Source organism: Lysinibacillus sp. NPDC047702, assembly GCF_050272555.1.
Classification (GTDB): Bacteria; Bacillota; Bacilli; order Bacillales_A; family Planococcaceae; genus Lysinibacillus.
Genome location: NZ_JBNNMG010000046.1, coordinates 1 through 43,767, shown reverse-complemented (window position 1 = coordinate 43,767; position 43,767 = coordinate 1). Strand labels below are relative to the sequence as shown.

42 protein-coding genes, 16 tRNA genes and 1 rRNA gene are annotated in these 43,767 nt (G+C 36.4%); 41 read left to right on the top strand and 18 right to left on the bottom strand.

Annotated elements, in window-relative coordinates:
* The 17 genes from rrf to ACQKIM_RS19260 form a co-directional block, all read left to right on the top strand.
* Positions 1 to 105, top strand: a 5S ribosomal RNA gene (rrf, locus tag ACQKIM_RS19340); the annotation flags it as partial.
* Between the two features lie 16 nt (positions 106 to 121).
* Positions 122 to 198 (top strand) — tRNA-Asn (locus ACQKIM_RS19335).
* Positions 199 to 203: 5 nt separating this feature from the next.
* A tRNA-Ser gene (locus tag ACQKIM_RS19330) sits at positions 204 to 295 on the top strand.
* Between the two features lie 27 nt (positions 296 to 322).
* Positions 323 to 397: transfer RNA gene (locus tag ACQKIM_RS19325), tRNA-Glu, on the top strand.
* A gap of 15 nt (positions 398 to 412) precedes the next feature.
* Positions 413 to 488 (top strand) — tRNA-Val (locus tag ACQKIM_RS19320).
* Between the two features lie 34 nt (positions 489 to 522).
* Positions 523 to 597, top strand: a tRNA-Met gene (locus ACQKIM_RS19315).
* 4 nt (positions 598 to 601) lie between these two features.
* A tRNA-Asp gene (locus ACQKIM_RS19310) sits at positions 602 to 677 on the top strand.
* 15 nt (positions 678 to 692) lie between these two features.
* Positions 693 to 765 (top strand) — tRNA-Phe (locus tag ACQKIM_RS19305).
* A gap of 12 nt (positions 766 to 777) precedes the next feature.
* Positions 778 to 853: transfer RNA gene (locus ACQKIM_RS19300), tRNA-Thr, on the top strand.
* Positions 854 to 862: 9 nt separating this feature from the next.
* Positions 863 to 946: transfer RNA gene (locus tag ACQKIM_RS19295), tRNA-Tyr, on the top strand.
* 13 nt (positions 947 to 959) lie between these two features.
* Positions 960 to 1,033 (top strand) — tRNA-Trp (locus tag ACQKIM_RS19290).
* 13 nt (positions 1,034 to 1,046) lie between these two features.
* Positions 1,047 to 1,122, top strand: a tRNA-His gene (locus ACQKIM_RS19285).
* 39 nt (positions 1,123 to 1,161) lie between these two features.
* Positions 1,162 to 1,237 (top strand) — tRNA-His (locus ACQKIM_RS19280).
* Positions 1,238 to 1,256: 19 nt separating this feature from the next.
* Positions 1,257 to 1,331 (top strand) — tRNA-Gln (locus ACQKIM_RS19275).
* A gap of 6 nt (positions 1,332 to 1,337) precedes the next feature.
* Positions 1,338 to 1,412 (top strand) — tRNA-Gly (locus ACQKIM_RS19270).
* Between the two features lie 13 nt (positions 1,413 to 1,425).
* Positions 1,426 to 1,499, top strand: a tRNA-Cys gene (locus ACQKIM_RS19265).
* A gap of 47 nt (positions 1,500 to 1,546) precedes the next feature.
* Positions 1,547 to 1,627, top strand: a tRNA-Leu gene (locus tag ACQKIM_RS19260).
* A 357-nt stretch (positions 1,628 to 1,984) separates the two neighbouring features.
* Here the strand turns inward: ACQKIM_RS19260 and ACQKIM_RS19255 are convergent.
* A complete protein-coding gene (locus tag ACQKIM_RS19255) occupies positions 1,985 to 3,073 on the bottom strand; it encodes a serine hydrolase domain-containing protein (RefSeq protein ID WP_427547010.1) in 1,089 nt (362 codons plus the stop codon).
* Between the two features lie 398 nt (positions 3,074 to 3,471).
* Between ACQKIM_RS19255 and ACQKIM_RS19250 the strand changes: the two genes are divergently transcribed.
* The 9 genes from ACQKIM_RS19250 (at position 3,472) to ACQKIM_RS19210 (ending at position 11,045) form a co-directional block, all read left to right on the top strand.
* Positions 3,472 to 4,455 carry an S-layer homology domain-containing protein gene (locus tag ACQKIM_RS19250; protein WP_427547008.1) on the top strand — a complete coding sequence of 328 codons (984 nt, stop codon included), beginning with the start codon at positions 3,472 to 3,474 and terminating at the stop codon, positions 4,453 to 4,455.
* A 344-nt stretch (positions 4,456 to 4,799) separates the two neighbouring features.
* Positions 4,800 to 5,402, top strand: a complete 603-nt coding sequence (locus ACQKIM_RS19245) for a TetR/AcrR family transcriptional regulator (RefSeq protein WP_427547005.1) — start codon at positions 4,800 to 4,802, stop codon at positions 5,400 to 5,402.
* Positions 5,403 to 5,461: 59 nt separating this feature from the next.
* Positions 5,462 to 6,334, top strand: coding sequence for an alpha/beta hydrolase (locus ACQKIM_RS19240; RefSeq protein ID WP_427547002.1), 873 nt, complete (start codon positions 5,462 to 5,464; stop codon positions 6,332 to 6,334).
* Entirely contained in the window at positions 6,321 to 7,715 is a 1,395-nt protein-coding gene (gene lpdA, locus ACQKIM_RS19235; RefSeq protein WP_427546999.1) for a dihydrolipoyl dehydrogenase, read from the top strand. Before ACQKIM_RS19240 ends, lpdA begins: the two co-directional genes overlap by 14 nt.
* A 206-nt stretch (positions 7,716 to 7,921) precedes the next feature.
* Positions 7,922 to 8,074, top strand: coding sequence for a hypothetical protein (locus tag ACQKIM_RS19230; RefSeq protein ID WP_427546996.1), 153 nt, complete (start codon positions 7,922 to 7,924; stop codon positions 8,072 to 8,074).
* A gap of 92 nt (positions 8,075 to 8,166) precedes the next feature.
* Positions 8,167 to 8,733 (top strand): RNA 2',3'-cyclic phosphodiesterase, encoded by a 567-nt coding sequence (gene thpR, locus ACQKIM_RS19225; RefSeq protein ID WP_427546994.1) that lies wholly within the window; start codon positions 8,167 to 8,169, stop codon positions 8,731 to 8,733.
* 127 nt (positions 8,734 to 8,860) lie between these two features.
* Positions 8,861 to 9,895, top strand: coding sequence for an ABC transporter permease (locus tag ACQKIM_RS19220; RefSeq protein ID WP_427546991.1), 1,035 nt, complete (start codon positions 8,861 to 8,863; stop codon positions 9,893 to 9,895).
* Position 9,896: 1 nt separating this feature from the next.
* The gene (locus ACQKIM_RS19215) at positions 9,897 to 10,583 is read left to right on the top strand and encodes an ABC transporter ATP-binding protein (protein WP_427546988.1); all 687 of its coding nucleotides are present in this window, start codon (positions 9,897 to 9,899) and stop codon (positions 10,581 to 10,583) included.
* 177 nt (positions 10,584 to 10,760) lie between these two features.
* A complete protein-coding gene (locus tag ACQKIM_RS19210; protein WP_427546986.1) occupies positions 10,761 to 11,045 on the top strand; it encodes a hypothetical protein in 285 nt (94 codons plus the stop codon).
* Between the two features lie 193 nt (positions 11,046 to 11,238).
* Here the strand turns inward: ACQKIM_RS19210 and ACQKIM_RS19205 are convergent, their stop codons facing one another.
* From ACQKIM_RS19205 to ACQKIM_RS19190, 4 genes are all read right to left on the bottom strand, one after another.
* Positions 11,239 to 12,054 (bottom strand): SDR family NAD(P)-dependent oxidoreductase, encoded by an 816-nt coding sequence (locus ACQKIM_RS19205; protein ID WP_427546984.1) that lies wholly within the window; start codon positions 12,052 to 12,054, stop codon positions 11,239 to 11,241.
* Positions 12,055 to 12,072: 18 nt separating this feature from the next.
* The gene (locus tag ACQKIM_RS19200; RefSeq protein WP_427546981.1) at positions 12,073 to 12,768 is read right to left on the bottom strand and encodes an SGNH/GDSL hydrolase family protein; all 696 of its coding nucleotides are present in this window, start codon (positions 12,766 to 12,768) and stop codon (positions 12,073 to 12,075) included.
* Complete coding sequence (locus tag ACQKIM_RS19195) at positions 12,769 to 13,365, bottom strand: TetR family transcriptional regulator C-terminal domain-containing protein (protein ID WP_427546978.1); 597 nt, start codon at positions 13,363 to 13,365, stop codon at positions 12,769 to 12,771.
* 418 nt (positions 13,366 to 13,783) lie between these two features.
* Positions 13,784 to 14,530 carry an arylamine N-acetyltransferase family protein gene (locus ACQKIM_RS19190; protein WP_427546975.1) on the bottom strand — a complete coding sequence of 249 codons (747 nt, stop codon included), beginning with the start codon at positions 14,528 to 14,530 and terminating at the stop codon, positions 13,784 to 13,786.
* A gap of 197 nt (positions 14,531 to 14,727) precedes the next feature.
* Here ACQKIM_RS19190 and nagB point away from each other — a divergent pair, with 197 nt between their 5' ends.
* On the top strand, positions 14,728 to 15,441 hold the full coding sequence (gene nagB, locus ACQKIM_RS19185) for a glucosamine-6-phosphate deaminase (protein ID WP_427547013.1): 714 nt from the start codon (positions 14,728 to 14,730) through the stop codon (positions 15,439 to 15,441).
* A gap of 186 nt (positions 15,442 to 15,627) precedes the next feature.
* Here nagB and ACQKIM_RS19180 read toward each other — a convergent pair whose 3' ends face one another.
* Positions 15,628 to 16,512 carry a DMT family transporter gene (locus ACQKIM_RS19180; RefSeq protein WP_427546972.1) on the bottom strand — a complete coding sequence of 295 codons (885 nt, stop codon included), beginning with the start codon at positions 16,510 to 16,512 and terminating at the stop codon, positions 15,628 to 15,630.
* 121 nt (positions 16,513 to 16,633) lie between these two features.
* On the opposite strand from ACQKIM_RS19180, the gene ACQKIM_RS19175 reads away from it, so the two are divergent.
* Entirely contained in the window at positions 16,634 to 17,536 is a 903-nt protein-coding gene (locus tag ACQKIM_RS19175) for a S66 peptidase family protein (protein ID WP_427546969.1), read from the top strand.
* A gap of 53 nt (positions 17,537 to 17,589) precedes the next feature.
* Here the strand turns inward: ACQKIM_RS19175 and ACQKIM_RS19170 are convergent, their stop codons facing one another.
* Positions 17,590 to 19,176, bottom strand: a complete 1,587-nt coding sequence (locus ACQKIM_RS19170) for a catalase (RefSeq protein ID WP_427546966.1) — start codon at positions 19,174 to 19,176, stop codon at positions 17,590 to 17,592.
* A gap of 364 nt (positions 19,177 to 19,540) precedes the next feature.
* On the opposite strand from ACQKIM_RS19170, the gene ACQKIM_RS19165 reads away from it, so the two are divergent.
* Complete coding sequence (locus tag ACQKIM_RS19165; protein ID WP_427546963.1) at positions 19,541 to 20,305, top strand: hypothetical protein; 765 nt, start codon at positions 19,541 to 19,543, stop codon at positions 20,303 to 20,305.
* Between the two features lie 69 nt (positions 20,306 to 20,374).
* Here ACQKIM_RS19165 and ACQKIM_RS19160 read toward each other — a convergent pair whose 3' ends face one another.
* The gene (locus tag ACQKIM_RS19160; protein ID WP_427546960.1) at positions 20,375 to 20,884 is read right to left on the bottom strand and encodes a hypothetical protein; all 510 of its coding nucleotides are present in this window, start codon (positions 20,882 to 20,884) and stop codon (positions 20,375 to 20,377) included.
* Between the two features lie 15 nt (positions 20,885 to 20,899).
* Positions 20,900 to 21,589: a B3/B4 domain-containing protein gene (locus ACQKIM_RS19155; protein WP_427546957.1), complete on the bottom strand. Its 690-nt coding sequence runs from the start codon at positions 21,587 to 21,589 to the stop codon at positions 20,900 to 20,902.
* 59 nt (positions 21,590 to 21,648) lie between these two features.
* On the opposite strand from ACQKIM_RS19155, the gene queG reads away from it, so the two are divergent.
* Complete coding sequence (gene queG / locus ACQKIM_RS19150; RefSeq protein WP_427546954.1) at positions 21,649 to 22,779, top strand: tRNA epoxyqueuosine(34) reductase QueG; 1,131 nt, start codon at positions 21,649 to 21,651, stop codon at positions 22,777 to 22,779.
* Positions 22,780 to 22,971: 192 nt separating this feature from the next.
* The gene (trmL, locus tag ACQKIM_RS19145) at positions 22,972 to 23,445 is read left to right on the top strand and encodes a tRNA (uridine(34)/cytosine(34)/5-carboxymethylaminomethyluridine(34)-2'-O)-methyltransferase TrmL (RefSeq protein ID WP_427546951.1); all 474 of its coding nucleotides are present in this window, start codon (positions 22,972 to 22,974) and stop codon (positions 23,443 to 23,445) included.
* A 146-nt stretch (positions 23,446 to 23,591) separates the two neighbouring features.
* On the opposite strand, the gene ACQKIM_RS19140 is transcribed toward trmL, so the two are convergent.
* Entirely contained in the window at positions 23,592 to 24,437 is an 846-nt protein-coding gene (locus ACQKIM_RS19140) for a VOC family protein (protein WP_427546948.1), read from the bottom strand.
* A gap of 1,236 nt (positions 24,438 to 25,673) precedes the next feature.
* Between ACQKIM_RS19140 and ACQKIM_RS19135 the strand changes: the two genes are divergently transcribed.
* On the top strand, positions 25,674 to 25,847 hold the full coding sequence (locus ACQKIM_RS19135) for a hypothetical protein (protein ID WP_427546944.1): 174 nt from the start codon (positions 25,674 to 25,676) through the stop codon (positions 25,845 to 25,847).
* 103 nt (positions 25,848 to 25,950) lie between these two features.
* Positions 25,951 to 26,781, top strand: a complete 831-nt coding sequence (locus tag ACQKIM_RS19130; protein ID WP_427546941.1) for an aldo/keto reductase — start codon at positions 25,951 to 25,953, stop codon at positions 26,779 to 26,781.
* A 76-nt stretch (positions 26,782 to 26,857) separates the two neighbouring features.
* Here the strand turns inward: ACQKIM_RS19130 and ACQKIM_RS19125 are convergent, their stop codons facing one another.
* The 3 genes from ACQKIM_RS19125 to ACQKIM_RS19115 all read right to left on the bottom strand — a co-directional run bounded on the left by ACQKIM_RS19125 (position 26,858) and on the right by ACQKIM_RS19115 (position 30,623).
* Positions 26,858 to 29,032, bottom strand: coding sequence for a 5'-nucleotidase C-terminal domain-containing protein (locus tag ACQKIM_RS19125; protein ID WP_427546938.1), 2,175 nt, complete (start codon positions 29,030 to 29,032; stop codon positions 26,858 to 26,860).
* A 270-nt stretch (positions 29,033 to 29,302) separates the two neighbouring features.
* A complete protein-coding gene (locus ACQKIM_RS19120; protein ID WP_427546935.1) occupies positions 29,303 to 30,142 on the bottom strand; it encodes an RluA family pseudouridine synthase in 840 nt (279 codons plus the stop codon).
* A 55-nt stretch (positions 30,143 to 30,197) separates the two neighbouring features.
* A complete protein-coding gene (locus ACQKIM_RS19115) occupies positions 30,198 to 30,623 on the bottom strand; it encodes a disulfide oxidoreductase (RefSeq protein ID WP_427546932.1) in 426 nt (141 codons plus the stop codon).
* 197 nt (positions 30,624 to 30,820) lie between these two features.
* On the opposite strand from ACQKIM_RS19115, the gene ACQKIM_RS19110 reads away from it, so the two are divergent.
* A complete protein-coding gene (locus tag ACQKIM_RS19110) occupies positions 30,821 to 31,936 on the top strand; it encodes a GAF domain-containing sensor histidine kinase (RefSeq protein ID WP_427546929.1) in 1,116 nt (371 codons plus the stop codon).
* An 11-nt stretch (positions 31,937 to 31,947) separates the two neighbouring features.
* Positions 31,948 to 32,595 (top strand): response regulator, encoded by a 648-nt coding sequence (locus ACQKIM_RS19105; protein ID WP_427546926.1) that lies wholly within the window; start codon positions 31,948 to 31,950, stop codon positions 32,593 to 32,595.
* A gap of 58 nt (positions 32,596 to 32,653) precedes the next feature.
* Here the strand turns inward: ACQKIM_RS19105 and ACQKIM_RS19100 are convergent, their stop codons facing one another.
* Positions 32,654 to 33,772: a response regulator gene (locus ACQKIM_RS19100; RefSeq protein WP_427546923.1), complete on the bottom strand. Its 1,119-nt coding sequence runs from the start codon at positions 33,770 to 33,772 to the stop codon at positions 32,654 to 32,656.
* Between the two features lie 815 nt (positions 33,773 to 34,587).
* On the opposite strand from ACQKIM_RS19100, the gene ACQKIM_RS19095 reads away from it, so the two are divergent.
* Both ACQKIM_RS19095 and ACQKIM_RS19090 read left to right on the top strand, forming a co-directional pair.
* On the top strand, positions 34,588 to 35,508 hold the full coding sequence (locus ACQKIM_RS19095) for a helix-turn-helix transcriptional regulator (RefSeq protein ID WP_427546920.1): 921 nt from the start codon (positions 34,588 to 34,590) through the stop codon (positions 35,506 to 35,508).
* An 82-nt stretch (positions 35,509 to 35,590) separates the two neighbouring features.
* Positions 35,591 to 36,331, top strand: a complete 741-nt coding sequence (locus tag ACQKIM_RS19090; protein ID WP_427546917.1) for a zinc ribbon domain-containing protein — start codon at positions 35,591 to 35,593, stop codon at positions 36,329 to 36,331.
* Positions 36,332 to 36,349: 18 nt separating this feature from the next.
* Here the strand turns inward: ACQKIM_RS19090 and ACQKIM_RS19085 are convergent, their stop codons facing one another.
* The 4 genes from ACQKIM_RS19085 to ACQKIM_RS19070 all read right to left on the bottom strand — a co-directional run bounded on the left by ACQKIM_RS19085 (position 36,350) and on the right by ACQKIM_RS19070 (position 39,982).
* Positions 36,350 to 37,258, bottom strand: a complete 909-nt coding sequence (locus tag ACQKIM_RS19085) for a cation diffusion facilitator family transporter (protein WP_427546914.1) — start codon at positions 37,256 to 37,258, stop codon at positions 36,350 to 36,352.
* A 198-nt stretch (positions 37,259 to 37,456) separates the two neighbouring features.
* Positions 37,457 to 38,776, bottom strand: coding sequence for a hemolysin family protein (locus ACQKIM_RS19080; RefSeq protein WP_427546911.1), 1,320 nt, complete (start codon positions 38,774 to 38,776; stop codon positions 37,457 to 37,459).
* A gap of 413 nt (positions 38,777 to 39,189) precedes the next feature.
* Positions 39,190 to 39,606, bottom strand: a complete 417-nt coding sequence (locus ACQKIM_RS19075; protein WP_427546908.1) for a hypothetical protein — start codon at positions 39,604 to 39,606, stop codon at positions 39,190 to 39,192.
* A gap of 172 nt (positions 39,607 to 39,778) precedes the next feature.
* Entirely contained in the window at positions 39,779 to 39,982 is a 204-nt protein-coding gene (locus ACQKIM_RS19070; RefSeq protein ID WP_427546905.1) for a YheE family protein, read from the bottom strand.
* Positions 39,983 to 40,187: 205 nt separating this feature from the next.
* Between ACQKIM_RS19070 and ACQKIM_RS19065 the strand changes: the two genes are divergently transcribed.
* The 4 genes from ACQKIM_RS19065 (at position 40,188) to ACQKIM_RS19050 (ending at position 43,623) form a co-directional block, all read left to right on the top strand.
* Positions 40,188 to 41,330 carry a DUF445 domain-containing protein gene (locus tag ACQKIM_RS19065; RefSeq protein WP_427546902.1) on the top strand — a complete coding sequence of 381 codons (1,143 nt, stop codon included), beginning with the start codon at positions 40,188 to 40,190 and terminating at the stop codon, positions 41,328 to 41,330.
* A 17-nt stretch (positions 41,331 to 41,347) separates the two neighbouring features.
* A complete protein-coding gene (locus ACQKIM_RS19060) occupies positions 41,348 to 41,692 on the top strand; it encodes a YlbF family regulator (RefSeq protein WP_427546899.1) in 345 nt (114 codons plus the stop codon).
* Between the two features lie 132 nt (positions 41,693 to 41,824).
* A complete protein-coding gene (locus ACQKIM_RS19055; protein WP_427546896.1) occupies positions 41,825 to 42,490 on the top strand; it encodes a ribonuclease H family protein in 666 nt (221 codons plus the stop codon).
* Between the two features lie 224 nt (positions 42,491 to 42,714).
* Complete coding sequence (locus tag ACQKIM_RS19050) at positions 42,715 to 43,623, top strand: stalk domain-containing protein (protein WP_427546893.1); 909 nt, start codon at positions 42,715 to 42,717, stop codon at positions 43,621 to 43,623.
* Positions 43,624 to 43,767 lie beyond the last annotated feature (144 nt).

Sequence of the window (43,767 nt, the reverse complement as noted above, 5' to 3'; positions counted from 1 at the left end):
TGGCAAAGAGGTCACACCCGTTCCCATACCGAACACGGAAGTTAAGCTCTTTAGCGCCGATGGTAGTTGGGGGCTTCCCCCTGTGAGAGTAGGACGTTGCTAGGCTATATACTAAAATTATTCCGAAGTAGCTCAGTTGGTAGTAGCACCTGACTGTTAATCAGGTTGTCGCAGGTTCGAGTCCTGCCTTCGGAGCCATTCTTGGAGAGTTGTCCGAGTGGCCGAAGGAGCACGATTGGAAATCGTGTAGGCGGTTAACACTGTCTCAAGGGTTCAAATCCCTTACTCTCCGCCAGCACTTTATTATTTTATTCCAAACGAAGGCCCCTTGGTCAAGTGGTTAAGACACCGCCCTTTCACGGCGGTAACACGGGTTCGAATCCCGTAGGGGTCACCATGTATATACCCAGATGGAGGATTAGCTCAGCTGGGAGAGCATCTGCCTTACAAGCAGAGGGTCGGCGGTTCGAGCCCGTCATCCTCCACCATTATACTTATTAACAATTAACAACATATCATTATCGCGGGGTGGAGCAGTGGTAGCTCGTCGGGCTCATAACCCGAAGGTCGTTGGTTCAAATCCGGCCCCCGCAACCAAAATGGTCCCGTGGTGTAGCGGTTAACATGCCTGCCTGTCACGCAGGAGATCGCCGGTTCGATCCCGGTCGGGACCGCCATTTATTTTAAAATTTGGGTCAGTAGCTCAGTTGGTAGAGCATTAGATTGAAGCTCTAAGTGTCGGCGGTTCGATTCCGTCCTGACCCATAATGTTTTTTTGCCGGTGTAGCTCAGTTGGTAGAGCAACTGACTTGTAATCAGTAGGTCGTGGGTTCGACTCCTATCGCCGGCACCATGTATTTCCGGAGGGGTAGCGAAGTGGCTAAACGCGGCGGACTGTAAATCCGCTCCTTAGGGTTCGGCGGTTCGAATCCGTCCCCCTCCACCAGTTTTAATATAATAGGGGCATAGTTTAACGGTAGAATAGAGGTCTCCAAAACCTTTGATGTGGGTTCGATTCCTACTGCCCCTGCCAATTTAATTTTATGGCGGTTGTGGCGAAGTGGTTAACGCACCTGATTGTGGTTCAGGCATTCGTGGGTTCGATTCCCATCAGTCGCCCCATTTAACTTTAAATTAGAATAATACAAAATAGTAATTATGGCGGTTGTGGCGAAGTGGTTAACGCACCTGATTGTGGTTCAGGCATTCGTGGGTTCGATTCCCATCAGTCGCCCCATTTTTATATAATTATCTTTTGGGGTATAGCCAAGCGGTAAGGCAACGGATTTTGATTCCGTCATGCCCTGGTTCGAATCCAGGTACCCCAGCCATTTTTTGCGGAAGTAGTTCAGTGGTAGAACACCACCTTGCCAAGGTGGGGGTCGCGAGTTCGAACCTCGTCTTCCGCTCCATTTAACTATTTATGGCGGCATAGCCAAGTGGTAAGGCACAGGTCTGCAACACCTTTACCACCGGTTCAAATCCGGTTGCCGCCTCCATAATTTATTTTTCAATCGGATTATCCGGTTTTTTTTATCTATATTATGCCGGTGTGGCGGAATTGGCAGACGCGCACGACTCAAAATCGTGTTCCTTTGGAGTGTCGGTTCGACCCCGACCACCGGTATCAATTTTTAACAGGGATTGTGAGTTCAGTCATAAAGACTGAACACGCAATCCTTTTTGTTTTGGTCGTTTCTTATAACCATGAACGTAAAAAATATTGTACTACAATCTTTATTAACCTTAAGGAATGTAGAGAAATGGCAAAAAGAAGAACCATTATGAGGAGTTTTATGAGGAAGAATAAACATTATTAGTTGATTGCGGTGAGGACTTTCAAAAAATATGGCAATGAGAAACCTTGCTTACTATACTAAATTATCTAGGCTAATTGGAAAATGGATTAATTAAAGCCCTCTCAGGGGAGAAGGGCTTGAGTTTCCTATATTGTTTTATCAAACTAGAGAAATGGCTTTAATAATTAAAGTTTTTCTTCCCATATCCAAATTGGCTTCTGAAGAATGATGGATGTAAGATTACGGTTGATTCTTTTTGAATTCACCGTCATCTCATTGCTAAGAACAATTACTGTTACATCCTCGTCATTTAGCCGTGTAACATAATGACGGAAACCACTTGGATATCCTCCTGAATGCCCGACTGCTTTTTTCCCCAGAACATCTTGAGTATACCATCCATATCCATATTGATACGGAAATTTTTTAGCATGGGTCATACTCATTAGTTCAGATGTTTCTTTGCTTACCAACACATTATCACGCAGGGCCCTGTCAAACAGTTCTAAATCTTCAACTGTAGAGATGATATCCCCAGCTGCATACGCTGCAGAATTATGCATTAAAGGTCCGGGTTTCCCTTCTACATGTCCTTCCGCTTTTGGTATACCAGCCGCAACCGTAAACATAGAATTAAACATGTTGCTTGGCTCAAAAATATGCTCTTCTATATAATTGGCATATGGCTGTCCGCTGACTTTTTCAATAATAAGTCCTAACATCACATAACCAGTATTACTATAACTAAAGCTTTTACCTGGGGTAAACTCTAATTCAGAATCGCTAACGGTATTTACAATATCATTTGGATTCCATTCTTTGCTGTAGTCAAATTCGAAATTTGCCTTTAGATAATCCGGAATTCCCGAGCTATGACTTAGTAGATGGCTTATTGTAATAGTCTCTCCATTCGGAAAATCAGGAAAGTATTGCGAAATTGGATCATCTAAGTTTAAAAGTTCCTTTTCTACTAGTTGCATGACTGCTACTGCAGTGAATGTTTTGGATAATGAAGCAATCTGATAGAGCGTGCTTGGGCTATTTGGTAAATCAGAGGCTGCCAATCCGAAACCTTTTGTATATAAAACTTCACCTTCCTTTGCAATGAGGACGGTTCCCTGGAATTTTTCATTTGTCAAATATTGATCGATTTTTTCAGAAACGCTTCCAGATAAATCACTATGGTTGTTACGTCCAAATAATAGCAAACCTACTATAGATACGATTACAATAACAAGAATCGTAATAGAGAAAAATTTAAAGAATTTTTTCATAGTATACCTCTCAATCTATTTCATAATAGCTTATTAAACACCTCCTATTATAAGACGAAATCTGACATAAAACACGGAATAAATGGAAATATTACCAGTTTACTTATGATCCTAAATTCATTTTTAGAGTTACTAAATAGATCTGTACTAATTAAATGTTCATTTCCCTTTAGCGGAGACAGATACGACACAATATCGTGTTCTTTTGAAATATCGATTCGCCCCCGACACGGGTATCAAAATTGTTATAACTTATCTTTTTAGCGTTGAAACTATTAATAACTTAATAGACAATTTGTTTCAATAATTTAAACTTTCTTATAATATAGTCTTAATTTAATAGAACTATTTGTGGTATGATTGAACTAAATCATGTTTAATTAAAGGGGTAATATGAAATGAAAAAAGTATTGTATTCATTATTCTTTGCTTTGATTTTGTCTATTTTTTCATTCAATGCATTTGAAGCGAAAGCATCAGACAAATTATCAAATCGTGCAGAGGCGATTGTTGAAATTGGAAAATTACTTGGTTTAGATGGGACACAAAGAGATACACAATTCAATGATGTTCCGAAAAGTCACAATGCGAGTGGTTATATACAGTCGGCTGTTGACAAAGGGATTATAACTGGATATCCAGATGGCACTTTCAAGCCTTCGCAAGAATTAACTAGAGCTCATGTTGCTATTTTTATTTCAAGAGCATTCGGATCAAAGTTACCTACAGGAAATGAGGCATTCAAAGATGTAAAGAAAGGTGATAGTGCCTATAGTGCGATTCAACAATTAGTGGCGGCAGGAATTACGGCTGGTTATCCAGATGGCACGTTTAAACCTAATGATAAATTAACACAAGCTCATTTAAAAACATTTATCAGTAGAACAGACAGCTATTTAAAGACAGGTAAAAAACCTACGACAAATAATACAAGCAAGGGAAATGGTACTTTAAAAGGTACAGTTATTTGGAAATATAACGATTTTATTGGTAATAAAGGAGATACTGGTGCTGTAATTTATCTATTCCCTACGAATGCAACATATCCAAATTATACAAAGCAACAATTATTTGATTGGATAGATAGAAAAAATGAGTTAAAGGATGTATATAGAACTTTAGTTGATACAAATGGTAATTATACTTTTAATAATCTACCTGCTGGTAAATATATTGCGGTTATTTCATCTAAAAATGCACATAGAGCCCTTTTAGAAACTTTAAATTCGCACAATCAATTGAAAACTTTATTTGGTGATTTTAATTATTCAATTTTTGAAGCAAATGCTATGACAATTTTTAAGCATCAAATTAGAGAAATTGAAATAAGTGATAAATCAACAGTTGATTTTAGTGCTGATTTTGGATACTCAGCATGGTAATGATTAAACAATTTAAGCATTAAGCGATAATAAAAGGATTACAGCGTAAGTTTTTGCCGTAATCCTTTTTACTTTTATTTGAAGATCATAGTATCATACTACTATTTTGGATGAAACGCCTTACCTTTTTTTCGACTTTTTGCATCCTCATCTAAAAATAATTTAATTCGATTTAAGACCCTTATTTGAATTAATCTATCACGTTTTACAAATGAGTTCAATGTTGGTGAAGTATCTTTCGGCAAATAAATCCAACTTAAATTATTTTGTTAAATAATTATTGAAATTGAATCAGAATTCCTTTATATTAAAAGAGACTAAATGGTATCTTTTTGGAGGCTGAAATGAAAAAAGGTGAAATAACAAGGCATAATATTATTCGAAAATCAGCTATGATGTTTAATAAAAAAGGGTATATGACAACAACAATGAATGACATAATTCAGGAAACGAATATTCAAAAAGGGGGGATATATCGACACTTTAAGGATAAGGAACAACTTATGGTAGAATCTTTTCGTTACTCCATTGAAATAATGCAGAACCATCTAAAGGAAAGTGTTTCACAGCACAACAATGCAAGCGACAAATTAATTGCATTTATAGAGGCATTTTTACAATTAAGTGAAGGAAAACCAATAGTAGGGGGATGCCCAATTTATAACGCAGCGATAGAAATGGATGATTTGGAAGGGAATGCGTTACTGCCACATATTAATGAAGCGATAGATATGATGATAATATGGTTGATGAAAATTATAGAGGATGGGATGAAGCGACAGGAGTTGAAACAGTCAATACAGCCATATGACACTGCGCTTTACCTTGTGTCAATACTTGAAGGCGGACTTGTATTAGATCGATTAAAGAAAGATAGTCAAATAACGAAAATCATTATAAATAATACAAGGCAATACATTTCAATGATTGCTACTGAGCGGCAGTAAAGCCGTCTTTTTTAAAAAATAAAAGAGACTAAAAGGTATCTTTTTGAGGAGGTGTTATGATGAAGTATTTTTTATGTGTTGCTATTATAGTAGCTATTATGTTCTTAAGGAGCTATATAATTTTGCGTATTTTTACACCTAAAATAAAAGAGGATAAAAAATATCCGAATTCGACTTATGAAAACATTGATATAGAACTGGATACTGGATCAATTCGGGGATGGCTTATTAATAGTGAGCAGGCAAGAGGTTGTTTTCTATTAATACATGGATGGGGCTCTAATAAATCAGACATGTTACGATATGTCGATCCCCTATTAGCCAGCGGTTATGACGTGATTATTGTGGATGTTCTTGGTCATGGGCAAAGTGCAGCAATACAGAAACAAGTGAGTATCGCATCATTTGTCCAAAGTATAACGGCAACGATTAATTATGTAGAAGGAAGACCGGATATTAATAGTAATGCAATCTATGTTTTAGGACATTCAATGGGAGGGATAGCTGCAAGTATTGTCAATGCCACAGATTTAAGGCTACAGGCTCTTATTACTGATTCAATGCCTACTTCATTAAAAAGTATTAGTCAATCAATGGCTGAAAAGGTGAAAATCCCTTATATCCCCTTTGGTTGGTTATTTGTTAGTTGGTTTTTATTACGAGGAGGCGTTTTTTTAAAGGCTAGAAAAGAATGGTGCCTAGAGAAAATATTAAAAAATCAACAGTCTCCAGCTCTAGCCATACATTCAATTCATGATAAAAAAGTGTCGATTTCTAACGTGGATGTCCTAATAAATGATAGCAATTTTAAACAAGTAATTAAAGTTACAACAAAGGGTCACCATCATTGTGTAAAAGATAAATCTTTTTGGGATAATGTTTTTTATTTTATAGCAAGCCATAAGGAGGAAATAGTAGATGAAACATATTGATACACTTGTAATTGGTGCAGGTCCAGGAGGATATGTAGCCGCTATTCGCGCAACTCAAATGGGGCAAAAAGTAACAATTGTAGAAAGAGAGTATATAGGGGGAGTTTGTTCAAATGTTGGGTGTATTCCATCAAAAGTGCTGATTTCAGTAGGTCATCGTTTTGAGAAGGCAAAGCATTCAGAGGATATGGGAGTTGTTGCACATGAAGTAAAACTTGACTGGGAGAAAGTACAAGAATTCAAGAATGGCATAGTCTCTAAATTAGTAGGAGGTGTTGAAAGTCTATTAAAAGGTAACAAAATCGATATCGTGTATGGAGAAGCTTACTTTGTAGATGCAAACACTGTACGAGTAAACAATGGAGGCAACGTACAAACTTACACTTTCAAAAATGCAATTCTTGCAACAGGTTCTCGCCCGGTTGAAATTCCAACACTTAAATTCACTAAACGTGTAATTAATTCAACAGGTGCACTTTCTTTACCAGAGGTACCAGAAAAACTAGTTGTTATTGGTGGTGGATATATTGGTACGGAGCTGGGCTCTGCTTACGCTAACTTAGGCTCTCAAGTAACAATCATTGAAGGCAGCAAAGATATTTTATCTGGTTTCGAAAAGCAAATGACACAAGTCGTAAAAAAAAGTTTAAAGAAAAAAGGCGTAGAAGTTGTAGTTGGCGCATCGGCTAGAGGTATTGAAGAAAATGAAAATGGCGTAGTTGTAACGTACGAGGTGGGCGGAGAAGAAAAAACAGTTGAGGCTAGCTATGCATTAGTCACTGTAGGTCGTCGTCCAAATACAGATAATTTAGGTCTTGAGTCACTTAAGATTGAATTCTCAGAACGGGGTTTATTAAAAGTAGATAAACAAGGTCGAACTTCCATGCCAAATATTTATGCTATTGGTGATATCGTATCCGGTCCACAACTTGCACATAAAGCATCATATGAAGGTAAAGTAGCTGCAGAAGCCATCGCTGGTGAAAATTCAATTGTAGATTACTTGGTAATTCCAGCTGTATGTTTCACAGATCCTGAATTGGCAACTGTTGGCTACAATGAGGAACAAGCAAAATCAGCAGGTATTGAGGTGAAAGTAGCGAAGCTTCCTTTTGCTGTAAACGGTCGAGCACTTGCATTAAATCAACCTGAAGGCTTTGTGAAGCTCGTTGCTCGGAAAGAGGATGATTTATTAATCGGTGCTCAAATCGTAGGTGCTGGGGCATCCGATATGATTGCTGAAATGAGTTTAGCAATTGAGGGGGGAATGACTGCAAAAGATCTCGCATTAACAATTCATGCGCACCCAACATTAGGTGAGATTATAATGGAAGCCGCTGAATTCATTATGGGGCAGCCCATTCATGTTGTAAAAGTATAGTGGTGACTATACTTATGCAATTACAATGCCCCTTATGTAAATATTATAAAAGATCATGGGTTGTGAGGTAGAATAGAAGGAAGTACGTGGCGTATTGAAGTAAAACTGTCAGAGGGTGTCACATATCAGACAGGCGATCGTTTAGGCATCTTTCTGCGAAATCGACAGGCGTTTGTGAGCAACCGAAGGAATATGTGGAACATGTGATGGGGCAGACTGAAGGTGCACAGGAGCTCATTAAAATACTAGCTCAAGATGGGCATTTCTATATATGTGGAGATGGTGGTAAAATGGCTCCAGATGTTGAATGCACATTGTTAATGGCATACCTGGCAATCCATGATGTAATGAGTCTGTAGCGAGCTAGTCTTAAAGAACAAGATCGTTACGCAATGGATGTATGGGCAGGTAGACCAATAGCTGCTGATAGTAAAAGATGAGAGGTAAAAATATGAACAGACATTTTTTTATTGCTGTTCCACTTCCGTTACCTATTAAAAATGCTCTTAATGAGAAATGTGAAACCATAAAAACAAGTATGCATTTTAAACGGTGGGTTCATCTGGAGGATTATCACATTACATTAGCTTTTTTAGGGAATGCGGATATGGATCAATTACAACTGGTATTGAAGGAGATAAAGGAAAGCCTAATGAAGGTTCCTCCATTCGAGTTAAGCATTCAAGGATTGAATACTTTCGGAAGAAAAGAATATCCAAGAATTTTATGGGCTAGTATTTATGAATCTCAGCCATTAAATAATGTGAGGGACATTGTATACAAGGAATGTATAAAGGCAGGATTTGATTTAGATAAAAAACCTTTTGTCCCACATATAACAGTAGCAAGAAAATGGGATGAAACACATGGTAAAATGCCTTTTGATGTAGTGATGAGTGAAGAAATGGAGCTTCCAACGTTTTTAGTAGAAGAAGTGGTGCTATATGAAACAAAATTTGAAGAAATTCCAAAATATCATCAAAAGGCTGTAATTCGTTTAGAGGAATTGTCTAAGTAATAAATTATCAATACCCATAGCTCATAACCTTAATTTAGGGTTTATGAGCTTTTTTAATATTTAGTTCACCCTCCGTTCATTTAAGAATTTTAAGCTTAGAGTATTAAAAAGAACGGAGGCATTTAATATGAATCTTGCTTGGAAAGAAATTAAGAAAAATAAAGGAAGGTTTTTAATATTAGGCTCAATTGTTTTTCTTGTTAGTTTATTAACTTTTATTATTTCTGGTTTGGCCAATGGATTATCACAAGATAATGCCGCTTTAATTAAAGATTTACCACAGGGGCAATTTTATTTAAGTAAGGACGCGGATCAAACATATAATCTTTCAAAGATTGATCGTAGCACTCAAAATGAAATATTGAGCAATGAAAAGAATGCAGTAGCTTTCTCGATACAAATGGGCTTTTTAAATGATATGGACAATAAGCAGCAGAGCGTTGCATTTACTACTGCAACTGCTTCAACGCTATTTGCAAATGTGAAACATGAGGAAGTTATTTTAGATAGTTCTTTAAAAGAAAAAGGAATTAAAGTAGGAGATACATTAACAAATAATCAATTTAGTGGAAAGTTTATAGTTAAAGGATTCGTAGAGCAAAAAAAATATAGTCATGCGCCAGTCGCTTATATAAATAAAAAAGATTATCAAGAAATATATCGTGTTGATGAAATGCAGCTGATTTTTGTACCAAATAGAGATTCTTCAAAAGAATTTGCTGGGTTACAATCATTTTCAAATAAAGAATTTCTTCAGACAATCCCAAGCTATAATGCGGAGCAAATGTCTTTAAATATGATTGTATGGTTTTTAATAGTCATTAGCGGAATGCTGTTTGCTATCTTTTTCTATATGATGAATGTCCAAAAAATTGGCTTATACGGAATTTTAAAGGCCATTGGTTTGAAAACAAGCAAACTATTCAAAATGATATGGGCACAGATGGCCATCATTACAGTTATTTCTCTCGTTTTATCTGTAGGCTTAAGTCAGGCATTTAATTTAATTACCCCAAAAGGAATGCCGTTTGTTTTAACAATCGCAACTACCGTTCAATTATCGATTGTGTTTTTAATTATTGGCTTTATCGGTGCTACAATTTCAGGAATGCAAATAAAAAAAATTGAACCATTACAAGCGATACAGCAAGGAGAGGCTTAATATGACTTTATTTAAAATCAATGGAATTAGAAAAACATTTACAAATGGAGAGATAGAGGAAGAGATTCTTAAGGGAATAAATCTTTCTCTAAAAGATGGAGAAGTAACAGCAATGGTTGGTGCGTCTGGATCTGGTAAGAGTACGCTTCTAACAATAGCTGCTGGACTTCAGCCTACATCAGATGGGCAAGTTATCTTTGAGGGGAAAAATATGTCCATCATGAGCTCTGAAGAGGTTCGAAAAGTACGAGCAAGTAAATTTGGATTTGTCTTTCAGTTTGCACATCTTGTACCTTTTCTTACAGTTGAGGAGCAGCTACTATTAATGCTAGATGTTTCTGAATCAAAATTAAAGAAGCAGGAACAAAAAAATGAAGTTAGCCGAATACTTGAACTAGTAGGGATGGACCATCGAAAAATGGCTTATCCTTCATCATTGTCAGGAGGTGAGAAGCAACGTGTTGCTATTGCCCGGGCAATCATTCATAAACCAAGAGTCCTGTTTGCAGATGAACCAACTGCAAGTTTAGATTCACAGAAATCAAAAGAGGTCATGTTACTTATTAGAGATTTGACTAAAACATTAAATATTACTACTTTAATGGTGACACACGATGAAGAAATGCTAGCTTATACGGATCGTATTATTAAAATGAGTGACGGTGTTATTTTGCAAGATGTTATTTAGATAAAATGCTACAACCATGTTTTAATGGTTGTGGCGTTTTTTTGATTAAACAGGTTTTCACAATAATGTGGAGCTGATTTCAGTCAATTATAGTTTTTTTAATATGCCTAGTGTTAAGTTACCAAATCACTAAACAAATGAAGCATATTGTAGAAGGAAAGAAGGAGGTGATTTGACATGGCATTTGTTATTGCCTTGTTGATTGTATTAGCAGGTTTAATAGCGGTATTCCAAATAAGTGAGGATAGGTCAGAAAAAGGGAAATATGTAGTTTGGGGTATTATTACAATGATTGTGTTTGCACCATTTTTATCTTTTTTAATTGGCGTAACGTATGGAATGCTGGTTAGAAATGGTTGGGCAGCGTCAATTATGATGCTTCTATCTCCTATTATTTTTGTTATAGGACTAATTATATTACTCTTAGGCATTTATAAAAACGATGAGGAAGAGCATAAATAACTAGCTGCTTGTCTCTTAAAAGGGGTTAAATATCAAGGTAAAAAACCGCGAGACTCCTACGAATTGTTTTGTAATAAAATGTAAAAATAAGTATAACGAAGGAGACATATTCCTTTGTACCGAACAGCCTATTTTTGATGTGTTTCATCTCTTGATGGCTGAAAACATAGCGGTTTTTTACCATTTAGAATGTTTATGTTAATCGTGCATTTCGACTTACTTTACAGACCATTCTCATTAATGCTCGGTGTAACGAAGGAAAGATTGTAAAGACAATATCCATTGTTTTACGCATTGGCATTGGACAAATAATTGGCTTATTTTTGTGTACGCCTGCAATAGCGATTTTTGCTAATTGCTGTGGAGACATCATTTTCTGCTTTTTCAATTGCTTAGACATCGCCGTTTTATCGATATTAATAGCTGTTGCTTTATCAAAAATAGGTGTATCAACAAAAGTCGGGCATAAGGTGCTTACATTGATACCATATTCCTCAGCCTCATAGTGGAGTGATGTTGTTAATCCTACAACAGCATGCTTTGTTGTTGAGTATGCTGCAGAAATAGGAGATGGTCCCAATCCTGCTGCTGATGACGTATTGATGATATGTCCAAATCCTTGCTTTTTCATGATTTGATAGCCAACTTGTGTTCCATAAACAACACCCCATAAGTTAATATCCACAATGTCTTGCCATTCGTCTATCGACATATCGTAAATTTCACCATACATAGCTATTCCAGCATTGTTGAATAAATAATCTATTCTTTGAAATTCCTCATATACATTTGTAATGACATGTTCAACGCTTTTGTAATCGGTTACATTCAATTCAACAAATTTAGCATTTGGGGCATCTTTATTTAGTTCTGCCTCTAAAAGAAACCCATCATGTTTGTTGATATCTGCAATAAATACAAAAACATGATGATCTATTAACTCTTTACAAATAGCCTTTCCTATCCCAGATACACCACCAGTAACAATCGCAACTTTTCTCATATTCATTACCTCCTGTATGAATTCCTAATGGACAGTGGCTTCCTGTAATTGAAGCTGTTCAATTACAGATGAGTATTCTTCCATGACAAGTTCTGCTCCTTTACTATTTAAATGAACACCATCTAAAGTAAAATGCAGCCCTCTTTTTTGGGATAATCGATCAATACGCAAAGGATTTTTATAAAACAGTACATCTTTCATCACTTGCAGAACTTTGGTGTTAATATAATCCGAGCTATCAACTTGTTGCAAATGACTTTCAAAAACCTTTTGCATATTTAAAAAGCTAACATTTGCATATTTAGAAGAGATGGAATGAATAATGGAGGAAAGCTCTTTTAATTCCGTATTTGATGCATTTTTTATCTCCTCTCCTATTAAAGCTGGTGTTACTAAAACGACATGTTTAGAGGAAGTTAGAATCATTTCTAAAACATTTACATAGTATCCTTTAAACTCTTGATGATCTTCTGTAACTGGCTGTGCTTGCACTTTCAAAAGCTTAGCATAGACATCATTAACACCAATCCAAAGAAAGCTGAGGTCATAATAACTGCCTAACGTCGATCTCTCTAATCGAGTGTGTAAGCTTTTCACTGTCTCACCTGGCTTACCAAGATTATCAAATTTTATATGTGGATGTTTTGCTGTTAATTGTTTAAAAAATGAAACCCCTGGTCGCCCTTCTGTTAAACTGTCTCCTATACATGCAATTTTCATTTAAATCCCACCTTTTTTGATTTCCTTCAAAAAAATGGTTATTGCTTGTTGAAAAAGTGGCTCTAACTTCTTAAGCTCCTGAGTATTTGTAAGCTGACATAATCCGCCTAGCCAAGTTCCTAGTAGAATTGTCCATTCATCAATATTTCCATTAACAAATTCTCCTCTATCAATACCTTCTTGAAGGATTGCTTGATAAGCACCCATCGGCACAATCGCTAAATTGAATAATTGCTGCACGGATTCAGAGCTGGATTTGGGATTGGCAGCTAGTTCTTGCCCTGATCTTAGTAAAGGTGTTTGGTAATGATAGAGAACATGCATAGCCATACCATATAATTTTTCTGTTGCCGTGGAGTAGGTAATTTCTTTTTGCAGCCATTTGTTGTGCCAATCTTGCATTGTTTGTTGTGCTAAAAGAACAAAAAGCTTTTCTTTGTTTTCAAAATGGTAATAAATATGTCCCTTACTGTAGCCTGAAGCGGTTGAAATATCTCCAACTGATGTTTGATTATAGCCCTTTTGAGAAAACAAACTAACCGCATGTTCCATAATTTCGATTTTTGCTTTCTCGCTATCATAACGTCTTTTGCTCAAGAATTTTCTCCTTTTTAAAATTTGAACGGTCGTTCTAATCTGATTATACAATATTTTTTTAATTAATAAATAGGTAAATACCTAATTCTTTATGTTGTCACAATTGCTTACTAGATAAAGCATTTGTTTATAATTAACTCGTTTTAATGGTTTAATTTTGGATTGTCACTGTAATAACAGAGTATTATGTTGGGGATTATTGGAAATGGTGTGTGAAAAGTCATTGTTATAGAGGAAAAATCTGTTTACAGTGATAATGTGTGGACATATTACTTTGTAGATGGTATCGGTTTAGTTAAAGAGCTTTACAATTATGACGTTATTTACGAGCTTCTTAATCGTACAGAAAATTAACTCTTCGTGACAGAAAAAGCAAGTCTCCTATTAATAAGAAAGCTTGCTTTTTGTTATGGAGCATCTAATCCAATGAAATATGAAAAAAACGATGAAGGGCTTGTAGCCATTCCTTTTCATTCTGAGTTGTATAGGTTGTTAGGGATTGTCCCTCGTATATTCGGAATTCATTGTTAAGCATTGTATGTCGACCACGAGGAGTACGGATCATAGCGATTTTATTTTTTTGTTTAGAAAGTCTTGGGGCGAACTTTGCATCATTTGCGTCATCAAAAAAACTATAGAGTAAACGCCAATTCTGTTTTGTTTGTTCATACAGCATCCATCCATTTGTATCATCTTGTTCAATTTTATAAAGTTCGTTGCCTTCACGATGTTGATGGCCTGCTATTAGTGGAACTGGTTTACAAGGAGCTAATGCACCTACGCCAACATCAGAAATATATGATTGACCAGCATAATTGACAAGCAATAGCTGATGCATTGGTACATCTTCGATAGGTGTATCTACTTCAAGATTACGCCAAAACTGTGCATATCGATTTGTCACTGAAAAACCAAGCTCACGGAGTAGCCAGCTAAATAAAATATTTAGCTCAAAGCAATTGCCTCCACGCTTATGAATAATTATTTTTTGAAAAATATCAGGAATAGAGAAGGAGATGCCTTGTTCCAAAACAACATCTAAGTTTTCATACGGGATAGAATTTAAATGACTTGTTTGCAGTTGTCCAAGTAGTTTAATGGTTGGCTCAGTTAAAGGACCTTGAAAATGAATATGTTTCAAATATTGCAATATTTGCGAATTCATACGATACTATCGCCTCACTTCCTTATTTATTAACATAACCGAAATGGCTTGAGATTACACGTACAATCTTTTTAAAAGAAAATAATAGAAAAGTAGATAGATAACTAGTAAAATTTAAGTGTTAGCTACTATTTAGTAAACTATTTTCCAATTAAGTCCACAATAAATCTTGTAAGGTAGGTATATAAATGACAACGATGAAATGGGTAGAAGTCAATTCGTATGATGAAATGAGCGAAGTGGCAGCGAATATTTTTACTAAGCAATTAAAGGAAAAGCCTGTAAGCATTTTAGGACTAGCAACTGGTGGTTCACCTGTAGGAATGTATGAGGAATTAGTGAGACGTCAACAAGCTGAACAGGTCTCGTTTAAAGATGTTATCACGTTTAACCTAGACGAATATGTAGGTTTGGATCAAAATAGCCCAGCTAGTTATTGGACGTTTATGCATGATCAATTATTTAATCATGTAGATATAAAACAAGAAAATATACATTTACCTAACGGCAAGGCAGAGGATTTAGCTGCGGAGTGTGCAGCGTATGATGCTCGAATTAAGGAAGCAGGAGGCATTGATTTACAGCTTCTTGGTATTGGTGTTAATGGACATATTGGCTTTAACGAACCTGGCACACCCTTTGAATCACTCACTAACATTGTAGAGCTTACTGAATCTACGCGTACTGAAAATGCGATTTATTTTGATGATCCTAAGGATGTTCCGACACATGCTATTACCATGGGTATTCAATCGATTATGAATGCCAAGGAAATCGTGTTGATTGCATTTGGTGAAAAAAAGCTAGAGGCAATTGAACGATTAAAAAGTGGAATCGTAAATGAAGATTTCCCAGCAAGTCAATTACTAAATCATCCAAATGTAACGGTTATTTACGGAGGAACAAAATAATGAATAAGCGTAGACTTCAAAACTAATTGGAGCCTACGCTTATTTATATAGAACCCTTAAACTGATGGATAGAAACAATGAACTGCTGAATAGCACTCTTGAACTGATGGATAGAAACAATGAACTGCTGAATAGAACTCTTGAACCAATGGATAGACTCACCAAATCAATGGATAGGATTTAAATTCAGCTCACTTTTCTACCCGATACGATGACCCCTGCAACAACAGCAAGTCCCCCGACAATTTGAAAGGCATGAAGCTTTTCATCAAGAAACAGTACTGCAAAGATGGATGCAAATACAGGGATGAAGTTTAAATAAATACTTGCCTTATTTGCACCTAACTGTACAACACCACTATTCCAGCTTAAAAAGGCAACAACGGATGCGAAAATCCCAACATAGAGAATGGCGGCAATTGTTGACCACTGCCAATGAATAGAATTTGTAAGCGTTGCGGTTTCATAGATATAAAACGGTAATAGCATAATGGCTCCAATAAAAATTGTTACTAGGAATGTTGATCGTCCTGGTAAGCGATGGGCGTAATGTTTTATGAGTAGTGAATAAATACTCCAACAGAAGACTGCGACGAGTACAATTAAGTCACCTTTATTAAAAGTAAAATCAACTAGGCTTGCAATGGAGCCTCCTGAAATAATAAAAATGACACCACTAAGTGATAAAGCAGTTCCAAGCAGCTGATATTTTGATAGTTTTTCCCGTAAAAAAATAAAGGATAATATGTATATCATAATTGGTGTTGATGAGTTCATTAAAGATGCATTAATAGACGTTGTATAATGTAGACCGATATACACTAGGGTATTAAATGCTGCAACACCTGTTAGAGATAAAATAATTACGATTGACCAATTTTCCTTGAGCTTACGCCACTCATGCTTTAAACTCCGATAAGCAATGGGGAAAAATACGATAAAGGCGACGCACCATCTTAGAAAGGCTAGTGTAAGAGGAGGGATATCCCCACTAACTGCACGACCAATAACAAAATTACCACCCCATAAAAGAGTCGCGAGCAATAATAATATGTATGGTGGGATTTTCATGATGCAATAGCTCCTTTAAGGTTAGAATATTATGGATAATTATAGCCACTAATGCTATGAATAATCAATGCCTCCTTATAATCAGTATGCTAGAATAAGGAAAAAGGGAGGAGAAAATCTGATGAAAAGCACAGTACCACATTTACAAAAGGGAGATACAGTCGGCATAGTGGCTTTATCGAGTCTAGTGGAACCTGAAAAGTTAGGAGAGGCAGTATCCTTTCTTGATGATTTAGGTCTTCACTATATTATTGGAGATACGATCCAAGCAAAGCATGCTTATTTAGCAGGTAGTGATGAGATGCGACTAGCTGACTTTCATGAGATGGTTAGAAATCCAGAGATCAAGGCCATTTTCTGTGTTAAAGGGGGCTATGGCTCCGCACGTATTGCTGAGAAAATTGATTATACTCTATTAGAAGAACATCCAAAAATCTTCTGGGGCTTCTCTGATCTTACATATTTACATTGTGCAATTAATGAATATGCTAATTTAGTAACGTTTCATGGTCCTCTACTAATGTCTGTTGGAAAAATTGATGAGCTATCGAAAAGGATGTTTTTACAGTTATTTTCTCCAATTGAAATACAATATACTGAAGAAATTTCACCATTAACAACAATTGCAAATGGTGTAGCTCGCGGTCAAATTATTGGAGGAAATTTACGTCGTCTTGTGAGCTCAATAGGGACAAAATTTGAAGTCAGGACAGAAGGCAGAATTTTACTGATTGAGGAGATTGCAGAGCCTATTCCACGAATAGATTCGATGCTGCAGCAATTAAGGCAGGCAAGAAAGCTTGAGCAGTTAACAGGAATTATAATTGGCTCCTTTACACAGACAGGGGCGGATGAAGCAGCACTTCTTACGTTAATGGAGGAGTATTTTGGAGAGTTAGGAATTCCTGTTGTAGCAGGCTTTAAAATCGGCCATGAAGCAACAAATATTGCCATTCCATTAGGGGTAGATGCCATTTTGGATGCACAGGAAAAGGTGCTGAAAATTTTACCTGGTGTGCATTAAAAAAGCACTCTACATTTGGGCATCCGTCCCTTGTGTAGAGTGCTTTTTTTATTTTAGTAAGGCTCTGCATCATGCCCTTTATTGATTGCATCTTTAGGAGCATCGTCACCATCAATATTGCCGAGAGGCTTTGATGTAGATGAGTTTTTTTCAGCCTTTTGCAATCCTTCTTTTAGCAAGCGGCCGTATTCTTTATCGGCTTCCTCTGCTAAAGCAATCATGGCCTCTTGAATTGCCATATTACATACTGACAAATCACGAATTAAGTTTTCAAGAAGCTCATCTCGCTCCCATTGCTCAAAATTCCGGTACGTTTCTCCTGCCTGTTTAGTATTGCTTTGACGATCAATAGACTCACGTACTAGATTACCTTCTATATACGGTGTATATTCTTTGTCGATTTGAGTTGCTTCCTTTAATCCATTTAGCATGGAAGGATCATAATTAATATGTGGATTTTGTCCAGGAGCTAAATCACGTTTGTACATCATTTGACCGCCATTTTGATTGGTTGCTACTCGTTTTTTAGGAGCATTGATTGGTAACTGTAGATAATTTGCACCTACACGATGACGCTGAGTATCAGAATATGAGAATGTGCGTCCTTGTAGCATTTTATCATCTGAGAAATCCAATCCGTCTACCAGTACACCTGTACCGAAAGTTGCCTGCTCAACCTCAGCAAAATAATCTTCAGGATTTTTATTTAACACCATTTTCCCCACTGGATGCCATGGAAATTGATCATTCGGCCAAAGCTTTGTATCATCTAATGGATCAAAATCTAGCTCTAGATGTGGTCCGTCCTCCATTATTTGTACATTTAATTCCCATTCAGGATAATCGCCCTGTTCAATTGCATCGTATAGATCCTGCGTTGCATGATTAAAATTCTTCTTCTGAATCTCCTCAGCTTCTCTTTGGGTTAAATTTTTAATACCTTGTAAAGGCTCCCAATGATATTTGACAAGGACAGCCTTGCCCTCACTATTTACCCATTTATATGTGTTAACACCAGAGCCTTGCATCATTCTATAATTTGCAGGAATACCCCATGGTGAATAAACGAATGTGACCATGTGGAAGGTTTCTGGTGAGCTTGCACAAAAATCAAAAAAGCGTTCTACATCCTGAATATTTGTAATTGGATCAGGCTTAAAGGCATGAATCATATCTGGGAACTTCATAGCATCACGTATAAAGAAAATTTTTAAGTTGTTGCCAACTAAGTCCCAATTTCCATCCTCTGTATAAAACTTTACAGCAAAGCCGCGTGGATCTCGTAAAGTTTCTGGGGAATGACCACCATGTATAACCGTTGAAAAACGTACGAAAACAGGTGTTTTTTTACCTTTATCCTGGAAAACTTTTGCTCTTGTATATTTAGAAATAGGCTCATCTCCGACAGCACCATAGGTTTCAAAATAACCATGAGCTCCTGCACCACGAGCATGAACAACTCGTTCGGGGATTCGTTCACGGTCAAAATGGCTCATTTTTTCTAAAAAATCGTAATTTTCAAGTGTAGCAGGTCCACGATTACTGACGGTTCTTAAATTTTGATTGTTGGTAATGGGGTGCCCCTGCCGATTCGTTAAAGTTGTATCATCTTGATGTGTTGAATCATTTTGTTTTGTCATTGTTTGACCCCCTTCTTTTGGATATACCCATTCTGTCCTTTAGTAGGGCAAACTAGACATAAAAAGGCTCTCCTACATACAAGATGTAAGAGAGCCTTTGGATGGCGTTTTCAAAAAATAATCAAGTTTGCTGAGTATAGCCTTTGCCTATAGTTGGTTATTGGTCATCGGTCATATGGTAACAGGTCACATGTTATTGGTTTAAGTTAAGTTAGCTTCATAAAGCTAGATTGAAAACAACACATCCAAGATGGAGTACAAGACTCCATACATCTATTGTATACAGTTTCAGAGAATATGGAAAGCCTTAGCAGAAAAAGGACTAAAGTTAATATAAAATATTGTAAAATAGTTAATAATTACTATGGAAATATTAGTATTAGTTTATCATAATTGTAATGTGCGAATACGGAAATATTTTGTAGAAAAGTATATTCCAATTTGTATATTTAGTAATACGGAAATAAATTTAGGGGGAAATAAGGTAATGAAGAAGGCTTTGTTTTTACTACTAGCTCTAATGCTAGTTGGGTGTTCTGGCGAAGGAGCCGAAAAGGATAAAGAGAAGAATGTAAAAGAAGAAGAGGTAGTAAAGGAAGAAAAAATTGTTCCAGTAAAATATGATGAGGTAGATACTGAATCAAAAGCTGCTGTAGAAAAGTTTGTTCAAAAATACAATGTCAGAGTTGATTTATATAAACAGGATACAGAGAATCCTATTACATTAGAGAAAATTCCTGAGCCAATAACTAGTGATTTAATGAAAGAGGACAAAATCCTTTCACAAACTCTATTGGATGCGGACTTTATAAAATATAAGGGTCATTATACAATAGTGGCTAAATATAATGAGGAAAAAAAATTAATTGGCTATAATATTTCCGTAGAAGGTATCCCTGCTAATGAGGTAAGTGAAGAGGGTGACGAATGGGAAGAAGGATTTTTATCAGCAATGTCAATTACTGATGCAATTGGCTTAAATTTAGATAAAAATGAAGAAGAGTTAGGGAAAGCTTTAGATGAAGAGAAAAAAAGTCATACATATACTGATTCTAATTATAATGTAACTTTCCTTTTAGCTGATATGGATTTAGGACAATTTGAAGTTAATTATGATTTAGCTAATTAAAATAAGAGTCTTTCATACAGTGTTACACCCCAAAAGTTATAAATTTAACATTTGGGGTGATTTATTTGTTTAAAAATATTGAGAATCATCGAAGTTAATAGTAACACTGTAGTTTTTTGCATTGATAAGATTTGATAATTTATGGGCGTCTTTTTCTAATTGAATGGCACGCTCACGATATTCATCTGGCTCATACATTGCAATCTCATAAAGCATTGTATTTTCTCCATAGCCCATTCGTACACTTTCTTTTTCATGCATACTAAATTGTTTGCAAAGCTCAGCATCTGCACGGAGCTGTGTTGCAAGCTCGATAGCTTCAACTAAAGCAAATGTTTCACCTTTAAAACTTACTGAATTATTTATATTTGCTTCATAGACTAATCGATCTAATGTACGAGCGTCAAGACGTACTTGAGCTAGTTCTGCCTCAATGATCTTCATTGCACGATTACTTGTTTTTGGAGCTTGTCCCTTTTCTACAGTTACAAAGGCACTACGATGTAATTCACTAATAAGCTCCTGAACTTTTTTTCCTAGAATACTTTTAAGTTTAACGGCTTCTGCAAGATTAATCATACAAACACTTCCTTTTTATAGTGTCGTAGCTGGTACTACGTTGTTTAATAAGACAATATTATAGTCGCCCCCATGAATTTGGTTAAACATCTTACCTGCTGAGGCTAAAAGCTTAGCTGCATTTTCTTCTGTTAGTGATGGTCGAAGGTAGAAAATCTGCAAAGCCTCAGTCGTTTCCTCTGAAACAGAAGTACGCTTAGAATCGACAAACGGTGACCCAAATGCTCCTTCAGCGTCTTTGCTATAGAGAATATTATTTAATGAATTATAGCGTTCATTTAAGCCTTCATAGCCAGTATCCTCATTGCCAAGTGCAATTTCTACATCTCCTTGTAGTTTATCTACATCATATAAGCCTACTGGAATTTCATATTGCAGGGAAAAGAAATTATTTAAATCTACACCTGAATGATAGGGTGTTAAATAATTTTGCTTACTAATCCGACGCATTAAGCTTTCTGCAGAGTGACGGTACCGATTCGGATCCGCACCAAGCTTTTTCCATAGCCGTCGCCATTCTGCAATTCCTTCCCGTTGCGTAACAGGGTTTTCCTGCATTTCTATATAGAGATTTTCTTGATACAATTGCATACGACCTTTAATCATTTGAGGCGATTCGGCTACAACAATTTTGGTATAATGGATAATACCGATTTTTAGCTCAGGATGTTGTGTCAATAGGGATTGATTAATTGATATATCCATAAAACATCACCTACTTTATCTATTTCTATTATTGTATCATGTAAGGAGTTGGAAATAAAATGAACATACATGACCTACAACATGAGTTTGTGGCGTATGCAATGTCCATTGGTATAGACAAGATTGGCTTTACAACAGCAGCTCCGTTTACAGAATTGAAAAATCGACTGCGACGACAGCAAGAACTTGGGTATCAGTCAGGCTTTGAGGAAAGCAATATTGAAAAACGTACCGAACCCATACAATTATTAGATGGAGCAGAGAGTATTGTGGCGATAGCTGTAGCCTATCCATCGCGTATGCAGAATGCACCTGTAGGCAAAAAAGGTGCAAGACGCGGAATTTTTTGCCGTGCTTCTTGGGGTGTCGATTATCATACAGCATTACGCGAACGATTGGCATTATTATCAGCTTGGCTAGAAGAGCGAGTAGAAGGTGTTCGTATTGAATCAATGGTGGACACGGGTGCACTTGTAGATAGAGCAGTTGCTGAACGTGCAGGAATAGGCTGGAGCGGGAAAAACTGCGCCATTATTACACCTGAATTTGGTTCATATGTCTATTTAGGAGAGCTTGTCACAAACATCCCCTTTGCGCCAGATAATCCTATGGAGGATGAATGTGGAGACTGCCGTTTATGTTTAGATGTTTGCCCAACAGGTGCTTTAATCGAGGGCGGACAGCTAAATGCTCAGCGCTGTATTGCTTTTTTAACGCAAACAAAGGGAACACTACCTGATGAGTTTCGTACACATATTGGCAATCGATTGTATGGCTGTGATACATGTCAGACCGTATGTCCAAAAAATAAAGGCAAAATCAATTGGATACATGAAGAATTTAAACCAGACCCAGAGCTAGCCAAGCCATTGCTGACACCACTATTGAAAATTTCAAATCGTGAGTTTAAAGATAAGTTTGGACATGTTTCTGGCTCATGGCGGGGGAAGAAGCCCATTCAGCGCAATGCTATATTGGCCCTTGCCCATTTTAAAGAAGAAGCGGCTGTTCCAGATTTAATTGCACTTCTGGAAAAGGATGATCGCCCTGTTATTCGAGGGACAGCAGCATGGGCTTTAGGAAAGATAGGGGGGGAAGAAGCCCATTCCGCATTACTTAAAGCGAAAGGTAAGGAAAGTGACGAAGAAGTACGCATTGAAATTGACAAAGGATTGCAATTTTTCCAATAAAATGAATGAGTGAATATCTCAGGATTAACTTGACCGGAGCGCTCAAAAGCGTGAGAAACGACTCAATTTTGGGAGGAGTCTCTCAAAAAGAAAGATGCAGCGTTTAATATGGAGGAGAAATGCCCTAACAGTACGATTTAAGATAAAAAAATATTTTTACATCTGAAATTTTTAATAAGGAAGTGTACCGTTATGCCACTGCATATCGTTTTATATCAACCAGAGATACCAGCAAATACAGGTAATATTGCACGTACCTGTGCAGGAACAAATACCTCACTGCATTTAATTCGACCTCTTGGCTTTTCTACAGACGATAAAATGCTTAAACGTGCTGGATTAGATTACTGGCATAGTGTCAATGTTGTGTATCACGATTCACTAGAGGAATTTTTAGAAGCATCAAAAAATGGAGATGTTTATTTAATTGAAACGTATAGTGAAGAGCCATTCACAACACATGATTTTAGCGATAAAGATCGTGATATTTATTTTATGTTTGGAAAAGAAACAACGGGTTTGCCGAAGGATTTTGCTTACGAGCGTCGACATATGTGCTTGCGAATTCCGCAGAGTGAGCATGTCCGTTCACTCAATCTATCGAATACAGCGGCTATTGTTATTTATGAAGCATTACGCCAACAAGGTTACCCAGGGCTACATTAAAAAAGGCAGTTCTCCACCAGGGGAGAACTGCTTTTTTAAGTTAAATGGATAGCATCTCAAAACTGATGGATAGAGTCCAAAAGAGAACGTTAGAATCCAAAAAGTTAACGATAGGGCTCAAAAACTGACGGATAGAATGCCATTTCCTAAAATTTCAATAAAATTTTATTACCAGCAGGGTCCTCAGTTTGGAAACCTCCAGTGATATCAGTAACAGGAGCACCAATAGCACGAAGATTTTCTTTCATTGTTGCTGCTTGTTGTTCATTATCTAAACGCAAAGAAAAAGTTTTTAAGCCGACTTGATGTTCACCTAGCTTTGGTGCATTTTCTGAGTACCAAGTATTTAAGCCAATGTGATGATGATAGCGGCCTGTAGAAATAAATAATGCTTGTGCACCATAACGAGTGACAATGTCAAAACCTAATCCCTTTGTATAAAACTCCTCTGCTTCTGATAAGTTTGATACAGATAAATGAATATGGCCCATTACTGTACCCGCTGGAAGACCACTCCATGTATTATTACCTTCTGCTAATATTGACTGAATATTAAGTGGCTCAGTAACCATATGCACTTGGTTAGAATGCCAAGTCCATGTATTTTCAGGTCGATCTGCATAAATTTCAATGCCATTTTTATCAGGATCACTTAAATATAGTGCTTCACTGACATCGTGGTCAGATGCCCCAAAATACACACCATTTTTATGAAAATGACTAATAACATTTGCTAAATCACGACGAGTAGGCAATAGAAGTGCAAAATGGTAAAGCCCAGTAGTAAATCTCGTTTTTTCTTCTACAGTTTCAGGTTGAACGACTGTTAGTAATGCTGTTTTGCCATCAGCAGTTAAAGTGGCTTTATGAGATTCTTGATGTAAGACTTTAAAGCCAATAACCTCCTGATAATAGGCTAGTGAACGTTGTAAATCACTCACTTTAATTTCTACATTTGTAACATAAGTGTTTGGTTTTTCATGAAAATGCATAAATAGACCTCCATATATTTAAAAAGTTATTTTTCGTTATCAACTTACTTTATGTAAGTAAGTTTATTTTATAAAGTACAGAAAGTCAAGTCATTTTATTCATCAAAATAAAAGAGAAGTAATTCTTGAATAAAGAAAATCACTAAGCATATAAAATGCTTAGTGATTTTCTCATAGTGTTGAAAAATTAAATAGTCAAGGGACTTTTTGTGAATATTTAGTTAAAATGAAGGTGATTTCCGTTCCAGGCTACTCGCTTTGCTGCTGACGCTTCGCTTTCGCGCAGAGCAAGGCTTCCTGTGGGTGAGCGACGAGCCGCTTCCTGCGCTGACGCTCCGTGCAGGGTCTCGTCTGTCTCGCTATCCCACGGGAGTCGAGTAGCCTTGCTCTCCAATCAGCAATAGTGTAGAACTTTAAATATTTTCTTCCCTCAAAAGAAAAGTAAAGTAAAAGCATGTTACTCACCATCATTAAATGGATAGAATATTGGTACAATTCTACAGCTATTAACCTACATTTTATGCGTAAAACTACTTTGTCACTTTACATAAAGTACTCCTCTGTTTTCGCATAGAAAAATGTTATCAAAGCTCCATTTTTGCACAATATAATGATGGCTAAGACTTCAAATTTATCACTATATATTTGTGTGAATTGCCAACAGAAAATACGATGAGCGACGGTTGATTGGAGTGTAGACTGAGTGACTCCTCGGGGATTCAGCGTCACAGATGAGACCCTGGAGCGAGCAGATTAGGGGAACGAAGGTTAAAACCGTCACGTCCTGTGATAACGCCTTCGTGACCAACCTCCTGTTGCCCCAAGCGGCTCATCGGACGCCCCCAGGAAAGCACTCAGTCGGAACGGAGATCAACCCCTCGTTTTGAAAAAGGACTATACTTTTTAATTTGTCACCTTGATGTCATTGACATAATAGTATTTCAACAACATGAGAAAATCACTAAGCATATAAAATGCTTAGTGATTTTCTAGAGGTATTATTTGTCTGATTTGTAGTCGCCTTCGTAACCAGCAGTGAAAATAGCAGATAAGAATGCAACAGTTACACCAATAATTAATAATAATTTCATGGAAGAACCCTCCTCATGTTTATACAGACATCTCTTTTTAGTATAGCTTATCTACTAGAAAATTAAAATGACATAGTGAAATAAAATATGTCAGAAATGGTTCAAGCATAACTATTTCGGGAAAACTATTAGAGAGGTGATGATAATGGAAAAAAAGGTTCCGAATATAGAAAACGGTACAATGGCTAGAAACTTTAAAGATTTGCAGGATTTAGGAAAGCAAATGGAGCATTTACGTGATGGCTTAGAGCTTGTGGAGGATGAGCGTATTCCAGATCCTATCCAAGTAGATGACCCTGAAGAAGAAAAAAAGGACTAGATATATTGAAATTCCGTAGATATGACCTCTCAAAAATTTTCCTTATTTTCTTAAAACCAATTTTTTGTATAATGGAACTAGGAAAAGAAAGGGGTTGTTATTCTTGAATTTACAATCAACAAAAACATTAACAAATGGTATAGAAATGCCTCGCTTAGGTTTAGGGGTCTATAAAATGACTGAGCGTGATGAAACATTGCAGGCTATTGATAAAGCACTTAAATTTGGTTATCGAGCTATTGATACAGCCTCTCTTTATGGCAATGAAGCGGAAGTGGGCGAAGCCATTCGCTATTCAGGTGTTAAGCGTGAGAATATATTTGTTACGACAAAGGTTTGGAATAATGACCAAGGTTATGATGAAACGTTACGAGCTTTTGAAGTATCGTTGAAAAAATTAAATATGGATTATTTAGATTTGTATTTAACGCATTGGGCAGTACCTGAAACATTTGAAGAAACATATAGAGCCATTGAACGTCTATATGATGAAAAATTAATTCGAGCAACAGGTGTGTCGAATCACCATGAGCATCATCTACAAAAGCTATTAGCAAAGGCAAACATTCAGCCAATGGTTAATCAAGTCGAGGTACATCCATATTTACAGCAAGATGATTTAAGAGCTTACTGTAATGAGCATGGCATTGCTGTGACTGCATGGTCTCCACTAGGGCGTGGGGGTGTGCTTGATAACGCAGTTATTACAAAGATTGGGCAAGAAATTGGTAAAACAGCCGCACAGGTAGTACTGCGCTGGCATTTACAAAGGGATACACTTATTATTCCAAAATCAGTTACGCCAAGTCGTATTGAAGAAAATGCGCAGGTTTTTGATTTTGAGTTATCCTTAGCACAAATGGATCAAATAACTGCTTTAAACCGTAATGAACGCTTTGGACAGGATCCAGATAACTTTAAATTCGATTTTTAACTATTCATCCATTTAACTTTACTACTAAATGGAAAATCCCGCTCTTCTAGTCTGAGGGCGGGATTTTCAGGTTCTATTATTTTGATTCTTTTACAAATGGAATATAATTAGAAAGCATTTTTGCCATATGAGCACGTGTAGCGTTATTACCTGGCATAAATTTGCCATTTGAACCACTAACAATCTTTAAGTCTTTCATAAGTGCAATTGCATTTTGAGTTTCAGTGTTGTATTGAGCAATATCACTGAAATCAGCTTTTAAGCCAGCTTTTGCATCATGTTGAAGATTGTATGCACGAGCAAACATTAGTGCAAGTTGAGCACGAGTAACTTTTGTATTAGGATTGAATTTACCATTTACACCTTTAACAATGCCTGCTTCAGCAAGAGCTGTAATTTCCTTTTGTGTTGCAGGATTTACATTGCTAAGATCCGAGAATGTTGTTTGACCTTTTGCCTCAAGTTTTAATGCACGTGCGATAAATGAAGCAGCCTGAGCACGAGTTAAGTTAGCATTTGGTGAATATGTTGTTGCAGTCGTACCATTTGTTAAATCACGGTAATAAAGATCACGAACATAGCCCTCTGTTTCTGAGCCTTTTGCGATATCCGTAAATGGAATTGTTGCAATAATGCGCCCTTCTACTTTCGGATTAACATTTTTCAATGTAGTCAAGTGTTCGATAAACATTTCATAATCAATAGTACCAGGCTCACTTACACGTCCATCAGCATAAGCTTTTTCAAGTGTTTCGTAGCCGTCTCCACCTTTAGCAGTAAAGGTATTTGTTGCAGCTTTATAGTAAGCAGCTTTGTCTAGTTCTTTACCATTTAATTTAATTGATTTTACTCGTTTACCAGCTGGAGCTTTTCCATCGAATTCTACTTGTAAACCAGAGAAGTGTAGGAAGCCACCAGATTCTTTCGGGAACTCTTTTACACTATGTTCGGCAATGTCATAGATTTCAGCACCTGTTAATTTTACGATACCAAGTGCATTACCGAAAGGCATGACTGTCATTACTTCGCCAACTGTAATATCTCCTGCATCAATGCTAGCACGGATACCACCGCCATTTTGGAAGGCAAATTGTACTTCTGGATCAATTTTCTTGGCACCAGCAAGCATACCATCTGTAATTAAGTTACCTAGGTTTGTTTCACCAGCACGAACGCCCCAAAGACCACGTTTACCATCTAATACTGAAACTGCTGTATTACCTGTTGATTGTTGTTTTACAGCTGAAATTTTTTCTGTATATGGAGCTAACATTTCAGTTGTTTCTGGGTCTGCTGCAACCGGATTTTCTTTATCATTTAAAGCGTGTAATTGCCCAAAATAGTCAACAACCGCACCATTATTATTAAATGTTAAATCAAGCTCACCTAAATTCTCGCTATATTGACCTGTTTGAACGATAATTGTAGGATTTTTAAAGGATGTTTCTGCTTTCACAGCTTTGTCTAATTTAGTATGTGTATGACCACCAACAATAACATCAATACCCTCTACAGCTGCCGCTAGTAATTGATCGTTATCGAAATCCTTTGAATCATCAAATCCTAAATGAGTAAGGGCCACAATTTTATTAACACCTTGTTTTTCAAATTCTGCTACTGCCTTTTTTGCAGAGTCGATATAATTGGCAAATTGCACATTAGCAACGCTTGAAATAGAAGGAGTTTCTTCAGTTGTTAAACCAAAAATACCTACTTTTTCTCCATCGACTTCTTTAATAATACCGTTATAAATTTTACCGTTTTCGAAGTCTTTTGTGATTGTTTTAAATTGTGAGCCATTAAATAAAGATTCTTTTGAAAAATCAAGATTGGCCCCTAGTAATGGGAATTCTGCTCCTTTTACAAATTTCGCTAGAGCAGCATGACCTTCTGGGCTTGACCCTAAATCGAACTCATGGTTACCAAATGTCATAGCATCGTACCCCATTAAGTTCATTAACTTCATTTCAACTTCTCCTGTGAATTCATTGAAGTAAAGCGTGCCAGTCAAAGCGTCACCTGCATCTAATAGAAGTGAATTTTGATTTGCAGCACGCAACTCTTTTATTTTTGTAGCACGTTGTGGAGCATTTTCTGCATGTGAATGTGTATCATTGGAGTGTAAAATTGTTAATTTGAAACTATCCTTCGTAGCTGCTGGTGCTGTTTCTGCTGCATGGGCAGCAAAACTAGGAGTAGCTAATAAACTAGCAACTAGAGTTGTTGCTGCAATACTTTTAACCCATTTCATCAATAAATTCCTCCCTCATAATATGTCAGATGACTGACAATTTACTCTTATTCTATCATGAAAGAAATCCTCCGTCATTACCATTAATGGTAAATGTATATTAAATTTGTTGTAAAAAATAGATTAAGAAATTTCAAATGATATATTTATACTTTTATTGGAGTATAAGTAAATCATGTATAAGGCTAAGTGGAAAATTTTTCACCTCAAAAAAGCACGAGAAATCAACTTTTCTGATTTCACGCGCTTTTTATGATTTTGAGCAAGGACTTACTGTTTGTCCTTTACAACGATTTGTTTATTTAAAAATGGGTGTTCAAATTCTAATTGTACAGCATGGAGCTCATAGTCTCCACTTGCAGTTTCCCTTGCACCGTACATTGTATCACCAATAATGGGATGCCCGATATGAGCTAAATGTACTCGGATTTGATGTGTTCTACCTGTTTCCAAAATGAGATGGACAATACAAGAACTTTTATAACGGGCAACTACCTCATAGTGTGTTACAGCGTGCTGCCCAGTTTTGGAGACTACACGTCTTGTTGCGTGATGTCGATCTTTCCCAAGAGGTTCGGCGATTGTACCTGAAGAAGCTTGTAAATTTCCTTGTACCTCTGCAGCGTAAGTGCGAATAATAAATTTTTCTTCAATCATACGATCAAAGATTGACTTAGCGAGTGGATGCTTTGCCACCAGTAATAATCCTTGTGTGCCTCTATCCAGTCGATGGACATGCTCTGCATAAACACCACCCTGCTTTTTAATATGTGCCATGACATGGTTCATACAAGTATGAGTATCACGAGCATCATTTGGATGTGTTGACATACCTTTTGGTTTGGAAACGATTAAGCAATGGTCATCCTCATAGATAATATCAATTGCACATACTGGTGTAGGCTGATAATTGGATGTAGGTATCGGAAACGTAAATTTTATAATTGCACCTGCCTGAAGCGGGGCTTTCCATTGAATGGGCTCACCGTCCATCGTTGTAATTGCTTTTGACATTCGTAATTCATGGACTAATTTTTTACCGAGCCGCCAATGATTACACAGTAGTTCTTCAATAGTTAAATTATCTTCATTAATTTCATAATGAAACATAGATCTTCCTCCGTAGAAAAGACCGTATTCTTAATTGTAGAACACGGTCTCTTAATTATTTTGCAGCTTTTACAGCCTTCATTACATAAAAGCTTGCCCCTGCAATTAAAATAAATGCAGTTAGTGCTAAAAATGGAATTGTGATAAAGCCTAACCAGTTAATATATTGACCTGTACAGGAGACAACTCCACAAGAAGGAGCAGTTTCCGCTAAAAAACTAAGCTTTTGAATTCCATAATGATAAAGTGATACACTGCCGCCCATAATGGCAAAAACAGCGGTAGTGACCGCAATACGTGCATTTTTTTGTATAAAGGCAATTGTTGTCATAATGACGATTGGATACATGAAAATACGTTGAATCCAACACATTTTACAAGGTTCATAGTGACGAATTTCAGAAAAGTATAAGGAACCTAATGTTGCAACGACAGAGACAATCCAAATAAATAATAAGCCGTTTTCTACTTTTTTAGACATATCTATTCTCCCCTTTATTAAACCATATCCTTGTACGATTATAGTTGTTCTAGTTTTATATGTAAATTAACTTACACAAAATAAGGCATATCCTTTTTAAAATGAATTTCAGTCTAAAGTATGAACGGCTAAGGCAGACGCTCGAGACTTTGAAATGTTATCATTAACATTAGTAATGCCGAAGAAGAGGTGTTTTTGTGAGAGAGAATGAGCATTCCAATATCAGTATTTTAAAAGAGATTGCAGAGCTTTTAAATGAAGAAACTGAAATAGTGACAATGCTAAAGGGTGCACTTGTGAGATTTTTAAATGGGACAAATTTTGAAACAGGCTGGATTTTTTTTATTGATGAAAAAGGGCGATCGGAGCTTGTTGTTCACGAAAATTTACCAGAAGCATTGGAGTTCAAAAACTGTCATTACTTAAAAAAGGGAGGCTGTTGGTGTGTTTCTCGTTATCGTAATGAGGAATTAAAAAAAGCCTCCAATATCATTGAATGCCAGCGTATTGAGAGTGCGATTGCAGCAAATGTTGGTGATCACGAGGGCATTACACATCATGCTACAGTGCCTCTTCAGTCAGGACAAGAACGTTTTGGGGTCTTAAATGTTGCCTCAAAGGATACTGTGCGTTTTTCACAGGAGGAGCTAGCTTTACTTGAATCTGTCGCTTTTCAGATGGGTTCAGCCATTAAGCGAATTTTACTGACAAAGCAGGAGCAAGAAATGGCACTTGTAAAGGAGCGCAACCGTCTAGCTAGAGATTTACATGATTCAGTTAATCAGCTGCTTTTTTCAGTTACTCTAACGGCGAGAGCTGGTATAGAAATGACGAATGATCGTGCAATTAAAGAAACATTTAAGGAAATTCAACATTTAACACAGGATGCATTAACTGAAATGCGTGCATTAATTTGGCAGCTTCGTCCAAAAGGCTTAGAGAATGGTTTACTTGAAGCGATTAAAGTATATGCTGAAATGCTCGGCTTAAAGCTGCATGTGACAGTTTCAGGTGTACTGCAATTCCCTTCCCGTATTGAAGAAACATTATTTCGAGTAGCACAAGAAGCACTCAATAATGTACGTCGTCATGCAGGTGTGCTGGAAGCTGCATTATATATAACAGTTACTTCTACAGACATTTTGCTGGTGATTCGTGATGAGGGACGAGGCTTTGTCATAGATAATAACACGAAGTTACTTTCAATGGGTTTGCAGTCAATAAAGGATCGTGCAAAATCAGTTGGTGGTACGGCTGACTGGGTTAGTGAAATTGGCAAAGGGACAGAACTGTTAATCCGCTTGCCGTATTAGGAGGGAAGAGAATGATACGTGTATTAATTGCAGATGATCACCATGTAGTACGTCGTGGATTATTATTTTTTTTAAAAACGCAGAAAGACATTGAGGTTGTGGGGGAAGCGAAAAATGGACTGGAGGCAGTAGCTTTAGCGGAAAGCATACAGCCAGATATTATTCTTATGGATTTAGTCATGCCTGAGATGGATGGTATTCAGGCAACTAAGCGCATTAAAGCGAAATTTCCACAAATTGAAATTTTGATGCTTACAAGCTTTTCTGATCGGGACCATGTCGTACCAGCTATGGAGGCAGGGGCTGCAGGTTACCAATTAAAGGATATAGAGCCTGATGAGTTGGTATTGTCCATTCGCCGAATAATGCGTGGCGAAAATACTCTTCACCCAGAGGCCACATCGACATTGGAAATGGATCGGCAAGAATCTGAAAATGCACCACATGTATTGAACCCACTAACACCTCGTGAACAGGATGTACTTGCAGAGCTGACAAAAGGGAAAAGTAATAGAGAAATTGCTTCCTCCTTATTCGTTACAGAAAAAACTGTAAAAACCCATATATCTAATATTTTCACGAAGCTACAGGTGCAGGATCGTACACAAGCGGCTCTTTATGCTGTAAAGCACGGACTGACAGAGGGTAGTGGTGTATAATGGGGAGTTAAAACGGCGAGTTCCTACAAGTTTGTAGTAGCCCGTCGTTTTTTATTATCTATTTTTGAATAAAAAATTTATTTGTAATTTCTAGTAATGTTGAGCTTGGCGTAAGGGCCAAATCTTCTTTTAATTTTTGTTCATAGTCTTGAAACACTCTGTATGCCTGTTCATATAGACCAGCGTTTATTAAAGTGTGTAAATAGTGTTCAAGCTTTTGCTCATTATATGGATCAAAATCTAGTAGACTATTTAAGAAATCAAGTGCTTTTGACGTATCTGTTAATACAGAAGCTTGAAAACCTTTTTCTAATAAATCTATGTATGATTTAGTCAGCTTATCTTTATAGGCCGTGGCCCATTCATAATCGTCAAAAATAAGCAGCCCATTTTTATAAATGGAAAGACATTGATTAATTAATGAAATAGGAGGGAATTCTTGCTTTGAAAAATCATCATAGTATCTCTGAAAATCATATAAATCGCAAAAAATATTTGGCTTTTCAAAGATATAATATTTATTGGAAAATATTATACAGTTAGCATAACCTATATTGCTCAAGGTTTTTCTTAAATATGATAAAGCTGTATGAAGATTTGATTTTGCCCGAACGTAGTCTAGATCAGGCCACAGAATTTCTATTAAATAATCTCGGTGAATAGGAATATTCGGATGTAAAATGAAATATACAAATAATTCCTTTGTTTTCTCCGTTTTGAACGCAATTAAACTATTGTTGCTATAGGCTGCAAATTGATCGAAGCATTGAACGTTTAGCATCGTTTTCGAAGCCTTCTGAATGAGTTTCTGAATGGAGTATTCATGCTCTATTCGAGCAATAGCCTTTTCTAGGCGAGCATGATTAATTGGTTTAAGTAAATAATCAAGTCCTCCGATATCATATGCCTGTAATGCAAACTCTTGATGGGAAGTAATAAAAATTACACTAACATGTGGACGCTCCGTTTTGATAATATCAGCTACCTCCAATCCAGTTAGTTCATTGAGCTTTACCTCTAAAAAAATTGCCTCAAATTCTAATGCTGGAAGCTCCTGTAGAAATACCTCTACACTTGTAAAGGTTTTAATCACCTGTATTTGCTGGAATGCTTGTAGTTTATTTTGAAAATAGTGTAAAGCTAGTGGTTCATTGTCTATTAAAACGGCTCTAATCACATCAAAATCTCCTTTTTACAATTAAATTGAAAACCATTAAACTCTAGTTCATTGTGTTTGAAAAGGCTTCCTAATATATAGTGAGCACTAAAAAAGTGAATTTCACTTAAAAATAAAAATTTGACACTGAGATTTAGTGCTCGTATTTCACTTTCACAATTCTATTGAGGTTTCATAAAAACAAAGCACTAAATTCTTTGCCACAAATAGATACTATAGTTTTCAGCGCTCTATAAAGAGGATGGAAGTTTTGTCTGTTGTGTTAAGAGAATTGAAATAATTGTATAAGCGTTTATCTTCATTCAGCAGAAGACTCCCACCTCTACAGGTGGTGAGATGAATGCGGTTTTGATTTCTTTTCAGTGGGTGTCCAAACACTTACTGAATGAAGATAAAGCCTCTGGCGGATGTCACGAATTTTCAAAGGAATGAATTGTGCAGGCACAATTCAAAATCCGGACGCAATTACACCAAGGCGAAATTGATTATCAAACTATTCTTAATAAGGCGGGAAACAACAAAGCTTTAATAGCGAAATCCATTAATTCCTGATAAATCCTTGTATTAAACTTGTTTTTTTCTTATATTGTAAAAATAGTATAATGATTGTAATAATTTATCAGGCGTTATTATAGTACATTCGACTTAAATAAAACTCAAAAAGTACTTAAATAATACTTAAAATAGATAGGATATTAGTAATTAAAATGCAAAACAAAATGGTTAATTTATGATGAAAAATGGTTGATAATGATTAAAATAACATCATGCAATATATAGAGTAGCAACTGAGATTGGTGGAGGATGGGTAAAACATGAAATTAGAGCGTCTTTTAATGATGACAATGATTTTAATAAATCGAAAAAAAGTGACAGCACAGGAGCTTGCTGAATTATTTAATGTGTCAGTTCGTACAATTTACCGTGATATCGAAACACTTAGCTGTGCTGGAATTCCTGTTATAAGTCAGCAGGGGGTTAATGGTGGAATTAGCTTGATAGAGGGGTATCGTGTCGATAAACAGGTTTTGACAAAGGAGGAGCTTACCTCGCTTTCCATTGCCATAAAAAGTGCACTTACAACCTATGACGATTCCTATGCAGAAGCAGTGCTAGAAAAATTAACAAGTGTTGCTGATGAAGAAATAAAGCAATCCATTGATCAACTATTTATTGATCTTAGCCCTTGGGGACCATCTATTGTTTTTAAGGAACAGATTACTCTATTAAAAAAAGCAATTGAGCAAGCACACTGTGTAAGCTTCACCTATTCTACGACACATGGTCAAGTAACCAATCGATTTTTAGAGCCACATACATTGGTACAAAAAGGAAAGGTATGGTATGTCTACGGATACTGTACATTAAGAGAAGACTTCCGCTTATTTAAAATAGCTAGAATGAAAAATATAAAAGAAGAGATGATAACTTTCCAGCGTAAAGAAGTTCATTTGTCTGAACTCCCATGGAACAAAGAGTGGCATCGCCCTCAAAATGTAATTCAGCTAAAGCTGTCATTCGATTCTGCGATAACAACATTAGTAGAAGAAACATTTGGCGCTGAGCATATCGATCATGAAAGTTTAACAGTTAATATTTCATTGCCGGAGGATGAATGGTTATACGGTTTTCTTCTTAGTTTTGGTCACCGTGTAAAAGTTTTAGAACCGCCACATTTAAGAGCTATTGTGCAAAAGCGAGCACAGGAAATTGTAGAGCTATACAAGGGCATTTAATTTTCATTTTAAAAGATGACATACTGCTGTCAGGTTTCCTTTGTTATAGTCATAACAAATAGTATGAAGGGTGGATGAAATGATGCAAAATTATTGTCAAAGCTGTGGTATGCCATTAGCAGATGAAGCATTATTAGGAACAAAAAAAGATGGTCAGAAAAGCCAGGAATATTGCAAGTATTGTTATGAATTAGGAGAGTTTAAACAGCCGGAATTGACAGTTGAGGAAATGATTGAGATTTGTGTGCCACATTTAAAGGAGGATGGCATGGCAGAAGAAGAAGCACGCCAAATGTTATCTTCTTTCTTACCGAGTTTAAAAAGATGGAGAAGAGGAGACATAAAGCAACCCATTATGATAGAACGAGAATCTTTTCAAATTGTAGGAATTTCAGCTCAAACGAGCAATGCCAATGAAATAACGCCTCATGCTAAAATTCCTTCATTATGGTCAGATTTTTATCAGCAAGACGTGATTGGACAAATAAAAAATCCAGTCAATGAAGTATTAATCGGTTTATACTCTGACTATGAAACAGATGTAAATGGAAAATACTCGATTACACTTGGAAAGGAAGTAGCAACTACAGATGAAGCGGCACAGGGTATGATCGTTAAAACAGTGCCAGCTGCTAAATATTTGGTTTTTACTTCAGAAAAAGGGTCAATGCCAGACATTGTTATTAAGGCTTGGCAGGATATTTGGGCTTGGTTTGCCAGCTCAGATGTAGAACGAGCATACACAGGTGATTTTGAGAGATATGATGAACGATGTGCAAATCCACAAGAAGCACAGGTTGATATTTATATAGCGATCAAATAACAACAAATCTCCTGCCATTTACTTGGTAGGAGATTTGTTGTCGTTTGCTGGAGGAATGATTTCAATATGTGGTTCAATATGCACGAGTATCTGACAGAATCGATTTTCACGAGTAATTGTTTTTTCAATTTCCTCTGTAATACGATGACTCTCAAAGACGTTTAAATAAGGGTCCACAGTGACAGTTACATCGATAAAGTACATATTGCCATGGGCGCGCCCCTTAAAGTCTAATATCTCAATTATCCCATCAACATTACGAATAAGGACAGACAACGTCTCAACTTCCTCAATATTAAAAGCATCTGTGAGACTTTGAACAGCCTCCCAAAAGATTTCAATTGCTGTTTTAATAATTAGAAGTGCGACGAGAAGTGCAGTAATTGTGTCTATAATGGGGAAACCGAAAATAGCTCCAAAAATTCCGATTGCTGTACCAATACTTACAAGAGCATCTGAGCGGTTATCATAGGCTGCTGCCTTCACAGCTGCACTTTTTATTTTTTTAGAAAGTGCTAAATTATAGCGATAAACGATATACATCACAACGGCACTGCCAATTGCGACATAGGCAGTTAATAATGACGGTGTTGTACTAACTGGTTCCCAAAGTCCTTTTATCGAATTAATAAGTACTTGTAAGCCAACAATTAACATTATGAACGAAGCAACAAGCGAGGCAACTGTTTCGGCACGCAAATGCCCATATTGATGATTAGAGTCAGGTGGAATTTGTGCAATTCGTAATCCAATAAGTACTGCAATAGAGGCGATAATATCAGTAGTATTATTTAATCCATCTGCCTTTAGCGCTTCTGATGTGCCAATATAGCCGATCGTTAATTTTATAGAACTCAGTACCAAATATGTAGCGATGGATAACCAAGCACCTTTTTCCCCTTGACGTAAATTTGTATAAAGCTCCATTTTGTTTCCTCCTCGCAAAACTTTCGGGCATTATAAAACGACTCCCTTCTGTGAAAGGGAGTCGTTGCTAAAGTTTATAATGTTATTACTGTATAAGCTCCCCACCACTATAGGTTGTGTGCTGTATACATTTTTTATAGCCTGTATCTTTTAAAATGCGATGTTAATCGTAACACAGCAAATAGAACAAGGCAATTTTTAGACACTTACTTCTTCATTTTCATTTGATAAATCACGTTCAGGTAATTTCAGAACTTCTAAGTATAAAATATGGTGACCATCTAATTCTTTTGCGATAAATTCATAGCCTTGCTCTTCAATGCTATCTCCTTCGACTGCATCAAAGCGCTTTGTCATAAACCAACCGCCGATTGTATCTATATCATCATCTTCTATGTCAGTACCTAGCATATCATTTACATTTTCTACTAGCATCTTTGCATCTAAAATAAAATGATCTTCTGCAATTTCTTGCACTTCTGGGATTTCGTCCTCATCGAATTCATCTTGAATATCGCCGACAATTTCCTCAATAATATCTTCAATCGTCACTAAACCAGATGTTCCGCCATATTCATCCATTAAAATGGCCATATGAATGCGTTCACGCTGAATTTTAAGTAGCAAATCATTAATTTGCGTTGTTTCCATCACACGAATAATCGGCTGCATATAGTCAATTACTGGCTTATCACCATTTGCAGAGTTTTTAATGTAAGCGGTTAATAAGTGCTTCATATTGACTAAGCCGATAATATGGTCCTTGTCACCATCAATAATCGGATAACGAGTATATTGCTCAACTCCCATTAAATCGAATACTTCTTTAATGGTAAGCTCTTTTTCGATTCCAACGATTTCAGTACGCGGTACCATGATTTCCTTTGCAAGTCGATCTGAGAACTCGAAAATACTGTTTACATATTCATATTCTGAATTGTTAATTTCTCCACCTTTTAAACTATCTGACAAGATCATACGAAGCTCTTCTTCGGTATGAGCAACTTCTGATTCTGACATCATTTTTAGACCGAAAAGGCCTGTTAAGCCACGTGCAGATCCGTTTAATAACTTAATGATTGGGTACGTAATGTTGTGGAATAAAATTAATGGGCCAGAAAAGTTTAATGTCACTAATTCTGCTTTTTGGATGGCAAGTGTTTTTGGCGCCAATTCCCCTATAACTACATGCATAAACGTTACGATTGAAAATGCAAGTATGAATGAAAGGATAGATGTAATACTACCATTCAAATTTAGAAACTCAAACACTGGGTGCAAAATAATTTCAAAAGTAGGTTCACCAAGCCAACCTAATCCAAGTGCTGTAATGGTAATACCTAGCTGACATGCAGATAAGTATTCATCTAAATCTGAAACAACACGTTTTGCATTTTTTGCTTTTTTATGACCTTCTGCTAGCAATTGATCAATACGAGTTGTTCTCACTTTAACAATTGCAAACTCCGTTGCAACGAAAAATCCTGTCATGATTATTAGTAGAGCGAATGCCGCCAACCTAATGGTTATCTCCAATATGTCTCCGTCCAAATAATTCCTTTGCCCCCGCCCAAATGAGGGAAGTAAACAAAGTGTACACCTCCTATGATTTAAAAAATTGTTGGATGATTCAATCATAAAATATTTAGATGCAAAACACAAATATTGACAACAACTTTTTATCTTGATGAGGTAATCTGTAATTGGGAAAAACTAACGCCAAAAGATTGAAAATCAAAAATCATTATGCTACCTTTAAAAGGAGCAAAGATAGTTTATTTAGAGAAGGAAGCATCTGCATCTCATTTAAAAACGACACGTCAAAAATCTCAAGAGAGCTTTATCTGCGAATTTTTTTAAATAAATTATTTTTAATAGCATCAAAGAAGTAGCCCTCTCACTAGCTGAGAGGGCTACTTCTGCTTTAAGTGCTATTCTTGTTGGAAGCGCAATTTTAAACACGCTTTTTCAACATCATGAAGCATTTCTTTGAATGGGATTTCGCCTGTAAAGCACGATATGGTAACAGGTGCCTTTTCGGTAATACCTTGCTGTGTTAAAAGATAATTTTTGCCATTATACGTTACATACATATTTTTTACAGGTTTTTTTCCGAATGAACTAGTTGGCGTGTCGAATAATGCTTTTAATTGGCTGCAATATTCATTGTAAAAATCACTTTTAAAGCCAGAAAGTAACTCGAATTTTTTACTATTGATAGTGCCAGCGTCATCTGCTAATTCGAAAATTTTAGCGGAAAATTCAGAAAAAACTTCTTTTACTTTTGCACGAATTAATGCTTTTGAATTATAACTGTTTAAGTCATCTAAAAGTGTGACTTTACTCATTGAAATAGCCCCCTGCATACAAAACATTTATTATTAACTTGATAACATAAATGTATAAGAAAAATGCTGCAATTTCAATAGATGGAAATATTTTTAGCATAGAAGATATGCAACCTCTAGTAAAAAATGGGTAATTTTAGAAGGCGGTTACATGATAAAATTACTACTTTTATTAATCGTACACATGATACAACATAAGCTCATGAATCAATTTTTTAACATCCTCTTCGTTTGGAGGAATAGGTCCAGTCCATTGAATGTTGCCATCCTTTAAATACTCAGCTGAATAGCGTTTGCGTTGATAGAAAAAGGAAATAGCCCAGCCAGGAAGCTGAGAATTTTCAAATAAAGGCTTAAAGCTGAAATGCTGAATCATAATCAAACCCCATTTCTTATATATGTAGTTAATATTATTCAGGGATAGTAGTAAATTTGCAACTATTCTATCTGAAGAAAATGTATGAAGGGTGTTTAATTATCTAGGGGTTTTTCTTTCGTTGAAAATCATTGCTCTGCTATAATGAGTGCAACAGGCGACAAAATCCGCCAATCTTGAATCCAATTGAAATGAGAGGGTATTAATGGATAATTTATTTGTAACTTTACTATTTATGGCAATTATTGGAGCCGCTATCGGTGGTGTAACGAATCATCTAGCCATAAAAATGCTTTTTCAACCCCATGAAGCGATATATATTAAAAATTGGCGTGTACCATTTACACCAGGGCTTATCCCAAAACGACGTGACGAATTAGCAAGGCAGCTTGGGCTAACTGTTGTAAACTATTTATTAACACCTGAAACCTTTAGAAAAAAATTCTTTTCAAAGGATATTCATGATAAGGTGGAGCAATTTGTACAAACAAAGGTAGAAGAAACGATTTTTACAAATGATAAAACAATTCAAGATTGGCTTACATTAGCTGGGTTTTCTAATATGCCCGCAACAATTGAGAATAAGATTGAAGCAATTGTCGAGGGACAATTTGAGTCGATGAAGAATACATTATCAACGAAGTCAATTCATACACTGTTATCGGCAGATATTCAACATACAATTGACGCAAAGATTCCAGTAGCAGTTCGTCATATATTAGAGAAGGGTGAGGATTATTTTTTATCACCTGAAGGCGAATTAACAATAAAAGCGATGATTGATGATTTCCTGTCATCCAAAGGTTCACTTGGTGGAATGATCAATATGTTTTTAGGTGACTCTTCTTCACTTGTGGCAAAGGTTCAGCGTGAGCTTCTAAAATTCTTACAGGCGCAAGGCACAACAGCATTATTAACGAAAATCTTTACGCAAGAGTGGGATAAATTAAAAGAACGCCCTGCAATGGATTTTTTACAGGATATTCGATTTGATTCAATATTAATGAAAGTACAAGGTTATGTAAAAGAGCAGCTAGCTGTTGAGGAACGTTTGGATCAGCCTATTTCATATTATTGGCCAGAAGGCAATACTTGGATGAAGGAAACAGTCATTCCACAAGTTATTGAAAAAGCTTTTGATAAAGCCGAAGAGAAATTAGAAGATGTATTAAAACGCTTAAATTTACAAGAAGTAGTTCGTGAGCAGGTTGATTCTTTCCCTGTGGCGAAGTTAGAGGAGCTTGTGCTAGGTATTTCAAAACGTGAGTTTAAAATGATTACAGTGCTAGGTGCAGTTCTTGGTGGCTTGATTGGGATTGTGCAAGGATTGATTGTCTACTTTATTTAAAAAGGAGAAATAAAAGAATGATTAATATTTATAATGAAATTAATGCTTTAGAGGCAACTTTTCGTAAAACACCGGAATTCGAAGAGTTGAAAGAGGCGGTTGAAATAGTAAAGAGTGATGAAGAGGCATTAAATGTTTTTAGAAACTTCCGTAAAATTCAAATAGAGCTGCAAAAAAAGCAACTAACTGGTGAAGATATATTGGAAGATGAATTAGTATACGCTCAAAAGGCTGCTCAGCTCGCACAGCAAAATGAAAAAATATCCTCAATGCTTGAAGCTGAAATGAAGTTAAGTAAGGTGATCGAAGAGGTAAATCGTATTTTAGTAAAGCCTATACAAACATTGTATGAGGGAATATAATGTAATCGTCGCTGTTCCATAGGAATAAATAAACTATTATTTGCACATATAACAATTAAGAAAGAAACGTGTCTCTGTGTTGAGGCACGTTTTCACTTTATACACAAATTCAAAAACAATGGAGGCATTACTATGCATGTAATTATTGAATGGACATATAAAGCGTTAAAGGGTGCAACAACTGTACTACGTTCAGAAGAAATGCCTGCAGCTCAAGCAGTACTACTAGCAGAGGATATGGAGCGAACAGGGAGAGTTAAATCATTGCATTGTATTGATCGACAGGAAACAAGTTGGTCGTTAAAGGAGCTAAAGACCTATCTAAAGGAGATTGAGACAGAGCCACATGACATTACTGTTTATTTTGACGGTGGCTTTGATCGTGCCACAAAACAATCAGGACTAGGATGTGTCATTTATTATGAGCAAAATGGCAAACCATATCGATTAAGAAGAAATGCCTTTTCTTCAGAGCTGAATTCCAATAATGAGGCAGAATATGCAGCGCTCTATTTAGGAATCGTTGAGCTTGATTTACTGAATGTTCATCATTTGCCTGTTTGCTTCACTGGTGATTCTCAAGTAGTGATTAACCAATTAAGCGGGGAATGGCCTGCACTGGAAAAGGATCTATCGAGCTGGGCGGATAAAATTGATGCGAAGTTAGAGGAGCTTAGTATTCAACCAGAGTATCAGCTAATATCCAGAAAAGAGAATTCAGAAGCAGATCGTCTAGCTACACAAGCCTTAAATGGCATAGATATTACAGGATTAAGCGAAATTGTAAGAGATAGGTAGTCATTGAAGCATTAACTGAAAACCATCATGGCCATGATGGTTTTTTTATCTTCATTCAGCAATTATTTTTTGTAGCGAAAGTGAAGCGACAGCTACAATTGTTTTTTGTAGCGAAAGCAAAGCGGCAGATACAATTACGCCAAGGCGAAATTGATTTTTTTAATGAAACTTTTACCATTTTAATACGACTACTTCTATGAATCTAAATAATAAGGAGAGATTTTATGAACATGAAACAGTTTGCGCCTGTAGCAATGACAGCATTATTATTTGGAAGTGCAGTAGTTCCTATTGCTTCAGCCAATGAAAAACCTACAGAGGCACCACAAATTCAAATTGATCCTGTACACATTTTCAACAATACGCATGGGACAGTTGAGAAAGTCCATGCTGGTGAAAAAATTACATATTACACGGTAAAAGATGGCGATCAACTGAATGTTTTAGAAATTACAAATGAAACACCTATTTTCGATAATACAGGGAAGAAAGTGAATCTTAAAGAGGGAGATAAAATAGTTGCTTATACATTTGCAAATAAGCCTCAAAAATTAATCTATCCGCCACAATTCGGTCCTGATGTTGTCATTGTTGAAACCGAGGAAGTTGGATTTGTTGAGGTTGATTATTTCTTTGAAAACTTAACAAATACTTATGATATTTTAAAATTAAACATTGGGGATAAGACGGAGCTTTTCAATACACAGGGAGAAAAAGTCACAGCTAAGGATTTAGCAGAGAAGCATCTAGTTGTTTTCTATACAGCTTCTACAAAAAGCATCCCAGCTCAGACAACACCTTCAAAAGTAATTGTTCTTGATAACAAATTTGCTAATACAGTAGAAAATACTGTTGAAGCAGAGATTGCAGCCATTATTAAGGCAGATTCATATGAAGTGGAAGGAACGAAGATGGTTCCTTTGCGCTTGATTGCTGAAAAACGCGGTTACACGGTGGAGTCAACGGGTAAAGGGGCAATCGTAACAAAAGGTAATTTATCTTACACAATTACTCGCGGCGAAAAAATATTTGGTATTAACAAAGCTTTACACCCACTTCATGTAGCACCTGCATTGTTAGAAGCGAATAAAACATATGTACCAATTGAATTTGTAGAGGAATTCCTAAAATAATATGTTTCAAAGTAAAACAGTAAGCTAGAGGAGGTATTCTAGCTTACTGTCATAGTGTTGAAAAACTAAATGGTCAAGGGACTCTTTGTGAATACTACTAATTCAAATGAAGGTGATTTCCGTTCCAGGCTACTCGCTTTGCCG

Excerpts from the sequence above, each read along its gene's own strand:
- ACQKIM_RS19255 (WP_427547010.1), bottom strand. The coding sequence starts at position 3,073 with ATGAAAAAATTCTTTAAATTTTTCTCTATTACGATTCTTGTTATTGTA.
- ACQKIM_RS19250 (WP_427547008.1), top strand. The coding sequence starts at position 3,472 with ATGAAAAAAGTATTGTATTCATTATTCTTTGCTTTGATTTTGTCTATT.
- ACQKIM_RS19245 (WP_427547005.1), top strand. The coding sequence starts at position 4,800 with ATGAAAAAAGGTGAAATAACAAGGCATAATATTATTCGAAAATCAGCT.
- ACQKIM_RS19240 (WP_427547002.1), top strand. The coding sequence starts at position 5,462 with ATGAAGTATTTTTTATGTGTTGCTATTATAGTAGCTATTATGTTCTTA.
- lpdA (WP_427546999.1), top strand. The coding sequence starts at position 6,321 with ATGAAACATATTGATACACTTGTAATTGGTGCAGGTCCAGGAGGATAT.
- ACQKIM_RS19230 (WP_427546996.1), top strand. The coding sequence starts at position 7,922 with ATGGGGCAGACTGAAGGTGCACAGGAGCTCATTAAAATACTAGCTCAA.
- thpR (WP_427546994.1), top strand. The coding sequence starts at position 8,167 with ATGAACAGACATTTTTTTATTGCTGTTCCACTTCCGTTACCTATTAAA.
- ACQKIM_RS19220 (WP_427546991.1), top strand. The coding sequence starts at position 8,861 with ATGAATCTTGCTTGGAAAGAAATTAAGAAAAATAAAGGAAGGTTTTTA.
- ACQKIM_RS19215 (WP_427546988.1), top strand. The coding sequence starts at position 9,897 with ATGACTTTATTTAAAATCAATGGAATTAGAAAAACATTTACAAATGGA.
- ACQKIM_RS19210 (WP_427546986.1), top strand. The coding sequence starts at position 10,761 with ATGGCATTTGTTATTGCCTTGTTGATTGTATTAGCAGGTTTAATAGCG.
- ACQKIM_RS19205 (WP_427546984.1), bottom strand. The coding sequence starts at position 12,054 with ATGAATATGAGAAAAGTTGCGATTGTTACTGGTGGTGTATCTGGGATA.
- ACQKIM_RS19200 (WP_427546981.1), bottom strand. The coding sequence starts at position 12,768 with ATGAAAATTGCATGTATAGGAGACAGTTTAACAGAAGGGCGACCAGGG.
- ACQKIM_RS19190 (WP_427546975.1), bottom strand. The coding sequence starts at position 14,530 with ATGAATTCGCAAATATTGCAATATTTGAAACATATTCATTTTCAAGGT.
- nagB (WP_427547013.1), top strand. The coding sequence starts at position 14,728 with ATGAAATGGGTAGAAGTCAATTCGTATGATGAAATGAGCGAAGTGGCA.
- ACQKIM_RS19180 (WP_427546972.1), bottom strand. The coding sequence starts at position 16,512 with ATGAAAATCCCACCATACATATTATTATTGCTCGCGACTCTTTTATGG.
- ACQKIM_RS19175 (WP_427546969.1), top strand. The coding sequence starts at position 16,634 with ATGAAAAGCACAGTACCACATTTACAAAAGGGAGATACAGTCGGCATA.
- ACQKIM_RS19170 (WP_427546966.1), bottom strand. The coding sequence starts at position 19,176 with ATGACAAAACAAAATGATTCAACACATCAAGATGATACAACTTTAACG.
- ACQKIM_RS19165 (WP_427546963.1), top strand. The coding sequence starts at position 19,541 with ATGGAAATATTAGTATTAGTTTATCATAATTGTAATGTGCGAATACGG.
- ACQKIM_RS19160 (WP_427546960.1), bottom strand. The coding sequence starts at position 20,884 with ATGATTAATCTTGCAGAAGCCGTTAAACTTAAAAGTATTCTAGGAAAA.
- ACQKIM_RS19155 (WP_427546957.1), bottom strand. The coding sequence starts at position 21,589 with ATGGATATATCAATTAATCAATCCCTATTGACACAACATCCTGAGCTA.
- queG (WP_427546954.1), top strand. The coding sequence starts at position 21,649 with ATGAACATACATGACCTACAACATGAGTTTGTGGCGTATGCAATGTCC.
- trmL (WP_427546951.1), top strand. The coding sequence starts at position 22,972 with ATGCCACTGCATATCGTTTTATATCAACCAGAGATACCAGCAAATACA.
- ACQKIM_RS19140 (WP_427546948.1), bottom strand. The coding sequence starts at position 24,437 with ATGCATTTTCATGAAAAACCAAACACTTATGTTACAAATGTAGAAATT.
- ACQKIM_RS19135 (WP_427546944.1), top strand. The coding sequence starts at position 25,674 with ATGGAAAAAAAGGTTCCGAATATAGAAAACGGTACAATGGCTAGAAAC.
- ACQKIM_RS19125 (WP_427546938.1), bottom strand. The coding sequence starts at position 29,032 with ATGAAATGGGTTAAAAGTATTGCAGCAACAACTCTAGTTGCTAGTTTA.
- ACQKIM_RS19120 (WP_427546935.1), bottom strand. The coding sequence starts at position 30,142 with ATGTTTCATTATGAAATTAATGAAGATAATTTAACTATTGAAGAACTA.
- ACQKIM_RS19115 (WP_427546932.1), bottom strand. The coding sequence starts at position 30,623 with ATGTCTAAAAAAGTAGAAAACGGCTTATTATTTATTTGGATTGTCTCT.
- ACQKIM_RS19105 (WP_427546926.1), top strand. The coding sequence starts at position 31,948 with ATGATACGTGTATTAATTGCAGATGATCACCATGTAGTACGTCGTGGA.
- ACQKIM_RS19095 (WP_427546920.1), top strand. The coding sequence starts at position 34,588 with ATGAAATTAGAGCGTCTTTTAATGATGACAATGATTTTAATAAATCGA.
- ACQKIM_RS19090 (WP_427546917.1), top strand. The coding sequence starts at position 35,591 with ATGCAAAATTATTGTCAAAGCTGTGGTATGCCATTAGCAGATGAAGCA.
- ACQKIM_RS19085 (WP_427546914.1), bottom strand. The coding sequence starts at position 37,258 with ATGGAGCTTTATACAAATTTACGTCAAGGGGAAAAAGGTGCTTGGTTA.
- ACQKIM_RS19075 (WP_427546908.1), bottom strand. The coding sequence starts at position 39,606 with ATGAGTAAAGTCACACTTTTAGATGACTTAAACAGTTATAATTCAAAA.
- ACQKIM_RS19070 (WP_427546905.1), bottom strand. The coding sequence starts at position 39,982 with ATGATTCAGCATTTCAGCTTTAAGCCTTTATTTGAAAATTCTCAGCTT.
- ACQKIM_RS19065 (WP_427546902.1), top strand. The coding sequence starts at position 40,188 with ATGGATAATTTATTTGTAACTTTACTATTTATGGCAATTATTGGAGCC.
- ACQKIM_RS19060 (WP_427546899.1), top strand. The coding sequence starts at position 41,348 with ATGATTAATATTTATAATGAAATTAATGCTTTAGAGGCAACTTTTCGT.
- ACQKIM_RS19055 (WP_427546896.1), top strand. The coding sequence starts at position 41,825 with ATGCATGTAATTATTGAATGGACATATAAAGCGTTAAAGGGTGCAACA.
- ACQKIM_RS19050 (WP_427546893.1), top strand. The coding sequence starts at position 42,715 with ATGAACATGAAACAGTTTGCGCCTGTAGCAATGACAGCATTATTATTT.